The following is a 57,296-nucleotide window of genomic DNA, read 5'->3' as shown; positions in this document are numbered from 1 at the left end:
AGCCGTGAGCCTGGCGCAGAGGCTGCGCATCGGCGGCTGGGCGCTGGCCGACCAGATATCGGTCCAGAGCGTGGCGGATGAGCCGCCGGCCCGGCCAGGCGCACGGGTCCGCCGCGCGTCCCTCGAGTCGGTGATCTCGGCTGGCGACGGGTTCGACGAGGCAGGGGTGCACACCGACGACGACGCTAGCCCGCTCGGTACACACAGCGCGACACCGTGGGTGGCCGGGCCGGTGCTGCCCGGACAGTGGCGCAGCGTCGTCGTCGGGCTCTGGGGCGAGCCGGAACCGGGAGACGGATCGGCCCTCCAGCGGGAGCCCACGATCGTGCTGGATTCCGAGCGTGCCCACATACGTATCGGTTGGCCGGACGAGCAGTGGACGGAGGTGGAGCTGCCGCCTGCACCAGTGGAGAACGTGCCGGGACCGGAAACGAACTGATTTTAGAGTCTGTCCCTAAACCCGGCCGGGGTTAGGAACAGACTCTCAGACACGGGGAACAGCCGACAGGACTCGACGCGAGGCCTGACGAGAGGAGAAACAGATGCAAGGACGGTTAGGTCAAGGCCTTGTCTCCGCAGCGGCGCTGGCGCTCGTGTTGGCGGCATGCGGCGGCGACAACGGCGACAGCGCGTCGAGCGACGGCGGTGACGTCACGTTGTCGGTCTCGGTGTGGAACATCGAGGGCACGCCGGAGTTCCGCGCACTGTTCGACGCCTTCGAAGAGGCGCACCCGAACATCACGATCAAGCCGGTGGACATCCTGGCGGACGACTATGACGACAAGATCACCGCCATGCTGGCCGGTGGCGACGATACCGACGTATTGACCATGAAGAACGTCATCGGCTATTCCCGTTACGCCAATCGCGGGCAGCTGATGGACATCACCGACATGGCTGATTCGATCGACACCTCGAACCTCGCCGGCTTGGATGCCTACGACATCGACGGGCAGTACTACGCGCTGCCGTATCGCCAGGACTTCTGGTTGCTCTATTACAACAAGGGGCTCTTCGACGAGGCCGGGCTCGACTATCCCGACCACCTGACGTGGGACGAGTACGCGGATCTAGCCGCGGAGCTCACCCAGGGTGAGGGCGGTGACAAGGTCTACGGCACCTACCACCACACCTGGAGGTCGGTGATCCAGGCGATCTCCGCCGCCCAAACGGGCGGCGACCAGCTGAGCGGTGACTATTCCTTCTTCGCCGATCAGTACGACATGGCCGTGGGGCTGCAGGAATCCGGTGCCACGCTCGACTTCGGCACCGCGACATCGCAGCAGACCGGCTATCAGTCGATGTTCGAGACCGAGGCGACCGCGATGCTGCCGATGGGGACCTGGTACATCGCCGCGCTCTTGGCGGCCGCGGAGAGCGGCGACACGGACGTCGACTGGGGCCTGGCTCCGATGCCGCAGGTCCCCGGGTCCGACGACGTCGTCTCGTTCGGTTCGCCCACCGCGTTCGCGGTCAACGAGAACGCGAAGAACGCCGATGCGGCCAAGACGTTCGTGGAGTTCGCGGCCAGTGCGGAAGGCGCCAAAGCCATCGCCGCCATCGGGGTGGTGCCCGCACTGCAGAGCTCCGAGATCACCGATGCCTACTTCGCGCTCGACGGCATGCCGGAGGACGAGCTGTCCAAGACGGCGTTCGAGCCGGACTCCGTTGTGCTCGAGATGCCGGTCAGCGAGACCGCCTCGGATATCGACACCATCCTCAACGAGGAGCATCAGCTCATCATGGTCGGCGACAAGTCGGTCGAGGACGGCCTCAAGACGATGGGTGAGCGTGTGGAGAACGAAGTCCGCTGACGAGCTCACGCCCGGAGGCAGTTGCCCCGTGAGCGTCAGCGGCCCGTCGCAGCACGCACAGCGAGTCGCTGACGTTCACCGCGGACACCGGAGAGGACATCAATGTCTGAAGTGAAGACGCCGCCGGATTCGGCTCGGCCGGACCCGGCGCCGGCGTCCTCAGGTGCGGCGGGCCGGCCAGCGCGACGCCGCCCGCCGCGCAGCCCGGAGCGACGTCGGCAAATACGGCGCAACACGCTCGTGGGCTGGAGTTTCATCCTGCCTAATTTTGTCGGGTTCGCGGTTTTCACCCTCGTTCCGGTCACAGCGGCCTTCGCGCTGGCCTTCATGGAGTGGAACTCGTTCAGCTCACCGCAATGGGTGGGGCTGGCCAACTTCCAGCGGATGATCGGTGACGAGAACTTCCGGGTGGCCCTGTTCAACACCCTGTTCTATGCCGGCGGCCATATTCCGTTGACGCTGGTCGCCGCCTTGGCCCTGGCGATTGTGCTGAACCGGAAGATCCGCGGCGTGAAGTTCTTCCGGACCGCCGCGTTCTTCCCATACATCACGTCGCTGGTCGCCGTCGCCGTGGTGTGGAACATGCTGTTCAACCCCACCCTCGGTCCGGTCAACCAGTTCCTGGAGTTTCTCGGCGTCACCAATCCTCCAGGATGGACGGCCAGTACCGACTGGGCCATGCCTGCGGTGATCATCACCAGCGTGTGGCGGGACATGGGGTACTACATGGTGCTCTATCTGGCCGGCCTGCAGACCATCCCGGAGGAGTACTACGAGGCCGCCCGGGTGGACGGGGCGAATGCCTGGCAGCGCTTCTGGCACGTCACCCTGCCAGGACTGCGGCCAGTGACGTTCTTCGTCGTCGTGATGCTCACTATCCAGAGTTTCAAGATCCTCGACTTGATCGTCGTGATGACCGACGGCGGACCGGGCCGAAGCACCTTGGTCTTGGCTCAGCTCATCTACCGGGAGGGCATCAGGGAAGGTCGGTTCGGATACTCGTCGGCGATCGCGCTGGTGTTGTTCTTCATCGTGCTGACCGTGACGGTGGTTCAGTTCCGGATCAACGAACGGGGGAAGAACCGATGACCGTTCTGCCTGATGCGGCGTCGACCGGTGCACCCCCACGTGCACCGGCAGCGCCCTTGCCGGCCCGCCGCCCGAAGGGTCTGATCCGCAAGGCCGCGACTTACGTGCTCTTGACCGCCGCGGCGTTGCTGGTGCTGGTGCCGTTCATATGGATGATCTCGTCGTCGCTGAAACGCAACAACGAGGTCTTCACCGTTCCGATTCAATGGATCCCCACCGAGTTCCGGTGGTCGAACTTCGTCGACATCTGGGACCGGATCCCGATGATGTTGTACCTGCGCAACTCCGCGTTCCTGGCGATCACCATCACGTTCCTCCAGGTGCTCACCGGAAGCTTCGCTGCCTACGGTTTCTCGAAGGTGCATTTTCCGGGTCGGGACGCACTGTTCCTGGCCTACATCGGCACCATCGCGGTGCCCTGGCAGGCCTACATGGTGCCGCAGTACATCATGATGCAGGAGGCGGGGCTGACCAACACGTTCTGGTCGATCATTCTCCTGCAGGCCTTCGGCGCGTTCGGCGTGTTCTTGATGCGTCAGTACTACATGTCTATCCCGGACGAACTCGTCGAGGCGGCTCGCATCGACGGGCTGAGCGAGTACGGCATCTACCGGCGGATCATGTTGCCGCTGTCGAAGCCGGCGTTGGCCAGCTTGGCCCTGTTGACCTTCGTCAACACCTGGAACGACTACATGGGGCCGTTCATCTACCTGACGAGCAACGAACTATGGACCGTACAGCTGGGCTTGCGTTCGTTCATCGGGCAGTACGACGCGGAGTACGCGATGATCATGACCGGCGCCGTCATCTCGGTTCTGCCGATCGTGCTCATCTTCCTGCTCGGCCAGCGGTACTTCATCCGCGGTATCGCGACGACGGGGCTGAAGGGGTGAGTGTGATGACCACATCGACCGCGGTTTCTACCGGCGCCGCCCAGGGTGGCGTGGTAGGCACGCTGCTCCGGCCGGCCCGCCAGTCAACCTACGAGAACATCTTCGGCACCGTGTACGTGGGGCTGATGACGAACCTGCTGCTGGCGGTGGCGTGCTCACCGCTGATCGCCGCCCTGGCGATCGTGCGCAATCCGCTGGCGTCGTGGCCGTTCTTCCTCGTGCTGTCCTGCTTGTGTGCGCCCGCCCTCGCGGGGGCCTTCGGCTGTTTCGCCGCGCTCCAAGCCGGCGGCACCGTGGTGCTGCGCCCGTTCTGGTCCGCATACCGCGCCGCGGCCCGCCGGGCGCTGATCGTATGGGCGGCCGGCGCCGTCGTCGTCGGTGTGCTGGTGCTGGACGGCATCATCGTCGCGCGCACCGCGTGGGGCGGCGCCCTGGTGCCGTTCTTCGTGACGACGTCCGTGCTGGTAGTGGCGGTCGTCGTCGGCGTCGTCGTCCTGACTGTCGAACGTCGGCGTAGCGGACTTCGTGAGCTGCTGCGCCCGTGTGTCTATTTGCTGGCGCGGCGCTGGTACCTGGTGGTGATGAACGTCGTGGTGCTCGGGCTGGCGGTGGCGATCGTGCTCGCCAAGCCGGCCATCGGGATCTTCGTCACATCGTCGCCATTGCTGTATGTGGTGTGGGCGAACACCCGGTTCGCACTGTCACCGATACTCTCCGCCGAGTCGGAAGGAGACCCCGCGTCGGTCCCGGGGGATTAAGGAGTCTCGAGACGGAAGGAGGGAAAACACGGGGCGGCGTCGACGGCGCCATGTCATCCGTGCCGACACGTTGGTCGGCGCTGATCCGCAAACGTTGTATGAGGAGTGCCATGCCCAGAAGACATCGCACAGTCCGAACGTTAGCGCTCACAGGAAGTAGTTCGATGGCGCTGTGCGCCGGGCTCGTCGTCGGTCCCGTCGGATCGGGGATCGTCCCGGCCGGCGCCGACGAGCCTGGCAGCGCGGTCACCGTCCAGATCGACCCGTCGTACCAGCAGCAAGAATTCGAAGGATGGGGTGCCAGCCTGGTCTGGTCGGCCAACATCACCGGCGGCTATCCGGACGAGATCCGCGACAAGCTCGTCGACATGGTGTTCGGCGACGACGGTCTGCGCCTCAACATCGCCCGCTACAACATCGGCGGCGGCAACGCCCCGGACGTACGTGATGACTACATGAAGCTCGGCGCCACCATGGAAGGCTTCTGGAACGCCCCCGAGGGCATCACGCAGGAGGACATGGACTGGTGGGACCCGGACAACCCGGACCACTGGAACTGGGACGCTGATGCGAACCAGCGCTGGTGGATCGACGCCATCAAGGACCGGGTGGACCACTGGGAGGCGTTCAGCAACTCCCCGCCGTGGTTCCAGACGAACAACGGATACGTCTCCGGGCCGTTCGTCGCCCGCACCGACTCGATCCGTGAGGACACTCTGGACGATTTCGCCACGTACATGGTGCGTGTCATGGAGCACATCGAGGACGTCCACGGCATCGAGTTCGACACCATCGACCCGCTCAACGAGCCGAACACGCCGTATTGGACCACCACCCTCGGACCGGACGGGCAGCCCGTCGGCGGACGTCAGGAAGGCGTGCATGCCGGGCCGGCATTGCAGGAGAAGGTGATCCTGGCACTGCGGGAAGAATTGGACGGCGCGGCCACCGACGCGGTGATCTCCGCGATGGACGAGACCAACCCCGGCATCTTCATCGAGAACTGGAACGGCTACTCCGCTGCCGGGCGAGCCGCCGTCGACCAGCTCAACGTCCACACCTACGGCACCGGGCAGCGCACCGCGGTGCGCGACATCGCCAAGGGCGAAGACAAGGTGCTCTGGCAGAGCGAGGTCGAGGGTTCGTTCCATTCACCGACCGACTACACCACCATGGAGACCGGCCTCGGCATCGCCTCCCGCATCGTCAACGATCTGCGCGAGCTCGAGCCGTCGGCATGGGTGCTGTGGCAGCCGATCGAGGACACCGGGCCGCAGGTGGCCGGCAACGGGAACTGGGGCAGCATCCACATCCCCTTCACCTGTACGGCCGAGGACACGCTCGAGACCTGCCCGATCCAGACCAACACGAAGTACGACACCATCCGCAACTTCACCCACCACATCCGCCCCGGCGACCGGATGGTCAAGGTCAACGACACATCCAGCGTGGCGGCGATCAGGCAGTCGGGTGACGCGGCGAGCGTCGTACACGTGAACAACGACACGTCTTCTCGTGCGGTGACCCTGGACCTGTCCCTGTTCGGCAGCGTCAGCGACCAGGCCACCGTCACCCCGATCGTGTCCAGCGCCGACGGCGGGCTGGTCGAGGCAGAGCCGGTGGCGGTCTCCGACAACTCGGCGACGCTCGTCGTTCCGGCCAAATCGGTCACCACCTTCGTCGTGGACGGAGTGTCGGGCGTGGCCGACGACGCGGCGCTGATTCAGCCGGAGCACGTGTATCGGCTTCAGGGCGTGCAGAGCGGGCGCTCTCTCGCACCGGACGCGAGCGGAACCGGCGTGGTGATCCGCACCGACGACGCCGGCAGCGCGGAGCAGCTGTGGTCGGTGGAGAAGGTGACGGACGGCTTCAGCAACCGGGAGCGCTATGCGGTGAGCAACGTAGAGACCGGCCAGCGACTGGCTCTTCGTGACGGATCGCTTGTCCTCGAGAACGACGACGACGCTCCCGACGCGGGCGCGCAGTGGCAGATGTCGACGACAGGCGACGGCACCTACACCTTCGTCAACGTGGCCACCGGACGGGTGATCGACGTGTCCGGAAACGCCACCGCGGACGGCTCGCCGGTGACGACGTGGACGCCTACCTCGGGTGCCAACCAGCGCTGGGCGGTCATGGACGAAACCCTGCTCGGTACCGAGACCGTCGAAAGCTTCACCGTGCCCGGGGTCGCACCGGACCTGCCGGAGACCGTTGCCGGCGTCTACCGGGATGGAGTTCGCGGTGACCTGCCGGTGACCTGGGACGATGTCCGGCCCAACCGCTGGAACCGGCCGGGAACCGTGCAGGTGAGTGGAGAAGCCACCGACGCGCTGGGACAGGCGTATGCCGCCGAGGCCGTGGTGACGGTGGACGTCATCTCGTCGACGGCACCGGGCCGGGCCAAGACCTACACCGGTGCGGCTCCGGACCAGTTGCCGGACACCGTCGTCGGCGTGGGTGACAATGGCGCTGAGATCGACCTGCCGGTGACCTGGTCGTCGGCGCCCGAGGGTGCGTTCGACGACGTCGGCGTGGTGATTCTGGACGGGACGGCGGAGGTAGTCGACGGCAGCATCGTGGACGCGACCGTCCGGGTACAGGTCACCGAGCCGGTGCAGGCGAATGCCGCACTCGACGACGGTGTGGTGGCCAGCGCGACGTTCACCGAGAGTGGCTACTCCGCCGATCGGTTGCGCAGCGGCAACACCACGGAAAAGGCGTGGTCGAACTGGAAGTCGGGCGACACGAAGAACCCCACTGACACGATCACTTTCGAGTTGCCCACGACGCGCGACGTCACGCGCGTCGTGACGCACTTCTACCGTGATGGCAACAACCCGAGCGTCGCCGAGAGCTTGCGCGTGGAGGTCCGTGACGACTCCGGTGAATGGGCTGACGCTAGCGGAGAGGTCGAGATCGACTGGGACCCGTCGGCCGACGCTCCGGTCGTCGACGTCGACGTGGATGCGAGCACAGACGCCGTCCGCGTGGTGATGACGGCCCGGCCGAGCGGGTACATGACGCTCAGCGAGATCGAGGTCTTCGCGGCCGCACCCGGTGTGTCGGCGGACGCGGCGGCTGGTTCGATCGAGGTCGACGGTGCGGTGATCGATGGGTTCGACCCGGAGACCACCGATTACCGGGTGGTTGCCCGGCCGCCGCACCGCAGTACCGTGTCGGCCACGACCCGCGACCCCTACGCGACGGTCAATGTCGAGGAGGTCGACGCTGATGAACGTGGGGCGCGGGACTTCGAGATCACCGTCGAGAGCGAGGACGGTTCAGAGGTGAGGGAGTACACGCTGCGCCTGGCGCGCCGCTAACCCACGCCGCTCACACCCGCCGCTGATCTCCGCCGGCTAAGGGGGAGGGCAACACCGCCCTCCCCCTTCGGTGATCGTTGGCGGTTGACTGCTGCTGCCTGGTGATCATGGGCGGCTTGCTGTCGTGGGTCTGCAGCAGGAATGTTATCTGGGGGTCCGGCTGACCTCTGTGACTTTCCGCAGGTCACCACCTGTCTGAGATCGATGTGACATCGAAGGGCCGAGCTCGATCACGCGAGGTGCTCTGCGCCTGAGCAGGCGCAGAGCCCGGGCGGAGCCGCACGTCGCCGTCGGGGCCGGGGTGGTAGACCGGCCCCGATGGCGACCGCCAGTCCGGCGTTGTCGTCGGTGAAGCGCCGGGCCGGCATTGAAGCGACGACGCGCGGTTCACAGGTGGACGTCACGTAGACGACATCGTTGAGGCCGTACGTCCACCCCCACATAAGTCAACCGCCAACGATCACTGAGAAGAGGGGTGAGGAATGGCGAAGTGCGGGCTGGCTGGGGCTGGTTGGCGGGCTGGTTGGTGGCCGGGCTAGGCGGAGCGTTCGGTGGAGTTCAGGGGTTCAGCGGGGCTTGAGGGTCCGGCCGCGGCTGCGTGTTCGGTGGTCCCGAGCCGGGGGAACTCGGTGGTGGAGAAGATCACCTCGACCGGGACCTCGAAGTACTCGGCGATTTTCAGGGCGAGATACAGGCTCGGGCTGTACTCGCCCCGCTCGAGGTAACCCACGGTCTGATAATGAACCCCGAGCGCATCAGCCAGCTCACGGCGCGAGATACGCCGCTCAGCGCGGAGCATCGCGATCCTGTTGTAGACGGTCTCACTCATCGGATGCCCATCATCTCAGCCGTAGCGCTGCATCGCTTGGTGGCGGCGCTCGGCAACCGCTGAACCGGACTCCCTGCGCGCCATACGGCGAAGGACAGGGGGAACGACGAGCAACCCGACGACGGCCCACGCCAGCAGCACGGCCATGGCTTCCAGCGGCCGCCACGAGCCGCCGATCTCAGCCGCGGCCGCTGAATCCGGCAGGAGCGCCCATCGCATGCCGTGCCCGAGCCAGTAGACGGGGAAGACCTGCGCGACGCTCTGCACCCAGCCGGCCAGCGCCGTAATCGGATAGAAGATGCCGGAGATCGCGGCGAGACCCCCGACGGGGAGCATGACCAGCCCAAAGGCGCTTTGCGGATTCTTGACCGACGCACCGACCATCGCTCCCCATGGCAGGGTGGCGAGCAGGCCCAGGACCACAATGCCGAGCAGCGCCAGCCACCCGGTGAGACGTGTGGAGAGCAACTCCGGCACGAAGATCAGGCCCGCGCCCAGGATCACCACGACACTGATGACCGTGTCCAGGCTGGTAGCGGTAGTCTTCGCGGCGAAGTACCCGACCATGCCGTTGGGGATGGCCTTGGCCCGCAGAAGAGTGCCGTCCTCGCGTTCGACCGAGAGAACCGCTGCGGCGCCGAGCATGCTTCCAGCCATGACCATCATGCCGATTATGCTCGGCAACACCACGCTGGCCAGGGACTGCGTCGTGCCAGCGACAGTCGAGTCCCGCTGGAAGTACAGGACCAGCGCGAACGAGGCCGCGAACGTCAGTTTGAAGCCGACCTCGTCCATGCTTCGCAGGCTGATCCTGAATTCCATCCAACCCCGGCTGAGCCCGAGCCGGGCTGCGTATGCGGTGGAGTTCATCGCGGCGCCCCCTCCAGCGTGGTGACTGCGGCGTCGTCGTGACCGGTCTCGATCCGGTGCACCATGCTCAAATAGGTGTCCTCCAGGCTGGCTCGCCGGACCTCGAGGTCGCCAATCTGATCGCCGTGCTGGTGGAACAGTTGGCGGACGAACGTCGTGGCGTCGTCGGTCGAGTGAACATAGAACTGTCCGGCCTGGCTCCAGCGCACCTCGGCCTGGTTAGAGACCTGCCGGGCAAGCTGCTCTGCGCTGCCGTCAGCGATGATCCGGTGTCCGGCGAGGATGAGGATCCGGTCGGCCAGCTTCTCGGCTTCGCTGAGGTCATGAGTCGTGAGCAAGATGGTGGTCTCCTCCATGTCGGACAGCTGATGCACCAGGTCGTGGAACTCACGGCGGGCATGCGGGTCCAGCCCGGCGGTCGGCTCGTCCAGGAACAGCAACTCGGGCCGGCCGACGATGCCGATCGCGACGTCGAGGCGGCGCCGTTGGCCTCCGGACAGTTTGCTGATCTTCTGCTCTTGTTGCTCACCAAGGCCCACCATGTCGATCAACTGCTCGGTGGGGATGGGACGCTGCCGGCCGGACGTCGAGTATGGACCGTAGTAGCGACCCAGGTGGTGGAGCAGATCCTTGACCTTCCACCGGCCGTGGTCACGCCAGGACTGCAGCACGATACCCAAGCGCGCTCGCCAATGTTCGCTGCCATGCGCCGGGTCGGTGCCCAGCACGCTGACGTGGCCCCCGGATCTGGCCCGGAAACCTTCGAGGATTTCGATGGTCGTGGTTTTGCCGGCCCCGTTGGGTCCGAGTAGGGCCACGACCTCGCCGCGAGACACGCTGAATTCGACGCCGCTGAGCACGTCCTTTGTGCCGTAGCGCATGTGCAGGTCACGAACCTCGACGACGGCGGAGTGGGTAGCAGACTGCGGTCCCGCGTCGAGGTCGGCTCGGATGTCGCCTACCACTGTCGAGCCCCTCGAGTGTCGTTGTCATCGTGCGAAGGTATGTAGTACATGTACTACATACTAGTGCAAGATTGCATCGAATTGAATGGAGGTCAGTTTCTCTCGTTCCCGGACCTTCCGAGCCGGCTGCCTGCCGGGTTCAGCATCGGTCCAGTGACCTGATCATCCGGGACCCGCGTCTCTCGGGGCGCACATGGTGCTCAGGGACTGGTGAGTCGTCCGGTGTCCGGATTGCGCCGGGTGAGGCAGTAGGCGACACCAGCGGGATCTTTCATCGTGATCCAATGCTCGTGCCGAGCGAGTACCTCGGCACCGAGTTCCTCGTGGACGGCTGCTGCCGCCGTGGCGTCGTCGCACGCGAGATCGAGGTGCGCGAGTGCCCGGGCGCCCGGCGCGGCGATGTCGGTGCGTTGGAGTAGTAGTCGGAGGGGCATCGCCGGTGGCCGCTCAAGGTAGGAGAACTCCGGACGGCTGCCGGGGCGAAGCGGCCAGCCGGTGAGCTCGGTCCAGAAGGCGCACTCGCTCTCGAAGCGGGTGCGCGGCACATCAATACACAGTTGGTCGACGATGGTGTGCGGACCTGCGCCTAATGACACGGGGCCCGGGCGGGACGATTCTGCGTTGTGGCTCGCCAGGCAGAATGCGAAACCCGCGGGTGAGTGCATCACGATCACGTCGGCCAGTTCCCGGACCGGCCGTGCTCCGAGGCGCTGAGCGTGCGCAGCCATCGCGGTCATGTCATCGACCAGCAGGTCGAGATGGCTGCCGCCCGGCCCGTCGGTGACACGTTGCACTCGCAGGTAGGCATCTCCTTCTGGCGGCAGGATGGTCGCGAACTCCTTGTGTTCGCCACGGAAGCTGGACAGGGTGGAGCCAGTGACCTCGAGCCAGAAATCAGTGGCCGCGGCGAACGATGCTTCCGGTCGGTCGATGAAGGCGACCAGCCAGTGGACAGGCATATTGCCAACGCTACCTGTGCTGTGGGTCAGCCTTCACAGCACTGGCGGTGCAACCATTCGGGTTCATGCCACCAGAAGTTCCGGTCATGCTGGTGGTCTCCGAGTTGCCATTCGGGTATGACGCCTGCGTCGGCGTCGACTTCTGGCGCGGAGCTTGCTCTGGCATTGGCCAGCGTGTCGTCGTCGTAGGGGGCGAGCAGGTCGTCAACGGTGAACAATTGCCCGGCCACCATGGTCATCTCGACGTCGGCGACCGCACGGATGTCGCTCAACGGATCGCCATTGATGAAGGTCAGGTCGGCCTGTGCTCCGGACGCGACAACACCCAGCCGCCCGTCCGCCCCCATCCAGCGGGCCGGGTTCGCCGTGGCGGTCACAAGCGCTTCGTAGGGTGTGAAGCCGCCGTCGACCATCGCCCGAAGGTTCGCGTGGAAAGAGATCGCCATGTTGTCCAGCGGTGCGTCAGTCCCGGCGATGACGAACCCGCCTTCCCGCTGGATTCGTAGGAGCATGTCGACGTTGCCCGCGAGCCGGGCACGAGTCGCCTCGCCCTCCGGGCCGGCAGCGGCTTCCACCCGTTCGAGCAACCATTGGTACTCCCACGAGGTGAAGAGCACCCGGGTGCGGCGATCCTCGACGAGTGACGGGTCGTCGGCGTGGACCGGCGTGGAGGTGAACAACGTCGGCGTGATTGACATGCCGGACCGGGCGAACAGCGTGATCGCGTCTTGATATGCCCGGCCCAAACGGCTGACTGTGTGCGAGTAGCCCAGGCGATTGGTGGCGCCGGTGTGCTCCATGCCGTCCATCCCGAGGTTTTGCGCGGGATAAAGATAGTGCGACGAGAGCGGTATGCCGAGTTCGTGCGCCATCTCCACGGCGCGGCGCTGGTAGTGGACCGGAAGCCGCACATACGTCTTGACCATGTCGTAGCCAAGGCCCGCCGCCCGGTCGATCTCGCGTTTGAGCTGCCGGTGCGACAGCGTGGGGCGCATGAAGTTGTAGTAGATGCGGGAGCCGTCGATCGCTTCCCCGGTGCCGAACAACCGAGGGCCCACCAGCTCGCCGGCTACGAGCGCCTCGCGGGTCTCCACCAACTGATAGACGGGGTCCCCTGGGGAGCGGGTCGTCGTGATGCCGTAGGCGAGCCAGAGCCGACCTTGCCGGGCACCCCACGCGCGGCCACGCAAATGCCAGTGGTTGTGGGCGTCTATCAGGCCCGGTATGACGGTGAGGTCCGAGGCGTCCACGTCAGCCGGCCGCCCTGGCTCGTGCGAGCGGATGTCGGCGATTCCGGAACCATCGATGATGATGTCGACGTCGCTGCGCAGCTCTTCTGTTGTGCCGTCCCACAATCGGCCGGCGTGGATTCGCTTGGGCTGGCGCAGCCGTGCCCGGCGATACCGGAGGTTGATCTTGTGCGTTTCGAGTCGCTGGCCGTTCAGCCGGACCCGGCGTGGGCGGCCGTTGTTGAGGTAGAGCAGGGTCTGGTCGTCGAGCCACACGGGTGAGTCGGTGACCTCACGGGTGATCGGTTCGGGCTCGTCGAGGAAACGTCCCCTGCCGTCGACCGGCACGACGTAGAGGCGGCTCTCCACCACGAATGCGAGGTGGCGGCCGTCGCGCGAGAAGACCGGACCGTCGTCGCCGCGAGTCGCCAGCGACCGGAACGGCAGGGGTTCGACGTACTCTAGGTCGCCGGTCGCCACGTCGACATAGAGGAGCTGGCTGGTCCCTTCCCGGAAGCGCCCGGTGGACGGCTTCACGGCGGCGAGCACAAGCGTCTTTCCGTCGGCTGACCAGCTGATCCGGCCTGGCTGGAACAGGGCGGGAGTGGCCGCACGCAGATCCTCGGTATCGAGGTCGAGGACGTAGCCCACTCCGTTCTCGTCTTGAAACGCCACCTGTCTGCCGTTGGGTGAGAAACGTGGCGCGGTCTGAGCTCCGGGCAGCGCGGTGAGCCGGATGTCTTCACCGGTTCCGAGATCGTGCAACCACAAGTCCGCCTCGCCGGCACGATCACTGGCATATATGAGGCGCTGCCCGTCCGGGGAGAAATCCGGATCGGAATTGAAGTAGCCGTCGCTCACCAGTTTCCGCGGGCTGCTCGAATTCTGGACATTGGCCAGCCACAGCGCGTTGAGGGCCCGGAAGGCGATGCTCTTGCCGTCAGGAGAAGCTACGGGGCTGGCGATGCCGAGTACCTGCCGCTGCCCGGTCGACTCGAGATCGAGTGGCGCTGGTTCCGGCCGGCGGGTCACGACCGGAACGGTCGCCTCGAAGTCGGTGACCTCGCTGGTATCGTCCCCGAGCGAGCGACGCTGGATGTGGCCGTCCGCCGTGTAGGTGACCTCGTTCTCGCCTGTCCAGCTGACCGGCAGGCAGAAGACGTCGTCGCCCTGGGTGAGCTGACGTTCGTCCACCATCAGGTCGCTATGCGCACCGCTGAGGCGGACATAGGCCAACCGCGACGAGTCAGGCGAGTAGGCCGGACCGAAAAGCTGGCTCGTGTCCGTTTCCGGAATGATGGTGCGCTGTTGTCCGGTGGCGAGAATCACCTCATCCACCCGGGCCGCATCGACGGTGAACGCCACCCGCTCACCGTCGGGGGACACGGCCGGTTCGCCCTTCTCGCCAATGTCGTCGGTGATCGGTTCGATTTCGCCAGAGGCCAGATCGAGGCGGAATATCCCGTATGTTCCGGTTGCGGCCCGGTCGGACGAAAAGGCCAGTGTTGTTCCATCGGGAAACCAAGCGGGTTCGCGGTGGTCGAAGCGGCCAGAGGTGTGCTGGGTCAGTTCGCTGCCGTCAGGACGGACCGTCCAGAGGTGGAAGTTGCCGTCGCGGTATGACTGGAAAGCGATCAACTCGCCAGCCGGCGACCACGCGGGCCGGGTCGCATCTTGTTCGTCATCGGTCAGCCGGTGCGCCGTGCCTCCCTGGACTGGCACCACCCAGATGGAAACCGCCAGGTCGATGGCCAGCCATTGTCCGTCGGGTGAGGCCGCGACCATCATGTTGGTGCCTTCTCGCAGGACGGCTTGATCCTCATGGGCGGACGGTGCGGCTGTGGCCGGGGGTTGGCGGAACACATCGGGCAGTGCCGCCGCTGATGCGCCCAGCGCCGCCGCTTGCAAGACACGGCGTCGCCGGAGCCGTGGCATCGTGATCTCCGAGTCCGGATGGTCCGACTGAACGGCGGCGTCCTTGTCCGCATGGTGGGCCATGGGTGTCCTCTCTGCCGCGGGTCCGGGGGTGCGATGAAGATATTGCAGAGAATTCGACTGTCATAGGGAAATGTGTGGGCCGTGTTGCGAGCGGGCTAAACTCGCGTGCGAACGGTGTCAAAATGCCCGTGAGCGGAAGTCGCATGAGAAGTGATGCCGATTCTTTGGCGGATGCGCCGAAGAAGGACGCTGAGCTTTCGGAGACGGCCGTTGGGGGCCGGAGGCGGCCACTGAGCGGTGTGCCGCGGTCAACGCCCTCGTCCGCAGCAGGAATCCAGCATCCGGTGGGTGGTTCACGCAGGCGGTCCCGCGGCTCCGGGCCTCCTCGGTTGTTTCGGGAGGCGCGGGCTCAGGTAGCCTGTCTCTTCGGGGCCTCTAGCTCAATGGCAGAGCTGCGGACTTTTAATCCGTAGGTTCCGGGTTCGAGTCCCGGGGGGCCCACCTCTTCAGCTGCGGCGATGCGATCGGCTCGTCGTGTGGTGCCATTCGTGGTGCCAAATGGTGTTGACGGGCGCTTCATCGAGGCAGGCATGTCCTGCCCGCTTCACCGGGGTACCTGCGCCGCAACGGCCGAGGTTCTTGGGCTCGGCTGGAGCGAGGGCGTTTGTGTCGACCAATAGAGCCCTATCTTGGCTGGTGGAGTCTCATGCCAGCTCGGCGAGGAACGAGAGTCTTGTCGCCATGGCGGTAAATGCGTCGTCTGGGAGTTGATCCGCGATGGCGAGGAAGTGTCGATCGTCCAGCCGAGGCGTAGCGCGTTTGATTCGGCCATCGATCGGGACGCCGCCGCGGGTCGCCTGGCCAACCAGCCGCGACCAGCGCGTTGCAGTAGGCCGTCTGCATCGTGTGCCAGACGTCGCCCGCCGATGTTCGTGTTGTCGGTGATTGCTGCCTGCAAGCTCATGCCACGGCAGATGTGCGCGAAGATGTCGCCATCCAATGGTGAGAATAGTGTGCTCTCGGTGTTGTTCGGCCTTCTCATCCAGGAACTCGCGAACTCGTCGAGTGAAGTCTCTGAACGATTCACCCTGGGAACGGCTTGTCGATGAAGTCGAGGTAGTCCCGCTTGCCGATATCGAAGTCCATGCCGGTGTACTTCGGACCGTTGTCGATCTGACGAAGGCGTTCGTCGACGACGATGGGGATTGACCGTGCCGCTGAAGGGCATCTCGCATGTCTCCTTCTGGCGTCGCATGGAGGACGTGTAGGCGGCCGCAGACATGCCGTTCCTCCCGATCACAACGCGATGAGTTGTTGTGTCCGACGTTGATGCGATAATATCCCTGTTATGTCGGACATCGATCACGACAGGCTGTATCAGCAAGCGGAGGCGCAGGCCGGGTACTTCACGGCGGGCCAGGCGGCGGAGGCAGGGATGGACCCGAGTACGCTGCGATATCACGCTCGGCCGGGTGGCCGGTATGAGCGGGCCCGCAGAGGGCTGTATCGGCTGCGGCATTTCCCGTCGAGTCCGGTCGAGCACATTATGGCGGCGTGGTTACCCCTGCGGTCCGCTGAAGCGGTCGTGTCGCACGCGAGCGCGCTGGAGCTGCATGAGCTGTCCGATATGGTCCCGGATGTTGTTCATGTGTCGGTGCCGCGGGCTAAACGTGGCCAGAGGCCGCGGCCTGGGGTGCGGATTCACACTCTGGTTGAGCCTCTTGACTCCCGGGAGGTTCGCATGGTGGCTGGGGTGGCGGTGACCAGTCCGGAGCGCAGCATCATCGATTGTCTCGAGGACGGTGCCCAGCCCGAGCAGATCGAGCTGGCCATTCGGCAATCCCTCGCTCGAGGACTGACCACCAGGCGACGACTGCACACGATGGCGGTCCGCCGGTCGAGGCGTGTGCGTGAGTTCGTGGACGACACGATGGAGGTGCAGGTGTGAGGTATGGCACCGCGCCGGCGTTCCGCCGCGCTCTCGAGGATCGCCTGAAAGCGCGGGCAGGCGGGGACGGCGCACGTATCGCGAGGGACCGCAAGCGCGTTGTGTTCGACCGGTTCCTGGCGCGTCTCGTGGACGTAGCGCCGGGGGAGTGGGTGCTCAAGGGCGGGTTCGCGCTCGACTTGCGACTAGAGGACCGTGCACGGTCGACCAAGGACATCGATCTGGCATGGCAGACCGGCGCGGATGAGCTGCTCGACACTCTGATCGACGTGGCTACCCATGATCTCGGTGACTTCTTCACCTTCGCCGTGGAACGCACACAGGAGCCTCCCGAGCGGTTCGGTGGGGCTTACCGCTTCCGAGCCGCGGCGAATCTGGCCGGCCGCACGTTCGAGACGTTCGTGCTCGATGTCGGCGACGCGCGTGAGGCTGTCGGAGTTGAGGTCTTGACGACTCCTGACTTGCTCGGCTTCGCGGGCATCGAACCTGTCGCGGTGCCGACGATTCCGATCGCCGTGCAGGTGGCAGAGAAGCTGCATGCGTACACCCGTGTTTATGAAGGTGGGCGGGTCAGTAGTCGGGCCAAAGATCTCGTCGATCTCGCTCTCATTGCGCAGCTGTTCGCCCTCGACGCTGGGCAGTCGGTGCGAGCCATCGAAGATGTGTTCGCCACGCGTGCCACGCACCAACCACCACGGACCGTGCCGGCGCCGCCTGCGCAATGGCGGGCACCGTTCGGCCAGCTGGCACAGGCCGTCGGCTTGGATCACAATATCGAGGCTGGCCATAGCGTGGTAGCGGCGATGCTCGATCCGGTCCTCAACGAACAGATCCGGATCGGAACGTGGAGCCCCGACGCACAGCAGTGGGTCATCGCCGCTTCCTGATCCCTGTTCGCGCCAAGTCCGTGTTGTTGAACCCGGCTGTCCGGCGAGGTCGCCGTCCTGACGCCTGAAGGTGTCCCGCCAGGATCGCCCGCGGCCGGTGACGGATATGGAGTAAGCGCGCCGCTTCCTGTGTTGTAGCGCTCGAATCTACAGCGATGACAACGGGTAGACCACGGTCCACCGCAGGGAGAAGCCGATGAGCCTTCGTCAGTACGAGTACGCCCTGGCCGTTGCCGAGGAGGGCTCGGTGACCGCGGCGGCTGAACTGCTGCACGTCGCTCAACCGTCGATATCCCAGCAGATCCGCGGCCTGGAGCGGGAACTCGGCGTGAGCCTGTTCGCCCGCACGCCGACCGGACTGGTTCCCACCGTGGTCGGCCGCGCGTTCCTGCGGGAGGCGGAGGTCGCGGTGAACGCGTCACGGCGGGCGCGCGCGACGGCCCAGGCCGGAGCCGATGAGCTGGTGGGCGAGCTGGTGGCCTCGGTGCAGATGGGCTTCGGCACGCGGCAGCTTCCGAGCGCGCTTGGCGAGCTGCGTCGCCGCTTCCCGCGGCTGGAGGTCACCGTCTTCGAGGAACCGAGCTCCGCTGATCTGGAAAGGCTGGCACGCCGGGGCGTGCTGGACCTCGCACTGATGGCAGAGTGCAAGCAGACCCCCGACGACGCCCACCACCTGGGCGACGAGGAGTTCGTCGTGGTGCTGGGCACCGGGCACCGGAAGCTCGCCGCGGACCGGGTCGAGCTGCACGACCTGGAGGGTGAGCCCTGGGTAAGGTTCGACCGCGACAGCGCGCTCGATGGCGTGCTGCGCGACGTGCTACGGACCAGCGAGGTGACCCCAACCACGGCCGCCCGCGTCTCCCAGACGGCGACGGCCGCGCGCTGGGCCGCCGACGGGCTAGGGGTGACGCTGATCCCGGCCTCCGCAGTGCCCCACGGTTACGAGCACCTCGCGCGCCCGGTGTTCCCGGCCGTGTCGCAGCCCGTCGTCGCCGTGGTCCGGCATGACCCGGGCCCCGCGGAGACGGCCCTGCTCGAACTGCTGCGCCAGGAGGCTTGGTCGCAGTCCGTTCCCCTCGCATCGGTGGGATGAAACCTCCTGGTCGGTCATAGGAGGGCCTGAGTCCATGCAGAACGGCTAGGACGAGCTCAGAGCTGGGTACGGCCTCCGTCGACGGCGAACTCTGCGCCGGTGGTGTATGTGGCATCGAAGGCGAGGAATGCGGCCGCACTGGCGAACTCGTCGAGGGTGCCGAAGCGCTGCATAGGAATGTTCGCGACCACCTGAGCTTTGAACTCCTCGGCGGCCCCTTCGGTCATCGTGTTCTCCAGAATTCCCGTGTCGATGGGACCGGGGCTGACCGCGTTGACCCGGATTCCGCGCGGAAGCAACTCGCGGGAGAGGCTGCGGGCCATCGAGCGCAGCGCTGCTTTGCCTGCCGCATAGATGCTGATGTCCGGCATGCCGATGACGTTCGCGATTGACGTGGTGAGGACAACGCCGGCGCCTGTGCTCAGCAGCGGGGCGAGCTTCTGCACAGTGAAGTAGGCGCCTTTGACGTTGATGGCGAACAGCTCGTCGTACGTCTTCTCTGTCGTCGACTCGAAGGGGGTGAGGGGTGCGATACCGGCATTGACGAAGAGGGCGTCGACCGTGCCGAACTCGCCTTTCACCCGGTCGGCCAGAGCGTCCAGATCGGACAGTACAGCCACATCACCTCGGACGGTCACCGCGTTCGTGCCGAGCCGCTCTCGCGCGGCGTCGAGCGGGGCCTGAGAACGACCGGTGATCACCACGCGGGCTCCGCCGTCCACCAGCAACTTCGCCAGCGCGAATCCCATGCCGCGGCCGCCGCCCGTGATCACGACATTCTTGTCGCTGTACTTACCCATGTGAAAATCCATTCGCTCTTTCTCTCAAACTCGGTGATGCGCCTCGGCGTGCGTCAATGAATGCACTTTGTCGAGACCGGCGTTCCGGAATCCCGCCGGCGTTAGTCCACGGGGAATTCGCCGCCGTCCACGATGAGATTCCTCCCGGTCAGCCAGCTGGCCCGGTCGGACACGAGGAACAGCACCGCGTGGGCGATGTCGTCGGGCTGACCATCGCGCCCCAGCGGCGGGGTGTCGTCGGCGTTGGTCTCCGCCAGCGGCGCCCCCATGCGTGCGGATACCTCCGCCCACTGCTCCCGCGTTGCTTCGCCGCCGGGAGTGGCGACTCTGCCGGGAGTCACGGTGTTGACCCGGATTCCGACCGGGGCCAGCTCCATGGCCATTCCCCGGCTGTAGTTTTCCAGCGCCGCTTTCGCGGTGGTGTAGTGCAGGAACGGTCCTGCCGGGGTAAGGACCGCGGCCGAGGAGACGTGCACGATCGCCCCCGAACTCCGTTCCCGCATCCCCGGTACCAGCAGCGAGTCCAACCGCACGGAGGCGAGGAAGTTCAGGTCCAGCGCGGCCTGCCACTCCTCGTCGGGGATGGCCGAGGCGCGTTCTTGCGGTCGCGCCCCACCGGCGTTGTGGATCAGGACGTCCACCCCGCCGAGAATGTCCTGCGTGGCCGTGGCGAGAGTCTGCGCTCCAGCCCGTGTCCCCACATCGGCCTGCACGAAGGTGGCCCCCTCCGGCACTGTGCCCGCCGCCGCCCTGGCGGTCGTGAGCACCTCGGCGCCCGTGGCCAGGAGTTGGCTTACGATGGCCGCTCCTATTCCGCGAGATCCACCCGTGACTACGGCCCGCTTTCCCGCGAATTCTCGCGTTTCCGGTCCGTTTTCGATTGTGGGCATGCCACATGTCCTCTCGATTGCGTATTCGTCCGCTCGACGGAAGAAGTATCGAGGTGCGCAGAGCGCGAATCTTTCGCAAGAATTCGCGGTGGGCATCTCGTGCGAGCTGTTTCAAGGTTCGTACGGAAAAGATTGAGATGCAAAGACGAAATGTCAACAGGCGCCATAGGCAATTCCTATGGCGTTCCGGCACCTTCCGTCCTCGCCCCCTTACAGAAGTCCCGCCGAGGAGGCAGCCGATGACCGGACCAGGCAATCGCGGACGTGGCCGATCGAGGCCAATTGATGTAATCGATGTGGCGTGGACATGGCCGAAGCAGTGGCGGAAACCCTCGCACCCTTATTGCCGTCTCGGATCCCGCCTGTTGGCCACCACGTAGACTTGAGCGCGAGAAGGGGGTCTCGCACATGCCTAAGCCGACGCGGGTCCGGCTGGCCGACGTGGCACGCCGAGCCGGTGTCTCGCGCACCACCGCATCGGTTGTTCTCAACGGCAAGCCCGACCGTATCCCGGAGGAGACACAGCGCCGCGTGGAGCAGGCGGCCGCCGAACTCGAATACCGGGCGAACAGCCTGGCCCGCGGGCTTCGCCTGCAGAGGTCGCTGACGATCGGCCTGATCTCTGACGACATCGCGTCGGAGCCGTTCGCTGGCGCCATGATCAGGGGAGCACACGAAGCAGCCTGGAAGGCCGGCTTCATGCTGGTGGTGCTGGAGACGATGGCGGATGAGGAGCGGGCGCGACGCGCGATCGGGGACCTCCGCCAGCGACAGGTCGACGGCTTTTTATACGCCACCACGTACCATCAAGTCAAGGAGCCACCCGCGGAGCTCGCCGATTCCCCCACCGTCATGCTCGACGCCCGCGATCCTCGGGGGAGCCTCAGCAGCGTGGTGCCCGACGAGATCACGGGCGCCTACGACGCAGTCTCGCAGCTCATCGAGGCAGGTCACCGGCGGATCGGATACCTGCAGAACGTCGCCGACATCCCGGCCACGCTCCTCCGCCTCGAGGGCTATCGCAGGGCGCTGGCCGACGCCGGGATCCCGTTCGATCCCAGCCTGGTCGAGATCACGGTTCCCGAAGATCGCATCACGGCCACGGCGAGCGCGCGACATCTGCTCGACCGGACCGACCGGCCCACCGGGTTGTTCTGCTTCAGTGACCGGCCAGCCACGGCCGCGTACGACGCGGCGGAAACGCTCGGTCTCCGTGTTCCCGACGACGTGTCGATCGTCGGCTTCGACAACCTTGAGCTGCTGACGGAGTGGATCAGCCCTGGCCTCACCACGATGCAGCTCCCGCACGAGGCCATGGGCCATTGGGCTCTCGAGCAGCTTCTTCGCCACATCGAGGATCCGGATCTGGAACCGGTGCAGCATCTCATGCCATGTCCGCTCGTCGTCCGCCAATCTGTCGCGCCGCCATCGGACTACTCCCGAGGCTGATCCTTCCGGCCGTTGACAAGCAGGCTTGCCACCTTGCTCCCTGCTGTGGCCGCGTAACGCACGGCTAACACGGTCTTGACGCGCCCGACATCGCGGGCTAGGGTCCGGTTCACTGCAGAATCGATTCTGCACTGTAAGTGAGTCGATTCTGTGCATGGTCTCGGCATCAGCCCGTTGCCGGTCGGCACCGGCAAGACAGGAGACAACGCCATGACTCATCCAGCCACCCGTAGGCCACGTCCGTTCGCGCGTCGCCGTGCGTTCCAACTCAGCGTCGGGGTTCTCACTATCGGCCTAATCGCGGCCGCCTGTGGCGGCGACGACAACGGCGGCGCGACCGCCGGGGACGGGCAGAGCGGGACGCTTCGGATCGCGATGTTCACGGCCAATGACGCGATCGATGATCCGCGCGTCCAGAGCTTCAACGAGGAGTACCCGGACATCAAGATCGAGTTCGTGCCGATTAACGGCACCGACTGGGAAGACTACTTCAGCAAGATCCTGACTGAGGTCGCCGCAGGGAACCCGCCGGACCTGATCAACGTCGCCACCGAAGGCACGCAACTGTTTGCCGGGCAAGGGCTGGCACAGCCGCTCGACGAGTTCGTCCAGCGCGACGCCGAGGAGCTCGAGGAGTACTTCGCCGACGTCCACCCGGCCCTGGTTGAGGCGATGATGTACGAGGGCTCGCTGTACCAGCTGCCGGACGACTTCAACGCGGCGAACATGTACCTCAATGCCAGCCTCGTTGAAGAGGCCGGCTTGCAGATGCCCGCGCCTGATTGGGACGTCGACGAATTCGAGCACTATGCCCGCGAGATCAAGGGCGCCACCGGGAAATACGGCTACGGCTGGACCAACCGCTTGTGGGGTTCCTGGATGCCGTGGATATTCGTCAACGACGGCAACCTCTTCACCGAAGAACGCGCGCCTGGTGGTGAGTGGCTCTGGGACCGGTTCTACGCCGACGACCCGGCCGCGGAGAACCGGGGAGGCGGTTGGCGGTGGGAGCAGCCTACGGCGAACTCGCCCGAGGTGGTCGAGGCTCTCGAGTTCATGATGCGGCTGCGCGACGACGATCTCACCCCCGCGGTCGAGATCGGCGGCGGCGGCCTGCTCGAAGGGCTGTTCGCGTCCGACGAGCTCGGCATGACACCCGCTGGTGGCTTCTGGGCCGGCGGTCTCGCCGAGGCCGGCCTGGAGCCTGACGACTTCGACGTCCAGCTCTTTCCCGCGTGGCAGAGCCAGCGGCACCAGTTCGGCACGGCCGGTTTCGCGATAGCGGCCGACACCGCGAACCCGGAGGCCGCGTGGGCGTGGATGAAGCACACTGCTAAGCGCGAGGTCATGGAGCTGCGCCCGGAGTTCGAGGGCAACGTCACCACTCCGGTCCGCAGGTCGATGGTGACCGACGAGCGCTACGCCAGCACCGGCCCGTCCAACTCGGCGATCTTCTACGCCACGCTCGACGACCACCCCGACACCGCGCCCATCCCCGCGCCACCGGTTGCTAACCCGATGACGGAGGCATTCGTCCGCTGGACACAGCAGGCCATGAACGGGGAGAAGACCCCCCAGGAGGCCATGGACAGCTTGCAGCTGGAGCTCGAACAGATCGTCGCCGACTACGGCGACCAGTACTGACGTGACGGCGGGACCGAAACGATGACACCTGATCTCGCACCCGCGCCACGAAGCCCGCTCACGCGGGCGTTCGCGGCGGACAGCCTCCATGGAGTCCGGCGGCGGCGCGCCGCGCTGGGCTATCTCTTCCTGCTACCCAGCCTCGGCGGCATCGCCGTGTTCGTGGCGATCCCCATCGTGGCGTCCCTTGTGCTGAGCCTGTTCCGGTGGAACATGATCAGGCCGCCCGAATTCATCGGCCTGGACAACTACACGCGGCTCATTGGCGACGCGCGCCTACTGACGACCTTCGTCAATACCGCCGTATTCGTCGTACTCGCCGTGGCCCTGCAGTTGTCGCTTGCCCTCTTCCTCGCCTTGGGGCTGCAGCGACGGATGCCGAACTGGCTGCGGACACTCCTCCGGGCGTCCTACGTCTTCCCGCTGCTCACGTCGGCGGCGTCGATCTCGATCGTGCTCAGCTATATGTTCAGCGAGAGCTTCGGGATCGTGAACTATTACCTGGGTCTGCTCGGAATCGAACCGATCGCCTGGCTGAACTCATCGCGGTGGGCGCTCGTCGCCGTGGCGCTCGCCTTCGTCTGGCATCAGCTCGGGTTCACGTTCCTGATCCTGCTGGGCGGCGTCGCCAACCTCCCGCAGGACGTCCTGGACGCCGCCGACCTCGACGGTGCCCGCGGATGGACCCGGCTACGTCGCGTCATCGTCCCGCTGATGAGCCCGTCGCTGCTCGTCGCCAGCGTCATCGGGTTCATCAGCGCCATGCAGGTCTTCGACCAGCCTTTCGTCATGACCCAGGGCGGACCGGGCGATTCCAGCCGCACCGTCGTCATGGCGATCTACGACGCGGCCTTCCGCAACCTCGACCTGGGGTACGGCGCGGCCATATCCGTCGTCCTGTTCGCAGTGATCATGTTGCTGACAGCGGTCCAGTTCCGCCTCAGCAACCGCTGGGTCCACTACCAGTAGGAGGCCGACATGGCGCTCAACACGTCCCAGTCCCGGGCCGCTGACGCCTGGGCGGAACCGGGAGCTGCGTCCACCGGGGCGCCGTCGGGCCGGCGAACGCTGCGCCGCCGCCCCGGTCGGCCGGGAAAACCGGACAACCGGGTCACGCGCTACCTCGTCCTGGTGCTGCTCATCGGGGCGGCCGTGCTCATGCTGGCCCCGCTGGTATGGGCGTTCAGCACGTCACTGCGCACGCCCGCGCAGTCCTTCACGTTGCCGCCGATGTGGCTGCCGACCGACTTCGCCTGGGAGAACTACCGGCAGGTATTCGAGGTGTCCCGGTTTGCCAACTATGTGACCAACAACGTGGTCGTCTCCGTCGCGATCGTCCTCGGCCAGCTCGCGACCGCGAGCCTCGCCGGTTACGCCTTCGCGCGCCTGAGGTTCCCCGGGCGCGGCGTCCTCTTCGGCCTCGTCCTCGCCACCATCATGGTGCCGATCCAGGTCACGATCGTGCCGATCTTCATCCTCATCTCCGAGATCGGTTGGGCAGACAGCCTGGTGGCATTGATCGTGCCGGCCTGGCCCACCGCCTTCGGCACGTTTCTGCTCCGGCAGTACTTCAAGACGATCCCCCACGAGCTCGCCGAGGCGGCAGCGATCGATGGCGCCGGCGAGTGGCAGATCTTCTTCCGCGTCTACCTGCCGCTGGCCAAACCTGGACTGGCCGTCGTCGCGATCTTGGCGTTCAACTTCCACTGGAACGAGTTCTTCCGGCCACTGATCTTCCTGTCCTCGCCGGAGAAGTTCACACTCCCGCTTGGGCTGGTGAACCTGCAGGGCTACATGGGGACCGGCTCGATCTCGGTGGTGCTCGCCGGCATCGTCATCTCGCTGTTGCCCGTGCTCGCCCTGTTCATCATCGCCCAGCGATTCGTCGTCGAAGGGCTCATGCGAGGTGGCCTGAAGGGCTGACGAATACGCACACGACTATCCCCCGTTTCGGACCGAAGCGCACCACCGATCGACACATCTACCGAGGAGAACCGCTTCATGCTCGCTCCCCGACCGCGTGCCCATCTGACCGCGCCTTCCGGCTGGCTCAACGACCCAAACGGGCTGATTCACTGGCGCGGCGAGTATCACGTCTTCTATCAGTACAACCCGTTCTCGACGTCTTGGGACGTCCCACATTGGGGACACGCAGTCAGTACCGACCTTGTGACCTGGCGGCAGCTGCCTATCGCACTCCGGCCGACGCCAGGCGGTCCGGACGCCGACGGCTGTTTCTCCGGTTGCATGGTCGACGACGGTGGCGACGGTCCGCTGGCTGTCTACACCGGCGTTCGCAACAGTGATGGCGGAGAGGTCCAGTCCACGTGCCTCGCGCGGGCGACCGACGGTCTCCGACAGCTCGTGCCGCACCGGTCGAACCCGGTCGTCGCAGGGCCTCCGGATGCCGAAGCCACTGAGGGCTTCCGGGATCCTTTCGTCTGGCGGGAGGATGACGGCTGGCACCAGCTCGTAGGTTCCGGCAGCCGTGAGACCGGCGGGATCGTGTACCACTATCGGTCCGCCGACCTGGTCGACTGGGAGTACGCCGGGGTGTTCCACCGCGGACTCGCCAGCCTCGGCGATCCGATGGACACCGGGGTGATGTGGGAGTGCCCGCAGTTGGTCCGCAGCGCCGACGCCGATGTCCTCATCGTCTCCGTCCACGACCACCTCGACATCGGTCGACGGAAGGTGGTGGGCTTCTCGGGCCGGCGCGTCGGCGACGGGTTCAAGGAGTCCGGCATCGATCTGGTAGACCACGGATCCGCCTTCTACGCGCCCGCTGTAACCGTCGACGGGGTCGGCCGCACGCTGATGTGGGGGTGGATCCAGGAGACACAGTCGCCGGCCGGACAGGCGCAGCAGGGCTGGTCCGGGGCCCTCACGTTGCCGAGAGAGGTGTGGATCGACGAGACGGGGGGCCTGCGTAGCCGCCCGGTAGCGGAGGCGGCGGGTCTGCGCCACCGTGTCCTCTTGGATGAGCACGTTGAGTTGGGGTCGGGCAATCGGGCTGACGTGCTGGCAAACGCCGGGCACGCGTGGATCGAGCTGACCGTAGATCTTCGACACGCCGACAGCGTGGAGCTGCACGTCCTCAGTGATCCGTCCGGACGCGAATCGACGACGCTGAGCTATGACCGCGTGGCGGCCGAACTCGTACTCGACCGGAGCACGTCGACGCTGTCGCCCGAGGCCATAACGGTAGCTGAACGGGCACCGCTCACCGTCCACGACGGCGTGCTGCGCCTGGACGTCATCGTCGACGGATCGACGATCGAGATCTTCGCCCAGGATCGCGTTGCGCTGACCAGCAGGTGTTATCCCGCCTTGCCAGAGAGCACCGGGGTCGCCATCAGCGCGCCGAGCGGGTCCGTGGCCGCCGACATCAAGATCTGGGAGCTCCGGTCGGTCATCTGATCGCGCAATCCTGCCCACGGGGGCGACGTCGCCGACGGCAACTGGGAGTTGTACCACCTGGATGAGATTTCGCCGAGTCGACGGACTTGGCCGGACAGCATCCGCAGCTCGTCGAAGAACTCATCGCCAAGTGGTGGCAGGAAGCGGAGAAATACGGTGTGCTGCCGCTCGACGAGCGGTACCTCGCCCGGTATCGCGAGAATCGCGCGACCTCCGTGGGAGACCGCGAACAGTACGACTACTACTCGCCGATCATTCGGACGACCGGCTACCGAGAGGTGGATCCCCCTGAGCAATTGCCGGGAACTAGGCGAGGGCGGTTCCCTCCAGCTCGACCATCAGGACGGGGATTGCCAACCGGGTCACCCCGAGCATAGTGGTGGTTGGCGCTACCCCGGCGGCACCCAACCGGGACGCCAGTACGCCGTAGTGCTGGAAGAGTAGATCGACGTCGGTGGTGTAGACGTTGAGCCGGACGAGGTTGGTGAGGGCCATGTCGGCTTCGCTGAGGACTGCCTCGAGGTTGTTGAGGCTCAGCGCCAGCTGGGCTGCCATGTCGCCGGGATGTTGGGGTTTGCCGTCGCCGCTCATCGCGGTCTGTCCGGAGCAGTACAGGGTCCGGGTGTGCCCGGAGACGATCTCACCTTGGTTGTATCCCAGCTCCGACGACCATGTCCACGGATTGACCGCCGCTTTTTCCATTGCCACTTTTGCTCCGTTCGGTTTATCGACGGTACGTAGGTCCGTCGGCTCGGTAGCCGCCATCTTTTGATGACTTGTTGATCAGCTTCGCAGCCAATCACGACATCTTGTGTCGTGTATTCCGGTAGGGTTTCCGCATGCGCGCCGACCGGTTGGTCTCGCTGGTTCTGCTGCTGCGTCAGCGCGGCCGGCTGTCCGCGGCGATGCTGGCCCGCGAGCTCGAGGTATCCACGCGCACGGTGCTGCGCGACATCGAGGCGCTCTCCGCGGCCGGCGTCCCCGTCTACGCTGAACGCGGCCGGAACGGCGGGTTCGCTTTGCTGCCCGATTTCCGGACCGACCTCACCGGGCTCAACAACGACGAGGCCCTAGCCCTGCTGATCGCTGGGTCGCGGCGTGGCACGCAGGCATTCGGGCTCGGCTCAGCGCTCGCCTCGGCCATGCACAAGGTGGTGGACGCGTTGCCCGAGAGCCATCGAGGCACTGCTGCCGACGTGGCCGAACGATTGCTCGTCGACCCGGAGACCGACCTTCTCTCGCGCCGGCTGGTCGCGGAGGAGCTACCTGACACCATTGTGGCCGAAGTCCGCAGCGCGGTGTTCGCCGGACACAAGCTGCGCATCCACTACGCGGCCACGGACCAGGAACCGAAATGGCGCACGGTGGACCCGATCGGCCTGGTCACCGTACGCGACCGGGGCTACTTGCTGGCTAAGAGATCCGGAGCGGACCGCACCTACCGGCTGTCGCGGGTACTGGCTGCTGAGGAACTCAACGAACCAGCACAGCGACCAAGCGAGGTCGATCTGGACCGGATCTGGCAGGAACGCAGCGCGCGGTTCCGGGCCGGCGGTGACCAAGTCACCGTGCTGGTACGAGTGCATCCGGCCAGGCGAGAGGACCTGGTGGACACCGCGGTGGCCATCCTCGCCGAGGAGACCGACGCGGACGGCTGGCGGCGCCTCGAGGTCACCTTCCAAGATTCGAGACACGCTGAATGGGCGCTGTGGCAGCTCTCCACGAACGCCGAAGCGCTCGATCCGGAATGGTTGCGCGCCGCCGTGGGTGCCCGCGCCGCAGCGCTCGCCGCCCGCTACGGAGTGTCATCTTGAGCGCTGCCCTGATCGGCGATAAAGCCATCTGCTGCGCGTGCCTGGTGAGTTGTGGCAAGGGTGGGCCGCACGCGCCGGCGATGGCTAGTGGGGGCGGATCGTCAGGTGGCGCGGGCTGAGTGCGCCCAAGAAGTCGGCGGGGTCGAAGACCTCACCGGGCGCGGCCGCGCCCGATATCTGCGTCCGGCCGTCGCTGAGTCGCTGGACCGCTTCCACCACGAGGGGCGCGGTGACGGCGTAGATGTCGCGGCCTTCGGCTGAGATCCGGCGTTGTTGTTCCCCGCGGCGTAGGACGACGTCCACGACGAATTGCTGGGCCGATCTGCCGGAGTCGTCAACGGCACGCGGGGCCGGCGTTGCTGGATCCAGGATGTCTTCCAGCGCGTTCGTCGTCAGGTAGGTGTCGATCTGGGACGCGTTCAAGTGGCGGGTCATCGTGATGATCTCAGTGAAGGGGGTCCCGACAACGGTCTGCGGCCCGATGGCGCCCGGAAAGTCCCAGTGCAGGACCGGAGGTGGTGCTGGGGCGGGTATCAGCCGGCCGTGGTCGACGACGAGGCGGGCCGCGGTGTTGCGCCGGCCCGTGATCCTCGTGCCTTGGGTGGGCCACCATCGGTCCAGCCCGACCGCGACGCTGATCCGATCGACCGTGTCCCAGTCGCCCATGACGGCGGATGCAAGGAGGTCAGCCAGCCCACCGTAGAACGCCATGGCCGGGATCACGGCGACATCGGCTGGCCACCCGAGGTCCTCGTGAGCGCGGTAGACGCCTTGGACCGCTGCCTGCTCCGCGGCGACGTCTAGGTAATGGACCCCGGCGCCGACGGCGGCAGTCGCTACCGAAATAGCCGTGTCCAGGAACGGGCCCGCGCAGTTCACGACCACTGAGACGCCGCCGACGGCGTCCCGCAGCGACGCCTCGTCGTCGATAGTCGCTGGGCGTATCTCCGATCCGGGGAAGCGGCCGCTGAGTGCCTCGAGGGCAGCTTGGTTCCGCCCGGATAAAACCGGCAGAAACCCGCGTCGCAGCAACTCGGCGACCACGAACCGACCGGTATGTCCGTAGGCGCCGTACACCAGCACTTTTCTGTCCATGACCCTGATCCCATCACGCCGCGGGCTCAGGCGCGATAGTCCGATCTGACGCTATGCGTACAGTTTCAGACATGCCAGTGGTCGGAATCGCTCTTCACGAGGACTCGATGCTCTACGAGACCGCGATCGCCGCCGAAGTCTTCGGCGTGGATCGCCGCGACCTGTCACCCTCGGGGGTGTGGTACGAGCTGATCGCCTGCACTCCTGACGGCAGCCCAGCCCGATGGTTGCCCAACTTTCAGACCGAAGGCCTGGCGGCACTCGCCGAGGCCGACACCGTCATCGTTCCATCAACCAGCGTCCTCCACGGGCAGCCGAATCCTGCCTTGTTGGACGCGCTACGCCTCGCGTACGCGGGGGGAGCGCGAATCGCCGCGCTGTGCACGGGGTCGTTCGTGCTCGCCGCGGCAGGATTGCTGGATGGGCGTACCGCGACCACACACTGGATGCATGCCGAGGAGCTGGCCCGGCTCCATCCCGGGATCGATGTCCGAGCCGACGTGCTCTACGTCGACGACGGACAGGTGCTGACCTCCGCCGGCAAAACCGCGGCGCTCGACTTGTGCCTCCACCTGGTACACCTCGACCACGGCGCCGCCGCGGCCAACGGATTGGCGCGTCGCCTCGTGGTTCCCTCACACCGGCCTGGCGGGCAAGCGCAGTTCATCACTCCGCCGGCTGATCCGCGGGTCACCGATCAGCTCGGCCCGGCACTGGACTGGGCCCGTGCTCACCTCGACAAACCTCTCACTGTCCAGGAACTCGCCCGCCGGGCGGGCCTGAGTACCCGGCAGCTGGCCCGCCGGATGCTGGCCGAAACCGGGTTCGCTCCACTGACCTGGCTCCATCACCAGCGGATCACCAGGGCCCAAGACCTTCTCGAGCGCACCGGCGCCTCCGTCGAGCAGATCGCCGCTCAGTCTGGGATGGGCACCGCTGCCACCCTGCGACGACACTTCCAGCGCGCCGTCGGCGTCAGCCCAACCGCCTATCGCACGGCCTTCCGCATCTGAGACGCTCTCGATCCCGGGGTTCAAGCGATGGCTGCCTGGCTCGTGGGGCCATCGTGGCCGGCATCGCTGCTGGGCGAACGCCTCGGAGCTGCGGTGGAAGTCACACCGGGGTCGTCGCCTTGCTTGGATGGCTCACCACCAATGATCAACGACCGGGTCAGTCGTCGGAGTCTTCGGGATCCTCGAGGTCTTCGAGGTCGAGATCCTCGAGGTCGAGGTCATCGAGATCCTCGGGTAGCGGCTGCTCCGGTTGCGGGGGCTGGACGGGGTCGTCGGGCATGACCTGACCCATCTCGGCGTTCCACTCGCCGTACTCGGGGTCGACGTCGACGTCGGCCGCCTGCAGTTGCTCGGTGATGAAATCCTGGAACGCCATCTGGCCTTCTTGCATGCTGACCTGCTCGAGGTTGGCGCGGAGTTCGTCCTGCACTTCTTCGAATTCGGGCTTCTCGAGCCGCTGGATCACGTGGTATCCGAAGTCGCTCTGGACCGGGCCGACCACTTCGCCTTCGTCAGCGGCGAACAGCGCCTCCTCGAACTCCGTCACGGTCATGCCGGGCTGGATGAAACCGAGGTCGCCACCGGCCTCGGCGCTACCGTCGAGCGAAGTCTCTTGAGCAACCTCCGCGAAATCCTCACCTCCGTCGATCCGGTCGAAGACCTCGTTGGCCTCGTCCTCGTCCTCGACGAGGATGTGCCTGGCCGGCGTGCCTTCGGCGTACGCCTCCTCGACGGCCTCGTCGTCGACGCCGGCACCGAGCTCCACCATGATCGCGTCCTGCAATGCGGCGAACCGCAGCTGGCGGTCGACCTCGTCGCGATCGAGGCCCTGCTCCTCAAGCTCCTCGTACATGGCGTCTTCGCCACCGAACTGCATGGCGATCTCTTCGGTGGTCTGTGTGACGTCGTCGTCGGTGACCTCGACACCCAGCTCGGCCGCGCCGTCCGTCATGACGATCTCGAAGATCAGCTGGCTCAGCGCGTCGGCGTTGAGCTGCTGCTCGACCTGCTCCTCGTCCGCGCCTTCCATCTGTTGCTGGGTTGCGGGATTCTCGGCGATGATCTCGGACTGGGCCTCGACGTCTTCAGCCGAGATCTCGGTGCCGTTCACGGTGGCTGCCGTGGAATCGTCACCGTTTCCACAGGCGCTGAGCACGAGAAGACCGATTCCAGCCAGGGCGGCATAGGTGGCACGGGTGGGAACAGGCACAAGCAATCCAATCAACGCAGGCGACGACGACTACTGTAGGCGTCGCGCGGCCCAGATTGCGACGGACCGCCTGTCAATCTCGGCGACTACGACGACGAACCCCTGACCAGCGCCCGAGCCCGCGTCAGCACCTTGTTGTCGTCCACCAGCGCTTCGAGGGTGATCTCGCGCACGCCGTCGTCGCGCACAGCCGTGATCGTCGCCTTCACGTGGACTTTGATCCCGACGTCGTCATCCGGCACCACGACCGGTTTGGAGAAGCGGACGCCGTATTCGATGACGGCCCCCGGATCTCCGAGCCAGTCGGTCAGCAGCCTCCCGGCGAGCGCCATGGTCAGCATGCCGTGGCCGATGACGCCCGGCATACCCATAGACGCCGCGATCCGCTGGTTCCAGTGAATGGGGTTGAAGTCGCCCGAAGCACCGGCGTAGCGGATGAGGTCGTTGCGGGTCAGCGCATAGACGCGTTCGGCCACGACCTCGCCGACGGCCAGGTCCGGGGGTGTCTCGCGTGGTGAGCGGGGAGAAACCACGTTCATTCCGACTAGGAGCGGGGAATGATCTTGTCCGGATTGAAATTTCTCCGCGGGTCGGCGCTCTCGAAGAGACCACGCATCAACGAGACCCCCTCCTCGGAGATGTCGTCGGTGAGCCAAGGCGCATGCTCGACGCCGACCGCGTGGTGGTGTGACAATGTCCCGCCTGCGTCGATAAACGCTTGTTGGATCGCCGACTTCACGTGGTCGTACTGCTTGAGCGGTTCGTCGCCATGCACGAAAGCAAAGGTGAAGTACAAGCACGCCCCGGAGTGGTACGAGTGTGAGAGATGGCACATGATCCAACCGCGTACTCCGAGGTCGTCGTACGCGCTGTGGGCGGCGGCCATCGTGGTGTCGTAGAGATGCCGGAGCTTGGACCAAGGCGCGGCCGTCTCGGAGACATCGGCAGCGGCGCCGCGGTCGAGCAGGAAGTCGCGGATATAGGGCGTGTCGAATTTCTTCTGGTCGTACAGCGCCCCGGGCCCTTCGCCGATGTACATCCCGCCGTGTTTGCTGACGATGCGTTTGACGAGCTTCTTCTCGTACTTGACGTGGGATTCACTACCTTCGTAACCGATGAAGGACAGGCAGAGCTGATCGAGGTCCCAGCCGCGCATGGTCAAAACCTTGGTCAGGGCCTTTGTGCTGGCTGACTTGAGCCCTTTGCTCGCTGTGCGGGTGGCGAATGAGAACGCGGTCTCCGGAGCGTCGGACACCCGTGTCACCGACGGGCTGGCGTCGCTCTCGGATATCTCCCGCATGGCGGCGAGGCCGGCATCCCATGACGGGAAGAGGTAAGCCAGCACCTTACGTACCGGCGGGATCCGGTGGACGTTGACCGTCGCCTCGGTGATCACCCCGAGCCGGCCTTCGCTGCCGAGAATCATCTCCCTGATGCTCGGGCCGGTGGACGTGCTGGGGAGGGGGCGCAGGGCGACGGTACCGCCTGACCGTACGAGCCGTAGGCCACGGACGATGTCGGCGATGTCGCCGTACTTGTCGGACTGCATTCCAGAAGAGCGGGTGGCGATCCAGCCGCCTAGCGTGGAGTGGGCGAAGCTGTCGGGGAAATGGCCGATGGTCCAGCCGCGCGCCGCGAGTGCGCGTTCGAGGTCGGGACCCTGCGCGCCTGCTTGGATTCGGGCGAGTCCCGAGTTCTCGTCGATCTCCAGGACCTGGTTCATCCGGCCGAGGTCCAGCGAGATCACCACGCGTTGCTCCTCCGGAGGAGGCTCGAGGCTGCCGGAGATGTTGCTGCCGCCCCCGAAGGGGATGACCACCGCGTCGGCTTCGACGGCCGCCTCGACGACCAACCGCACTTGTTCCTCGTCGGCCGGATAGACGACGACGTCCGGACAGCGGTTCAGGTCGCTGGACCGGATCCGCAGCAGATCCCGGATGCCCTTGCCAAGGGTGTGCACGACTCGGCTCATCTTGTCCGTGTGAACGTGCTCGGCTCCGAGAATGTCGGTGAGTTGTTCTTGTAACTGCTCACCGATACGCGGCGCCGGCACCTCGAGTTCGTCGAACGACAACGGCGGAACGGGGGGAGTGGTGACGTCGAGCCCTACCGCTTTCTGGACGAAGGGCGCGAACTCCGGCTTGTTCCGGTACTCAAACGAAACCCCTTCATCACCCCAGCCCCACCACTTCATGTGTTTGACGGCAGTCATCTGATCTCCCCTCACCACGCGAGAATTGCTGTCCCCGCTCGAATCGCTCCTGGCATGGAGCCGGCGGATCTCTTCCGCCAGCCGCTGAGTGAATGCGCCGGCGGTCTCATCCGGTTCAGCGCGCACGGGCGAACCGATCGACACGACGATGGGCGGCCGTCCGCGCACCGGCCAGTTCTTCCCGCGGGGCATGGCCTCATGGGCTCCCACGATGGCCACCGGCAGGCAGGGCACGTCGCAGGTGATCGCCAGGGCGGCAGCGCCAGGCTTGAAGGAACCGATACGGCCCGAGGCGGACCGACCGCCTTCGGGGAAGATCAGCAGGGGTACCCCGCGCCGGAGAAGCTCCCTGGAGACGCCGGAGTGGGAGCGGTTGCCGGTGCGATCGACGGGGAAGGTGTTGAAGACCAACGACGTGAGCCATTTGCGCCAGCGCACTTCGAAGAAGTAATCAGCGGCAGCCCCGGCGGCCAGGTAACGGGACAAGCGCCGGGGAAGTGCGCCGATGACGAGCGGTGTGTCGAGGTGGCTAGCGTGATTGGCGACCACGATGAACGGCAGCGGCATCTTGTTCACGTCCGACTCGGACTGCACCCGAACCGACGTCAAGGACCACACCAGTGGCTTCAGCATCATTCGCTGGATGCAGAAACGTGGGATCGCCAGGGCACGTGAGTTGAACCGCCGGTAGCGCTTCGTGCGGGTTGTGCCGCTCGGGGCCATCTTCAGATTCAACGGACCTCCCCGTTTTCTGACTGTGGTGCCCTTCGCTTCGATGTGATTCTTCCCGACGCGGCGTGGATGGCGCTCCTGGGTAGGTGACGAATACCCCACATCAAGACCCGGAATCTCTTGCTGGGGATGGAAATCACCTTGCCGCGGGCGGCGTCCTTGAGGCACGTGGCGGCAACCCGTTCACTGTCGGTCCAAAGCCACGAGGGGATGGAGGTTGTGTTGATGCCGGCGCGCTGGTGAAACTCCGTTTTCACCCAGCCCGGGCAGAGCGCGGTCACCTGAACCCCGGTGCCGCGGAGTTCAACGGCGAGGCTCTCACTGTAGGTCGTCACCCACGCCTTGATCGCTGAGTAGCTTCCCATGGCCATGAATCCGGCGGTACTAGACACATTTATGATCGTGCCACGTTTGCGCGCCAGCATCGCTCTTGCGGCGGCGCCGCCCAGTACGAGGACTGCCCGGCACATGACGTCGAACGCTTCGTCGTGGACCGTGACGTCCTCAGAAGTCAAGCGGGCGTGAACGCCGAAACCGGCATTGTTGACCAGCAGGTCAACCGGTTCGTCCTGCGATGAAAGCCGTTCGGCGACGCGCTGGACGTCGGCGCGATCGGCCAGATCGGCCTGAATGGTGTCAACCTGCTGCCCGGTGGATGAACTCAACTGATGGGCGGTCTGATGCAGCCGATCAGTGTTCCGGCCCACCAGGATGACGTTGTGGCCTTGGCGGCTGAGAAGCTGGGCGAAGGCAAGGCCGATGCCTGAGGTGCCGCCGGTGATGAGCGCGGTCGATGTGTGCGCCGTTCCACGTAGCGACACGTGTGATCACTCCCGCCTTGTCGTTCTCGTGCTCGCCTAAAACGAATCTTCGTTCTCTTAATCTGCCATAGGTGGCTGCCGACCGTCGATCGAGGTGGTGCTCGCCCCCTCCGGCGCGCGTGCGCGCGAGTCGGTCGAAGGGTCGGGCCAGCTCTTGCGAGTTGTCACCGGACTACTCCCTTTCCTTGTATAGAAGGAACGTTCGTTTTACGGTTCATGGCATGCCTCGAGTGTCGCAAGAGCATAGCGATCGGCGCCGCCAGCAGATTCTTGCCGCGGCACGCCGATGTTTTGTCCGTGAGGGATTTCACCAAACCTCCATGACCGATATTTTCGCCGAGGCTGGACTGTCGGCGGGAGCGGTCTACGGCCATTTCGGAGGCAAGGGCGAGATCATCACGGTCATCGCTGAGGAAGTGACTGGTGAAGTCGATCGTCTGGTCGAGTCGATTTTCACACGAGAGCCTCCGCTCGGCTTGGCCGACGCCATGCGGCAAGGGCTGGAGGCGGCTAGCGGCTTCGCGTTCGGCGAGCAGGGTTTTGCCCGGCTGGCGCCTCAGGTGTGGGCCGAGGCCCTGCGTGACGACGAACTGCTGGAGATGCTCCGAGGGCGATATAGCAGAATTCAAGGCATGATCTCCCATCTCGTGGCGGCCGAGCAACGGGCTGGTCGCGTCGCGGCCGGCGCTGACCCTGACGAGGTCGCCAAGGTGCTGTTCGGAGTGATCATGGGCTACATCCTGCAAGGCCTGTTCGTGGGCAATGTTGAAGCAAGCCTGTATGCAGGCGGCCTGGACGCCTTGCGCGGTTCGCCGTGAGGGCATGTTCGGATTGGGTAGTCCGTTGGGGGGCGGTGTCTCAGGCTTGGGTCGGGTGTGGGAGATTAAGAGAACGAAGGTTCGTTTTTGGTGGTTGAGGCAAACTGTCGGGAGTGATCATCATGCAGGCGTCGTGTCCGGTCAGTTCCCCGAACAAGCGAGGTCACCGGTGCTCGTAAAGGGTGATGAGCCGGTGAGCGTCGAGCCGAAGAACACCTTCGATATCCGGGAGTTCGCCCGGACGGCCACCGGGAGCCACCGCGATCGACTCGATCTCGTCCAGTTCGATGTGCGTCCGCTTGGGCAGTCAACGCTGCGCAGCCTGCGATACATGCGAGATCTCGAACGCTCGACGATGCGCTACCTGCGCACGGTGCTGGTGACACCAACGCACAAGGACGCGCGGGTCACGGCGTTCCTGACCACATGGGCATTCGAGAAGTACTGGGTGGCCGACGCTGTGGACGCGATGCTCGCCAGGCACGAATTCCAACCGGCGCAGGTCAGCCGCCAGGGGGCCAACGGCGTGGTCGCGTGGCGCCGGTTTTCGGACAGAATCGCCCCGATCCGGCGGTCACTGGTTGACAACACCCTCGGCGAGGATGTCGTCGCCGTGCACATGGCCGCGGGCACGTTGGACGAGCTGTTGTGCCAGGCCGGGTATGAACGTTTGTTGTCGCTCGACGGGCACCCGGAACTGGCCCGGTTCCTCGGCGAGGTGCTCGTCATCAAGGCGCGGCATCTGGAGTTCTTCGAGGCCGAGGCGCACGACCGGCTCCGTGGCGCCCCACGGGCCCAGAGGCTGGCCAAAGTGAGGCTGCGACGTGCCGGGTGGCCATCGAGCCTGGACGAGGACGCCACGCCAGACGCCGCATTCTTTTTCGGACACGTCCTGGCGCCGGCGCCGAGGCTTGTCGACAGGATCGACCGGCGCATCCAGACACTGCCTGGCCTGGAACAGCTTGCGCTGGCGCGTGCCTCGGTGGCAGCGTCAACGTTGCCGCGCACCCCGGCATCGCTGTCGGGTACGTGGCGCCGACTCACCCAATCCGCGTTCAGGAGCCGCACATGACCACGCCAGGGTCCACGCTGTCGGACGCTCATGTCCTGCTGACCGGAGCCACGGGCTTCGTCGGGCAGGCAGTGCTGGAACGGCTGCTGTCCGGGCACCCGGATACCCGGATCTCAGTGATCATCCGGCCAAAAGGAAGCCTCACGGCCGAAGACCGCCTCGCCAAACTGCTGCGCAAGCCGGTGTTCCGCACGTGGCGGCGGTCCATCGGCGCGGCTGAAGCCGACCGGATCGCCCGTGAACGCATCGCCGTCATCGCCGGGGATCTCACGGATATGCCGGAGCTACCGGCCGATCTCCACACGGTTATCCATGGCGCGTCCGCGGTGAAGTTCGATCCACCGATAGACGAAGCGTTCGATACCAATGTGGGCGGGGCGCTGGGGCTGTACGGAGGCCTGCGGGCTGCCGGCGCGACACCCCACGTGATCCACGTCTCTACCGCCTACGTGGGCGGGCTGCGCAAAGGGATCACGCCTGAGCAGTCGCTCAACCACGACGTCGACTGGCGTGCCGAGGCCGAGATGGCGCACACGGCCCGGCGAAGCCTCGAACTCGCCTCACGCGACCCCGTGGTGTTGCGCCAGCTGCTGGACCAAGCTCGTGCTGAGCACGGCAAGGTGGGCCCCCAGGCGGTCACCAACGCCGCCGAGCAGGCCAGGCAGGAGTGGGTCAACGAACGGCTAATCGACCAGGGGCGACTACGGGCGGAGACGCTCGGCTGGACAGACGTTTACACCTTCACCAAAGCGTTGGCCGAGCGGGCTGCGGAAGACCTGTGGTACCGGGAGGGGCAGCGGCTGTCGGTGCTGCGACCCACCATCATCGAAAGCGCACTCCGGCATCCATTCCCGGGATGGATCGACGGTTTCAAAGTGGCCGACCCGCTGATCCTGGCCTACGGCCGTGGACAGCTGCCCGACTTCCCGGCGTTGCCGGACAGCATCCTCGACATCATCCCGGTCGACTTTGTCGTGAACGCGATTATCGCCGCGGCGCTAACACCGCCGGAGCCGGCTGGGCGCCGCTACTTCCATCTCGGTTCCGGCGCCAGCAATCCGCTGGCATTCCACGAGATGTACCAGAATGTCCGCGAGTTCTTCGTGAACTCGCCGCTACCGAAGGACGACGGACACGTCCAGGTGCCGAGCTGGCGATTGGCCGGCGGCCCGCGCGTGGACCGTGCGATGCGGCAGCGAGAAGCGCTGGTCACCAGTGCGGATTGGCTGCTGACCCGGTTGCCGATGACTACGCGTTCGCGCGGGTGGGCCGACAAAGTGCACAGCCTCCAGCGCGACCTCCGTTCGCTGCGCAAACTCACCGACCTCTACCGGCCCTATGTGCAGACCGAGATCGTTTTCGACGATGCACGGGCCCGGGAGTTGCACAGGTCTATTCCGGAGCCCGAACGTGGCCACCGCGGGTTCGACGTCACCGAGATCGACTGGCGGCACTATCTGCAAGAGGTTCATTTCCCGGCCGTCACATCGCTGAGCCGCGCGTTCGTGAACCGCCCCGCCTCGCGACCACAGCCCACCCGCATGTTGTCCGTGCGATCCGATGCGCTGGCCGTGTTCGATCTCGAGGGCACCGTACTCGACTGGAACCTCATCGAGCAGTACCTCTGGCTGTGCCGTTCCATGGCGCCGATGTCGCGTTGGCCGCGCGAACTGGGCAGTCTCGCGGTGTCGTTGCCCGGTTACGTCCGCAGTGAGCTGCGCAACCGAGGCGAGTTCATCCGTGCCTTCACCCGCCGCTACGAGGGTCTTCCGGCCAGCGAGATACAACGGCAGGCACAGGGCGCGTTCGGCCGAGCACTGCGGCAACGAGTGCTCCCTGACGCGGTTGCCTGCGCCCAGGCACACCGCGCCGCCGGGCATCACACCGTGCTCGTGACCGGTTCGATCGACGTCCTCGTCGAGCCGATCGCACACCTCTTCGATGACGTCATCGCCGGGCGTATGCACCAGAACGACGGCGTGCTGACCGGCTATCTCGACGCTCCGCCGCTGGTCGACGAAGCCCGTGCGGCTTGGCTCGTCCAATACGCCGATCACCACGGTATGGATCTACGGCATTCGTACGGTTACGGAGACAGCCATGCGGACGTGGCCTGGCTGCAGTTGCTCGGCCACCCCGCGGCCGTCAACCCTGACAGCAAGCTCTACCGGCACGCGCGCAGGCAATCGTGGACAGTCTTCGACTGGGGGCGGACCGCAATAACGGACCGGCACGCTGGTCAGACACCGCGCCGCTCGGTCGGATCGCGGAAGAAGGCGCCGTGGACAGATCGCGGCGACGAGACCGACGACAGGACATCTCATGGCTTTTGACATCGATCGTTTCGCGACCAAGTCCGAGCGTGTGCAGTGGCAGGACCTGTCGTTCGACGATTTCCGGGAGAATCCGCTCCCGGCGCACACGCTGCGGAGTCTTCGGTACATGTGCGATGTCGAGTACCACACCGTCTGCTATCTCCGCGATCTGCTGGTCACCCCGGCGCACAAGGACGGCGACGTCGCCACCTTCTTCACGATCTGGAACCGTGAAGAGTTCTGGCACGGTGAAGCGCTGGCCGCGGTGCTGGGACTGCACGGCATCACCGTCGACTTCGACGCGCTCAAAGCCAAGCGGCTCAAGGTCGGCTGGAAGGACCGTCTCGACCCGGTGAAACAATCGGTGCTCGGCAACGTGCTGGGCGCCGACCTCATCGCGACACACATGATCTGGGGCGCAGTCAACGAATGGTCGGCGAGTGCCGCCTATACCCGGCTGGCGACGCTCGAAGGCCATCCGGCGCTCGCCGAGTTGCTCCGGCGGATCGCCAAACAGGAGGCCCGGCATGTCGCCTTCTACGCAACTCAGGCCCGTAAGCGGCTGGAAGACAGCAAGAAGGCACGTCTCTTCGCCCGGTTCGCCCTGCGTAAGGCTTGGGCGCCGGTCGGCTCCGGCGTGATGCCGGAAGAGGAGGTCGTGCACGTGATGAGCCACCTGTTCAGCGGACCGGACGGGCTCGCGGAGATACGCAAGATCGACGGCCACATCGCCCGTATGCCCGGCCTCGAAGGGCTGACGATAGTCGAGGACGCCATGCGCAGTCGCGGCGTCGCGGCCTGACGAATACGCGACGCGGTGACCCCGTTTCTCAACGACGGTCGGCTCAGCGAGACCATTCTGGGTACTGGACCTGGCACGACGGGGCATGAGTCGCGTCGACGTCACTTAGACGTCTCCATTGCCTTGTGAACGAAGCTCGCCGGGAAGGGAAAGGATCATGACGGTTGCCGCAGCTCCGGACTATTGGCATGACGTTCCCGGCCCGAGAGCGCGGGCCGCGCGCGCAGCGCGTCCACTCGCGTCCGCGCTCGTGCGTTCCGCATTCAAGGTCCGGCTGCACAACTTTGACGTGATTCCCGCAGGCGGGCCGGTGATCCTCGCGTCCAATCACACCAGCATCCTTGATGGCCCGCTGTTGTACGCACTGGTCAAACGGCCAGTCCATGCCCTGGTGAAGCAGGAGATGTTCGCCGGACCAGCCGGCGTGGCTCTTCGAGCGATCGGTCAGATCCCGGTAGACCGGTTCGCATGCGACCCGGTAGCGGTCAAAGACTGCCTTGCGGTCTTACATCGCGGTGACGTCCTCGCGATCTATCCCGAAGGAACCCGTGGCCCCGGCGGTTTCGAACAGATCAAACCCGGCGTGGCCTATCTGGCGCTGTGCACGGGGGCGCCCGTCGTCCCGGTGGCCGCCCTGGGCTGTAGCCCGGCGCCCGGATCGGCCAAAGGCCTGCCACGGTTGCGCACGTCGATCGATGTCGTTGCCGGCGCACCGATCCAGACCCGGCCCGTGCCGTGGCCGCGTCGTCGGGACATGGTCCGGGAACGAGCCGACGAACTCGCGGATTCGCTGCGAGATCACGTCCGCCACGCCTGCGCGTTGACCGGGCGTGAACTGCCCGGGGTACGTGGTGCCAGCTGACCGCTGGACCATTCAACGCGTGTCCGAGGCCAAGTCTGGTTGGCGGCTGAAACCCGCCAGTGGGTGGCATCACCCGGCCGCTAGGCTCCACACGTCAGACGCTGCAGGGCCAGACTTCACGAGGAGCAATGGATATGACGGATCGCTTCAGATCTATGCACGACGACGGCCTGTTCATCATGCCGAACGCATGGGACGCTGGCTCGGCGAGAATACTTGAGCACCTGGGCAGTGCGGCGCTGGCCACCACCAGCTCTGGCCACGCGAGCTCGCTGGGGCGCCTCGATCAGCATGTACGCCGCGAAGAGATGCTGGCTCACGCCGAGGCGATTGTCGAAGCGGTGTCCGTTCCGGTCAGCGTGGACTCGGAGGGGTGTTATCCCAGCTCGCCGGGTGGCGTCGCCCGCACGGTCGAGTTGATCGCCGGCACCGGCGCGGCCGGATGCTCGATCGAGGACTACGAGCCCTCGGTTGGCGTACTTCCTGTCGATCTGGCCACCGAGCGAGTGCGGGTCGCGGCTGAGGTGGCCGACCGGCACGGTCTGGTCCTGACCGCCCGGGCGGACAATCATCTGTACGGCGTCGACGATCTTACCGATACGGTCGAGCGGTTGGCCTCCTACCGGGCGGCAGGAGCGCACGTGGTCTATGCGCCGGGCCTGACGGCGGCAGTCGACATCGAACGCCTGGTGCGCGAGGTGGGCGGCGCGGTCAATGTATTGACCCTGCCCGGTGTTCCATCCACGGCGGAGCTGGCGGCACTCGGGGTTCGCCGGGTGTCCGTGGGCGGATCGCTGGCGTGGGTCGCTTACGGCGCGCTGGCGACGGCCGCACGTGAGTTGCTGTCCGACGGGACGACGTCCTATTTGACGAGCAGTCTGGCCCCCGAGGTTCGCGACGCCGCGTTCGCGGCCGATTAGCGGTTCGGCGGAGCCGCGCTGATGTCCGCGAGCGGTGATTCCGGCTGCCTCGACACCGCGACGTCGCCGAGCGAGAGAACGCCCAGCGGGCGCGTGTCCTCGTCGACGACCGGAAGGCGGCGCAACGCACGTGCCCGCATGAGGGCGACGGCTTCGTCCACCGGGGCGTCCGGGCGTACGGCCACGACCTCCTCGCTGCATATCTCCTCGAGAGGGGTGCGGTCCGGATCCAGTTCTTCGGCCACCACCCGGATCGTGAGATCTCGATCCGTCACCACTCCGCGCACGGCACCGTCGTGGGCGACGACGACTTCGCCTACGTCGTTGTTCTTCATCGCGATCGCGGCGTCGGTGACAGAGGCGTCGATGGACAAGGCGATGACCCGGCGGGTCATGACATCGGAGACGGTCTGGGCGACGATGCCGGCCTCCGGTGAAGCCGACCCGGATGCTGATGGGCCGACCGTCGCGTCGGCGTTGTCCGCTTCATAAACCGGCGGTCGGGTCCCGGCGTCGGCGGGAGGCATGTCGGGATCGGACGGCGTGTAGGTGGCGGGATCATCGTCGGCCGGAGGCTCGGGATCCCGCCACTCCTCGGCACGCGCCCGGCGGTCGGCCTGCTCCAATCCGTGCAGCTCATGCTTGAGCTCGTCGTCCTGCCGGGGTCCATGTTTGCTGCTGCCACGCTCCGGCATGGTGTCCTCCTGCGCGCACGGTTGCGTTTGTCTCTTGCGCTGCCTGTACCCCACAGTGTTCCGGTCAATCACGTGCGACATGTGGCCCGCACTACATGCCCCGCCGGGCTGCTTCGTGGGGTTACGCAGCGGACGAAGAAGCCGCGACGGAGAGGAGGTCAGAGTTTTCGGAGCAGCGCCTGCTTGGCCGAGGCGAACTCGGCGTCGGTCAGGACACCCTCACGGTGAAGATCCCCAAGCTCACGCAGCCGGCGCAGGACGGCGTCGTGGTCGTTTTCCTCGGCGCCCGAGGCGGCATTGGATGGCTGCTCGGATCGGGGGACGGCTACGGAGGGCGAGGCCGGGTGTGGCAGCCGCGCGACGACGGCAGCGGCCAGCAAGGATGTTGTCCCGCCCTCGCGGCGCATTCCCCAGGTGATGCAATTGGGATCGTGTTTGGGTAGCAGTGACGATGCGCCGCTGACCCGGAAGCGGAGGAAGCCGTTGGTCCAGCCGACGATCGGCACCCATTCCACGCCGGTGATGTCGTCGAGTGTGATCTGCCGCGTGCCGGCGGACTTCTTGACGTCTTCGGCCCACTCGGTCCACTCGATGTGGATCTGTTTGCCGTCGAACGACGCCGTGCCGTCGCCCGCGGTGGCGGTCAGCGGTACCGCCGGTCCCGGAAGCAGATAGTGGTCGCAGGTGCCCGGTGGCACTTGCTCCAGCATCAGAGCCTGCCGGATCTCGTCGACCAGGTATTCGGCCGCGCCGGTGGTGTCGCGGTCTACGGCCAATCGGTAAGGATCGGCGTTTTCTGCCAATTTTCCGCCAGTGACCTGGAGGAACGGGTCGGCACCGTCGCGGAGGCGCAGCCGGAGGCGACCGCCCTTGCGGCCGGGCTCATAGGCGACGCCGGCGATCGCGAGCAACGGGACGGTCAGTTCGCCCAGCGCCTGCCGAAGGTGGTGTACCTGGCGGTCTTGGCCCGGGACTATACGAACGAGTTCGCCGTCGAACGTCCATGTGCCGTCGCGCACGATCACCTCGTTCATGTGTCTGATCGTATTAGAGGCCGGGCGGGTCGAGACGCCGGATAGTGAGCTGGGCCGGTCGCGTTCGGGCGCTCTGCTGTCTGGAATTCCGGGTATCGGGTAGTGGCGTGGTGTGTCCGGCACGAGGAGGAAGCATGGCCCAGACGGTCGCTGATTATCTGTTGCAACGGCTCCGGGAATGGGGAGTCACGGAAGTGTTCGGCTACCCGGGCGACGGCATCAACGGTATTGTCGCCGCCTTCGGCGAAGCGGACAATGAGCCTCGTTTCGTGCAGTCGAGGCACGAGGAGATGTCGGCATTCCAAGCCGTTGGCTATGCGAAGTTCAGCGGCCGGGCAGGTGTCTGCCTGGCGACCTCCGGGCCTGGGGCGATCCATCTGCTCAACGGCCTGTACGACGCCAAACTGGATCACGTGCCGGTGGTCGCGATCGTGGGACAGACGGCACGTAGTGCCATCGGCGGGAATTACATGCAAGAGGTCGATCTCCGGAGTTTGTTCAAGGATGTCGCCTCCGATTACGTCGTCGAGGTGACCGTGCCGGAGCAGTTGCCCAACGCACTGGACCGGGCATTCCGTACAGCCGAGGCCAGGCGAGCGCCGACGGCCGTGATCATCCCGTCCGACGTGCAGGAAGAGCCTTACAGCGCACCCGAGCACGAGTTCCAGCACGTGCCGTCCAGCCCGCCCAGTACGTCACGTTCGGTCATGGTGCCGCCCGAGGACGAGATCGCCCAGGCTGCCGAAGTGCTCAACTCCGGTGAACGGGTCGCGATTCTGGCCGGCCAAGGCGCACGCAACGCTGCCGAGGAGGTCAAGCTGGTCGCCGACGTGACCGGTGCGGGGGTTGCCAAGGCGCTGCTGGGCAAGGACGTCCTCCCGGATGACCTTCCCTATGTCACGGGTGCCATCGGCTTGCTCGGCACCAGGCCGAGCTACGAGCTGATGCGGGACTGCGACGTGTTGCTCATCGTGGGCTCGAATTTGCCCTATACACAGTTCATGCCTGAGCTCGGGCAAGCCCGCGCAGTGCAGATCGACATCGACGGGACCATGATCGGCATTCGCTACCCGATCGAGGTGAACCTGGTCGGAGAGGCGAAGGCCACGCTGCGCCGGATGCTGCCGATGCTGGAGCGCAAGGAGGATCGCGCGTGGCGGGAGACTGTCGAGTCGAATGTCGCTTCGTGGTGGTCGACGATGGAGCAGCAGGCGATGCTCGAGGCGAAACCGGTGAATCCGATGCGGGTCGTCCACGAGCTCTCGTCCCGCATTCCGGACGATGCGATCGTCACCGCGGACTCCGGCTCGTCCACGAACTGGTACGCGCGGCATTTGCGCATGCGTGGCCGGATGCGCGGGTCGCTGTCCGGCACGCTGGCCAGTATGGGGTCCGCGGTGCCCTACGCGATCGGCGCCAAGTTCGCTCATCCCGACCGGCCGGTTGTCGCATTGGTCGGCGACGGGGCCATGCAGATGAATGGAATGGCCGAACTGCTCACGATCTCCAGATACAAAGACCTGTGGAGTGACGGCCGGCTCATCGTCTGTGTCTTCCACAACAACGACCTCAACCAGGTCACGTGGGAGCTGCGAGCCATGGGAGGCGCCCCCAAATTCGAGGAATCCCAGAACCTCCCGGACGTTTCTTATGCCGACATCGCCCGGAGCATGGGCATGGAGGCGGTGAGCGTCGATACGCCGGACGATCTGGGCAACGCTTGGGACCAAGTGTTCGCCGCCGGCCGTCCCGCGTTGCTCGACGTGAGGTGTGACCCGGAGATGCCGCCGATCCCGCCGCAGGCCACGTTCGAGCAGATGAAGGACACCACCCAGGCATTGCTGAAGGGTGACCCGAACGCCTGGCATGTTCTCGTCCAGGGAGTGAAGACCAAACTGCAGGAAGCCCGCCCCCGACGGTAGCGCGCGACGCCAGCTGGACCAGGCAACTATGCGGGAACTGGCCCTGCCGCTATGCCAGTTGATCGGTCCATGATGGTCGTGACGTCGTGAACGCATCGGAAGGGACCGGCGATGGAATACCGCCGTGATGAGATGGACGGGCTCGCCCACCGGGTGGCCGAACTCGGACCGGATGCGGTGGGGCCTGAACTCGCCGAGCTGGCCTGGTTGGCTGCGATCGAGGGCGTCGAGCCCTTCCTCCTGGCCGTCATGTGTGACCCCCGCGAGCCCGAAGTCGTCCGTCAGCGAGCCTTCGCCCGCGTGGCCGCCGAATGGGCCGCCCGTCTTGATGCCGCAGACCGCGGCGGGCGTGACGGCGCTCCCGCGCGGTTGTCCGTTCCGTAACCGGCCGCACGGACCGGCGGAGCCGTGGCACGCATCCACCCGGCACATCGGGGTATGTCCGCGACATGACGACACAGCCCGAGATCATCCTGGTGCGCGGCGATATCACGACACAAGACGCCGACGCAGTCGTGAATGCCGCCAACAGCGGCCTCATGGGTGGCGGCGGCGTCGACGGTGCGATCCTCCGGGCGGGCGGCCCGCGCCAGCGCGAGGCTCGAAAGGCTCTGGTGGAGCGGATCGGCTCGTTGCCGACCGGTGAGGCGGCTCCCACCGAGGCGGGTGACATGCCGGCACGATGGGTGATCCACGTCGTGGGGCCGGTATGGTCCGAGCGCGAGGACCGCTCGTCGCTGCTGGCCGCGTGCTACCGGAACGCACTGGCGGTAGCCGATGAACTGGGCGCCCGTACCGTCGCATTTCCCGCTGTGTCGGCCGGGATCTACGGCTGGCCGATGGTTGACGCCGCACGTATCGCCGTCGAGTCCGCCGCCTCCGCGAGGACCAAGGTTGAACAGGTGCGATTCGTGCTTTTCGGCGACGATGCCTACGTAGCGTTCGAGTCGGCGTTGCGGAGCCGCGGATAGGCGCCGGGCCGCGGGTGCCGATGGCTCCGGGTGCCAGTGACGTCCATCCCCGCCAGACGCTGGGTCAGGCGGTTCTTGCCTTGAGTAACCATTTAAAGCCATTAGAATGGTTACTCGGGATGGACGGTCCCCACCTGTTGAAGGGAGCCCAGTGAAGCGCGCAGCTAAGACAAGGCATCTGTATCGGGAACTGGAGGGAGTGAAGCTGCACTACCGCGAAACGGGGGTGCCGTCGTCGACGGCGGTTCTTCTGCTCCACGGCTTTCCCAGCTCGTCTTACTCGTTCCGCGATGTGCTGCCGTCTCTGGGGGAGCACGTATACGCGATCGCGCCGGACCTGCCTGGGTTCGGGTTCTCGGACGCGCCGCCCCTCGATGAGTATGAGTACACCTTCGAACGCTTCTCTCATGTGATCGAGGCGCTGATCGCTGACCTCGGAGTGGAGCGTTATGTGCTCTACGTGACCGACTGGGGCACACCCGTCGGGTACTCCATGGCGATGCGTCATCCGGAGCGCGTCCTGGGTCTGGTCGTGCAGAACGGCAACGCGCACGAGGCGGGGCTGAACAAGGCTTGGGACGCGCCCCGCCGGTTCTGGGCGGAACCCAGCGAAGAGAACAAGGCGGCGTTGCCGGAGTGGCTGAACTTCTCGGGCACCCGTGACCAATACCTCAGCGGGCTGCGACAGGAGTTGCAAGAGCTGCACCCGCGTGAGTCTTGGCATCTCGACTGGGAGCGGCTCTCGCGGCCCGGAAACATCGACATCCAGTTTCAGCTCTTCTACGACTACCGGAACCACGTAGCACGCTTCGCGGATATCGCGGCTTACCACGAGGAGCACCAGCCACCGTCGCTGGTGCTCTGGGGCCGGCACGACGTCTTCTTCGATATCGCCGAGGTCATGGCCTACCACCAGGTCATGACCACACTGGACGTTCATCTCTACGACGCCGGACACTTCTTGCTGGAGACGCACGCCGCGGAGGTCGCGGCACATCTCAACTCCTTCGTCGGTGACGTGCTCGACCGCGAACGGAATCGGCCGTGAGTACTACGGCACTGAAAGTCCGGCCGCTGACATCGGACACGTGGGACGACTTCGAGTCCGTCATGGGCGCCAACGGCGGAGCCCGCGGCTGCTGGTGCATGCATTGGCGCCTGAGCATTCAGGAGTGGATGGCGGGCAAGGGCGACGGCAACAGGGCCGCGATGCGGGACCTCGCCGAAGGTTCGGCACCACCGGGGGTCGTGGGCTATCTCGATGGCACACCGGTCGCCTGGTGCGGGTTCGGACACCGCTCTGACTTCCCCCGCATGCAGCGCTCCTCGCTGCTCAAACCTGTCGACGATGAGCAGGTTGTCTCGTTGACGTGCCTGTTCGTCAAGAGGTCTCACCGCGGGAAGGGTTTGTGCTCCGACCTGATCGTCGCCGTGTGCGGTTACCTCGCCGAGACCGCCGAGGCGCAAACGGTGGAGGCCTATCCGGTGGAACCCGCCGATGGGCGCAAGGCAGGTGCGGACAACGCGATGACCGGAATAGCCAGCGCATTCCGTGCCGCTGGATTCACCGAGATTGCTCGTCCTCGAAGTGAGCGCCTGGTCATGCGATACTCACTCCGGTGACCACCGCGTGGAGCGATGACCACTTCATCGCTGGTGACGTCGTACTCGACTTCGCGAACACCGTCTACCGCCGGACTCCGGAGGTGGGCGCCGACCTTCTCGACAGCGCCGGTTCCCTGACCTCATGGCTCCAGCGCGCCGGCCTGCTGCCGGCGCTCAGCGACACACCAGTCCGGTTCGATGACCCCCAGGCCGTGCTGCGGGAGGCTCGTGCGTTGCGGGGGCTTCTCTGGGGGATCCTCGAGGCGCGGAAGGACGGCCGTGAGCTTCCTCCCGACGCGATCGCCGGTCTGCTTAGCCTGGCCGCTCGCAGCGTCGGCAGGGACGTCTCGCTCGGCCCGGACGGTACCGTGGCGCCCCGCACCGCCCAGGGTGCGCTCACGACGCTCGCGCTACGCGGAATCAGGCTGGCGCTGAGCCCGCCGGCGCAGCCGCTGCGTGCCTGTCATCGCTGCGGCTGGTATTTCCTCGACACCTCCCGCGGCAGGCGCCGCCGGTGGTGCAACATGAAAATCTGCGGGAACCAGGCCAAAGCGGCTCGATACCGCTCCACCCACACGTGATCATCTAACCGGCCGGGCCGGCGACACCCACCACCCGGGGTGCGCTGCGGGTTGCTCCAAGAAAGAAGCTTGTCAGTAAATGTCCTGACCAGTAGATTGTGGCAGGTCTGCGGGGAGACCAGACATTTGTCGGTTTGGGGTCTTGTCGCGGGCGATCCTCGGGGCGGGCCTCACTCAACCGAGGAGGGGAGCATGGCTCGCCTGTCCTTTTCGCGCCGGTCCGCCGGCATCACCACTGCAGTGTTCGTACCCGCCGCCCTGGTGATGGCCACTCTGGCCGTTCCGGGCTCGGCTACTGAACCGGACGATCACGCGCATCCGGAGTTCGTCCCACCGGACGAGCTCGAGTACCCGGACATCGTCGAGATTTTCGTGGACGACCGCACCGAGCTCGACGCGCTGGTGGACACCGGCGTCGACCTCGGCGAAATGGTCAACGATCTCGGCAGCGGCCTGCAGGTCGAGGCCATCATCACACCGTCGGAACAGGAGTGGCTGCGCTCGCTCGGGTTCGATGTCGGTGCACCACTACTGACGGCGGAAGACTTCGAGTCGCTCCAGGACGAGCGGGCTGCCATGGTCACCGAGATCGAGAAGGCCGAGGCTCAAGCCGCGCAAACCGGGGACGATCTACGAGTCCAGCGGGCCGCGTGGTTCGAGAACCACGGAGAGACGTTCGTCGAGATCGAAGTATGGTCCGAGGCCGGTTCGAGTTCGGCCAACGTGATCCTGACCGCCAGCCTCGATGCCGGACCGGGAACCGAGATCGGCGACGGCGCGACGTTCACGCTTTCGCGCCTGGTAGACGCGGGCCACTACATGTTCCACCGCACCAACGTGCCCCGCCCCGAGAGCCCCGTTCCCTCGCGGATGCGAGTCACCAGCACGCTGGCCGGCGAGGTGATCGGCGAGGTCGAGACGGACTTCACGGAGTTCCTCGACGGCGAGTACCCGACAGGACCAGGTGCGCCCAAGGAATGGGGTGATCTGGCCACGGGCTTCGTCGACCATTATGTGGATGCCACCGAGTCGACCGAGAAGATCGAGGCTCTGGCTGCCGAATTCCCGGGAATCGCCGAGATCATCGAGATGCCGTACGAGACGAACGGCTATCGCCGCAAGGCGCAGGCGATCTTTCAGCCGCCGTCGCCCAAGCTGGTGATCGACGAGCCGTCCGCGGCCGCCGGTGACTATCCGGCCGCGGCGGCGGACTTCGGTGGCGCGACGTCGATCGACGGCGTGCCTGGGCGAGCGGTCCTCGTCAGCGACGGAAGTGGTACCCCCAGCGAGGGATGCGGGCCGCTGACCGGCTTTGAAGCCGGCGACATCGCGCTGATCGACCGGGGGACCTGTCCGTTCGTCGACAAGGTGCGCAACGCCCAGCAGGCGGGCGCCGCCGCCGCGATTGTGATCAACAATGTTGACGGAGACCCGTTCGCGATGACGGGGAACGCGCCGGACATCACCATCCCCGCGGCCATGATCTCGCTGGCCGACGGTCACACCGTCAAGCCGGAGCTACCGGCACAGGGCCGCCTGAACCGTCCGAACCTCAACCCGCACCGCGTCGTCGTCGACTCGATTGCCTGGGGTCACGAAGGCGGGAACGACATCACGGTGGAGCTGGCCGATCCTGGCGTGTCGGACAGTCCGTTGGCGGTGACGGTTCAGGGCGACGACATCCACGTGAGCCTGGCGACGAACGCGTCCGGCTCTCTCACCAGCACCGCGGCGGAGGTTGTCGCGGGGTTGAACGCCGAGGCCGGTGACCTCGTCAAGGCATATACGTTCCGCGGGCATGCCGGCGACGGCGTCGTCTATCCGTGCGGCCCAGACGAGTGTCACGGGGAGCCGGGCACCACCCAGCTGTCCGACTTCCTGTCCGCGCCGGACCACGTTTCTCGGGACCCGTTCACCGTCAAGGGCATCCGAATCGGCAAGCACCGGGACGGTTCGAAGACCGGCGTCTTCCTGTATTCACAGGAGCATGCGCGCGAATGGGTGACACCGCTGGTGGCGCTGGAAACCGCGGAGCGGCTGCTGCGCAACTACGCGTCCAACGACACCGCCCGGCGGCTGGTCGACAACCTGGACATCTTCATCGTCCCGTCGATCAACCCGGATGGGACGCACTACTCGATTCACGACTTCACGCTGCAACGGCGCAACATGACCAACCATTGTCCGGACGACGGTCCCGTCGATCCGCTCGCCCGGAACTCCTGGGGTGTGGATCTGAACCGGAACTTCCGGGTCGGCACCCTCGACGACGGATTCAGCGGTGCTTCGACGGTCTGTACCAGCGACGTGTTCCGTGGACCGGGGGTGTTGTCCGAGCCGGAAGCGCAGAACGAGATCTGGTTGGTCGAGGAGAATCCGAACATCCGGTTCGCGATGAACACGCACACCCACGGCGGTTACTTCATGTGGTCTCCGGGTGCCTACCGGCCGCAGACCCGAGACGGGCTCGAACGGCCGAGCTACGGTGTGGAGACCTACTTCTACGAGGCGTCGGACACGATCCTCAACCGTGTGAAGGAACACCGGGGCACCTCGGTCTGGTCCAGCAGGGTGGGCCCGATCAGCGACGTGTTGTACTCGGCCGCGGGCAACTCCGGCGACGACCATTTCTACGAGAACGACATCTTCGCGTGGAGCTTCGAGGCAGGTTCCCCGCTGTGGACCGGTAGCGGATGGTCGAGCGTCGGGTTCACCCCGCCGTACGAGGAAGGCCACGAACAGGCCATGGAGTTCGCTCATGGCTGGCTCGGCATTCTCGAGGTGGCTGACATGTACAGCAGGGACAAGATTCCGCCGAGATCGACACTGGAACCCGGCGCCGGCCGGTACAGCGGTCCGGTGGATATCACCTTCGATGTCAGCGAGCCGGCTGATGTGTATTACACCCTCGACGGCAGCCGGCCGACGTTCGACTCGCCGCGGATCGACTTCGCTGGACCACGGCAGGGGCAGCAGCCGGTCACCATCACTGAGACGACGACGGTCAAGTGGTTCGCCGTCGACGTGGCCGGCAACACCCAGAACTACTACCGGCCCGACGGCCCCGGCCGGAACTATCGCCAGGCGAAGATCGTGATCGACTGATCTTCGGCCGGGCATGGCACGTTGAGTACACGTGGATCTGGCCGATAAGGCGGTTCCCAACGTGTATTCAACGTGCCATGCCGTACCCGGCACAAGGATCCTCAGTCGGGCCGGCGGCGGGCGGCCAGGACGGTCAGCACCATGAGCAGAGCCGCCACCCCGGTCATCACATAGCCCACCTGGTGCATCCCGCGGGTGGACAGGTCGCGCTCCAGGATGACGCCGAGCAGGCTCGTTGCCGTAATCGCGCCGAGATATCGGAAGGTCTGGAAGAGCCCGGCCAGTGCCCCCGCGCGGTTGGCCGGTGCCGCTTCGTAGAGCCTGGTCTGGAGCGAGAGGTGGTTCACTCCGTTCGGGATTCCGAGCAACACGGTGATGCCGACGAGGAGCACGACCGGCGTCGTGTCGCCCAGCAGCTGTACAGCCAGGGTGGCCAGCAGCATCAGGCCGGTGCCGACGACGAGCGTACGCGCCGAGCCGACCCGCCGGATCGCTCTTGTCGTGATCGGGACAACAAGGATGCTCAGCACAGTGATGGGCAGAACCAGCAGACCCACCACGTCGGGTGTGAATCCGCGGACATGCTCCAGCCACATCGGCAGGCCGAAGAACACGCAATAGAAGACGAGATTGATGCCGCCCTGCTGGATGAGCACCGCTCGCAATGCGGGGGTGGCGACCAGGCCACGGATGTCCATGAACGGCTCAGTGACGTTGAGCTCACGCCGCAAGAACAGCGCGAAGGCGGCGGCAACCACCGGCACAAGCCACCAGATCGGTTCCTCCGCCAGCGACAGGACCAGGACGATCAAGGTTCCGAGCGCGCAGGTGAACAACACGATTCCGGCGATGTCCACGTCGCGGAGACTCAGCTTGGTGACGGAGGACACCGGTGCCCGCGGCACGATGCGCAGCGCGAGGATGACGCCGGCCGCCGCTAGCGGAACATTGACCAGGAACACCGCCTCCCATCCCGCCACGGCCACGAGTGCGCCGCCCAGGACCGGACCGAGCGCCGCGCTGGCCGAGCTGGCCATGCTGAGCGTGGCCAGGGCACCGGCCGGCGGCGCGGACGATCGGGTGCCAGCCGCCTCCCGGATGAGGATGTGGGCGCAAGGAAACGCCGCGGAGGTAGCGATGGCCTGGACGACGCGCGCTGCCACCAGCCAAGCGAAGCTGGGAGCCAGCGGGGCCAGCGCGGAGGCCCCACCCATCAGGACCAAACCCGCGATGAACAGCCGGCGAGCGCCGATTTGGTCGGCTAGCCGGCCCATCAGCGGCTGACCGACCGCCGCGGCCAGGTAGAAACCCGACGCTGCCCAGGTGGAGGTGGCGATGCTGACCTCGAACTCGCGCTGGAAGCTCACCAAAGCGATCGCGATCATGGAGGAGTTCAGCGGGTTGAGGAGTGTTCCCAGCGTCAAGGTGAGAAGGAGCCGGTTGGGCACTCCCTCTCGGTCGCGGGTCACACGACGGATTCTCTCAGGCCGGTACCGGGCCAGCGGGACGCGCGCAGATTCTCGGCCGGCGGCCGATGAGAAATCGGCTCGGCTCTAGTCCATATCTCAAAGCGCGGCACCTGAAGGCCCTCGTGCCGCGCTCCACACGTATATGCCCGACGGCTTGGGAGCAGTAGTGTCATGACTGTGGTAGTCGAGAATCCCGTCGACCAGGACTTCACCAGCCTGGCGGATCCTTACCGGCGCGAACTGCTGGCGCACTGCTACCGGATGCTCGGTTCGGTGCACGACGCAGAAGATCTCGTGCAAGAGACGTATCTACGAGCCTGGCGTGCCTACGACCGCTTCGAGGGGCGGTCCTCCCTGCGGACATGGCTGTACCGGATTGCCACCAGCGCATGCCTGACCGCGCTCGAAGGCCGTAACCGCAGGCCCCTTCCCACCGGTCTCGGTGGCCCGAGCGAGCCCGACGTCACGCTGGTTCAGCGGCATGAGGTGCCGTGGCTGGAGCCGATCCCGGATGCCATCGTGGGTGCCGACGAGTCCGACCCGGCGCTGGTCGTCACCTCACGTGAGAGCATCCGGCTGGCGTTCATCGCCGCCCTGCAGCATCTGCCGCCACGGCAGCGGGCGGTGCTGATCCTGCGTGACGTGCTCAGGTTCCGCGCGGCCGAGGTCGCGGAGACCCTCGGTGTCACCACCACCGCAGTCAACAGCCTGTTGCAACGCGCACGCGCTCAGCTGGAACAGATCGATCCGCAGGCCGACGACGTCGAAGAGTCGATGACCACAGAGCAGCGTGACCTGCTCGACCGCTACGTCGCGGCGTTCGAGAAGTACGACATCCGCTCGTTGGTGGACCTATTCACCTCGGACGCGGCGTGGGAGATGCCGCCGTTCACCGCCTGGTTCCAGGGCCCGGAGAACATCTGCCAGCTCATACTCAACGCATGCCCCGCCAAGGGCCCAGGCGATCAGCTGATGGTCCCCACGTCGGCCAATGGCCAGCCCGCGTTCGGCTTGTACATGCGCGACGAGAGCGGCGTCCACCAGGCATTTCAGATCCAGGTACTCACACTGCACGGGACGAGGGTGTCCCACGTCGGAGCGTTCTTCGAGACCAGCCTGTTCCCAGCGTTCGGGCTGCCGATGACGCATCCGTCGTCGCCGCAGCCCGCCCCCTGACCGGCCGCGGGCGCCTTCATGAGCGACGCATCCGGAACGCTGACGATGCCCGACGGTGTCGCCATGCTCGAACGGGCGATGAGTTACACCCTCGGCAGCTTGCGTCTCGTCACCACGGAGCAGCTCTCCCGGCCGACGCCATGTGCCGAATGGGACTTGCGAGCACTCCTGGAGCACATGAACGACTCATTGCTGGCGCTGTGTGAGGCCGCGGATGTCGGGCGTGTCTACGCCGACCCGCTTGGCGTCGACGACGATCCGGCGACAGGCCTTGTGCAGAGCATGCGTGATCGCGCATGCCAGCTTCTGGGTGTCTGGGTCGGCGCCGACAGTCCCGCGCGGGTGTCCATCGGTGAACGCTCGCTGACCAGTAGGATCGTGGCCGGTACCGGGGCGGTGGAAGTCGCCGTGCACGGGTGGGATGTCGCACGCGCCTGTGGTAGCAACCGGCGAGTGCCCACCGGGCTGGCGGAGGACTTGATCGAGCTCAGCCGGATTCTGGTGGTCGACGCCGACCGTCCGGCGCGATTCGCGCCGCCGCTGCCAGTGTCGCGGGCCGCCGATGCCAGCGAAAAGTTGCTGAACTTCCTCGGCCGGCGTGTGTAGCCGGCGGCCCAGCCCCCGCGAAGATCCTGGCTTTCCAGCCCGATAAATGCGAACATATGTTCGTGGAGATGGCAGGTATTCTGCACGCCGACTTGGATGCGTTCTATGCGTCAGTAGAGCAGCGGGACGACGCCCGCCTGCGTGGCCGCCCCGTCATCGTCGGATCGGGCGTGGTGCTTGCCGCAAGTTACGAGGCCAAGGCGTTCGGGGTGCGAACCGCTATGAACGGGCGTCAGGCCCGTCAGCTGTGCCCGGACGCGGTGGTCGTTCAACCCCGGATGTCCGCATACGCTGCCGCCAGCCGCGCCGTCTTCGAGGTCTTCAAGCAGACCACGCCGGTGGTCGAAGGTCTCTCCATCGACGAAGCTTTCCTCGACGTCCGTGGCCTCTGGCGGATAGACGGCCCGCCTACCGAAATCGCCCGGCGACTGCGGCGTGAGGTGCTGGAGCGTGTCGGGTTACCGATCACGGTGGGCGTGGCGCGCACCAAGTTCCTCGCCAAGGTGGCAAGCGCTGTGGCCAAGCCGGACGGCTTGCTCGTCGTTCCGCCCGACCAGGAGCTGGCGTTTCTGCATCCGCTGGCGGTCGAGCGGCTTTGGGGAGTCGGGCCGGTCACCGCACGCAAGCTCCGGGACAAAGGCCTGACAACGGTGGGTGAGGTCGCGCAACTTCGCCGCCGGAGTCTTGCCGCCATGCTGGGGCCCGCCGCGGGGAACCATCTGTATGCCCTGGCACATGGCCAGGACCCACGTCCGGTGGAGACCGGCCGGCGTCGTCGTTCGATCGGTTCCCAATGTGCGCTTGGGCGGCGGGAACGCACCGGCGATGAACTCGAGGCGATCCTGGCCGCGTTGCTCGACCGCGTGGCGCGCCGGCTCCGGAGTGGGCGCCGGGTCTGTCACACGGTCGTGCTGCGGCTGCGATTCGGGGACTTCACGCGCGCCACCCGGTCCCATACGCTGGCCGAAGCCACCGACGAGACGCCTGCCTTGCTCGCCACCGCTCGGCTGTTGCTGCGCGATGCCTCAGCGCTGATCGAGCGCAAAGGTCTGACGCTGCTGGGGGTGGCGCTCAGCAACCTGGACGAGGCGAACGCCGTCCAGCTCGCGCTCCCGATCCAGCGATGCCCCGCCAGTTCGCTCGACACCGCCCTCGACACACTGCGCGACCGGTATGGCAGCCGCGCCGTCGGCAGGGCGTCTACCCTCGGACGCCGCGTCGGCCAACCGGTCCCGCTCCTGCCGGACTAAGAGGCCGCGCAGAATGGGAGTCGCCTGGCTCGCGTGCCCGGGCATCCTGGCTGGCGGCGTTGTCGTCAGTCGTCGCACAAACCCAGTGCGACTCCTTCCTCCGCCTTGCCATCCAGGCGCCCGACCCCGCTCGCTGTCAGGCGCCCCATTCTGCGCGGCCTCTAAGCCTGGATCCGTGGAACCAGGGACTTCTTGATCGTGATCTTGGTTGATCGGTGCTGGTGTGGTGAAGGGCAGGAGGATGCTGCTGGTCCTGCCAGCCTTTCCATTTCGGGGTCTCCGGTCGTGCCCTCGCGGGCGGTGGTCGGGTTCAGGCCACTGCTGGTGGCCCGGTGGCGAAAACCGCGTTGTAGAGGGTGCGCCATGGTGCGGCCCATGGCCAGTGCGCGGGCAGG

Annotated in this window: 49 protein-coding genes and 1 tRNA gene (1 of these 50 running past the window's edge); 34 read left to right on the top strand and 16 right to left on the bottom strand. The window is 65.9% G+C overall.

The window, feature by feature from the left end; all coding sequences use genetic code 11:
• The 6 genes from F7O44_RS26415 to F7O44_RS26390 form a co-directional block, all read left to right on the top strand.
• Positions 1-439 carry the 3' end of a DUF2264 domain-containing protein gene (locus F7O44_RS26415; protein WP_222851721.1) on the top strand. It extends 1,598 nt beyond the left edge of the window, so the window shows 439 of its 2,037 coding nt (coding positions 1,599-2,037); its start codon lies beyond the left edge, outside the window; its stop codon occupies positions 437-439.
• A gap of 103 nt (positions 440-542) precedes the next feature.
• On the top strand, positions 543-1,814 hold the full coding sequence (locus F7O44_RS26410; RefSeq protein ID WP_162453326.1) for an ABC transporter substrate-binding protein: 1,272 nt from the start codon (positions 543-545) through the stop codon (positions 1,812-1,814).
• Positions 1,815-1,916: 102 nt separating this feature from the next.
• Positions 1,917-2,903 (top strand): carbohydrate ABC transporter permease, encoded by a 987-nt coding sequence (locus F7O44_RS26405; RefSeq protein ID WP_162453325.1) that lies wholly within the window; start codon positions 1,917-1,919, stop codon positions 2,901-2,903.
• A complete protein-coding gene (locus tag F7O44_RS26400) occupies positions 2,900-3,796 on the top strand; it encodes a carbohydrate ABC transporter permease (protein WP_162453324.1) in 897 nt (298 codons plus the stop codon). The genes F7O44_RS26405 and F7O44_RS26400 overlap by 4 nt, the downstream gene beginning before the upstream one ends.
• Positions 3,797-3,801: 5 nt before the next feature.
• Positions 3,802-4,554, top strand: a complete 753-nt coding sequence (locus F7O44_RS26395; protein WP_162453323.1) for a hypothetical protein — start codon at positions 3,802-3,804, stop codon at positions 4,552-4,554.
• Positions 4,555-4,718: 164 nt separating this feature from the next.
• Positions 4,719-7,880 carry an RICIN domain-containing protein gene (locus tag F7O44_RS26390; RefSeq protein WP_222851720.1) on the top strand — a complete coding sequence of 1,054 codons (3,162 nt, stop codon included), beginning with the start codon at positions 4,719-4,721 and terminating at the stop codon, positions 7,878-7,880.
• 535 nt (positions 7,881-8,415) lie between these two features.
• Here the strand turns inward: F7O44_RS26390 and F7O44_RS26385 are convergent.
• The 5 genes from F7O44_RS26385 to F7O44_RS26365 form a co-directional block, all read right to left on the bottom strand.
• Entirely contained in the window at positions 8,416-8,709 is a 294-nt protein-coding gene (locus F7O44_RS26385) for a helix-turn-helix transcriptional regulator (RefSeq protein ID WP_162453321.1), read from the bottom strand.
• Positions 8,710-8,724: 15 nt separating this feature from the next.
• Positions 8,725-9,579 carry an ABC transporter permease gene (locus F7O44_RS26380; protein ID WP_162453320.1) on the bottom strand — a complete coding sequence of 285 codons (855 nt, stop codon included), beginning with the start codon at positions 9,577-9,579 and terminating at the stop codon, positions 8,725-8,727.
• Complete coding sequence (locus F7O44_RS26375) at positions 9,576-10,460, bottom strand: ABC transporter ATP-binding protein (RefSeq protein WP_162453405.1); 885 nt, start codon at positions 10,458-10,460, stop codon at positions 9,576-9,578. The genes F7O44_RS26380 and F7O44_RS26375 overlap by 4 nt, the downstream gene beginning before the upstream one ends.
• A 284-nt stretch (positions 10,461-10,744) precedes the next feature.
• The gene (locus F7O44_RS26370; RefSeq protein ID WP_162453319.1) at positions 10,745-11,503 is read right to left on the bottom strand and encodes a VOC family protein; all 759 of its coding nucleotides are present in this window, start codon (positions 11,501-11,503) and stop codon (positions 10,745-10,747) included.
• A gap of 26 nt (positions 11,504-11,529) precedes the next feature.
• Positions 11,530-14,730 carry an amidohydrolase family protein gene (locus tag F7O44_RS26365; RefSeq protein ID WP_222851718.1) on the bottom strand — a complete coding sequence of 1,067 codons (3,201 nt, stop codon included), beginning with the start codon at positions 14,728-14,730 and terminating at the stop codon, positions 11,530-11,532.
• 369 nt (positions 14,731-15,099) lie between these two features.
• Here F7O44_RS26365 and F7O44_RS26360 point away from each other — a divergent pair.
• From F7O44_RS26360 to F7O44_RS26340, 5 genes are all read left to right on the top strand, one after another.
• Positions 15,100-15,171, top strand: a tRNA-Lys gene (locus F7O44_RS26360).
• Positions 15,172-15,735: 564 nt separating this feature from the next.
• Positions 15,736-15,879: a hypothetical protein gene (locus F7O44_RS26355; protein ID WP_162453318.1), complete on the top strand. Its 144-nt coding sequence runs from the start codon at positions 15,736-15,738 to the stop codon at positions 15,877-15,879.
• Between the two features lie 139 nt (positions 15,880-16,018).
• Positions 16,019-16,618: a type IV toxin-antitoxin system AbiEi family antitoxin domain-containing protein gene (locus tag F7O44_RS26350; RefSeq protein ID WP_162453317.1), complete on the top strand. Its 600-nt coding sequence runs from the start codon at positions 16,019-16,021 to the stop codon at positions 16,616-16,618.
• Complete coding sequence (locus F7O44_RS26345) at positions 16,615-17,505, top strand: nucleotidyl transferase AbiEii/AbiGii toxin family protein (protein ID WP_162453316.1); 891 nt, start codon at positions 16,615-16,617, stop codon at positions 17,503-17,505. The genes F7O44_RS26350 and F7O44_RS26345 overlap by 4 nt, the downstream gene beginning before the upstream one ends.
• 196 nt (positions 17,506-17,701) lie before the next feature.
• On the top strand, positions 17,702-18,598 hold the full coding sequence (locus F7O44_RS26340; protein ID WP_162453315.1) for a LysR family transcriptional regulator: 897 nt from the start codon (positions 17,702-17,704) through the stop codon (positions 18,596-18,598).
• A gap of 56 nt (positions 18,599-18,654) precedes the next feature.
• Here the strand turns inward: F7O44_RS26340 and F7O44_RS26335 are convergent, their stop codons facing one another.
• Positions 18,655-19,398, bottom strand: a complete 744-nt coding sequence (locus tag F7O44_RS26335; RefSeq protein ID WP_162453314.1) for an SDR family oxidoreductase — start codon at positions 19,396-19,398, stop codon at positions 18,655-18,657.
• Between the two features lie 101 nt (positions 19,399-19,499).
• A complete protein-coding gene (locus F7O44_RS26330; RefSeq protein WP_162453313.1) occupies positions 19,500-20,288 on the bottom strand; it encodes an SDR family oxidoreductase in 789 nt (262 codons plus the stop codon).
• Positions 20,289-20,696: 408 nt separating this feature from the next.
• On the opposite strand from F7O44_RS26330, the gene F7O44_RS26325 reads away from it, so the two are divergent.
• From F7O44_RS26325 to F7O44_RS26305, 5 genes are all read left to right on the top strand, one after another.
• The gene (locus F7O44_RS26325; RefSeq protein ID WP_162453312.1) at positions 20,697-21,737 is read left to right on the top strand and encodes a LacI family DNA-binding transcriptional regulator; all 1,041 of its coding nucleotides are present in this window, start codon (positions 20,697-20,699) and stop codon (positions 21,735-21,737) included.
• 210 nt (positions 21,738-21,947) lie between these two features.
• Complete coding sequence (locus F7O44_RS26320) at positions 21,948-23,381, top strand: ABC transporter substrate-binding protein (RefSeq protein ID WP_162453311.1); 1,434 nt, start codon at positions 21,948-21,950, stop codon at positions 23,379-23,381.
• A 21-nt stretch (positions 23,382-23,402) separates the two neighbouring features.
• Positions 23,403-24,350 (top strand): carbohydrate ABC transporter permease, encoded by a 948-nt coding sequence (locus F7O44_RS26315; RefSeq protein WP_162453310.1) that lies wholly within the window; start codon positions 23,403-23,405, stop codon positions 24,348-24,350.
• A gap of 9 nt (positions 24,351-24,359) precedes the next feature.
• Positions 24,360-25,304, top strand: coding sequence for a carbohydrate ABC transporter permease (locus F7O44_RS26310; RefSeq protein WP_162453309.1), 945 nt, complete (start codon positions 24,360-24,362; stop codon positions 25,302-25,304).
• A gap of 78 nt (positions 25,305-25,382) precedes the next feature.
• Positions 25,383-26,801 carry a glycoside hydrolase family 32 protein gene (locus F7O44_RS26305; protein WP_162453308.1) on the top strand — a complete coding sequence of 473 codons (1,419 nt, stop codon included), beginning with the start codon at positions 25,383-25,385 and terminating at the stop codon, positions 26,799-26,801.
• Between the two features lie 306 nt (positions 26,802-27,107).
• Here the strand turns inward: F7O44_RS26305 and F7O44_RS26300 are convergent, their stop codons facing one another.
• Complete coding sequence (locus F7O44_RS26300; protein WP_162453403.1) at positions 27,108-27,503, bottom strand: RidA family protein; 396 nt, start codon at positions 27,501-27,503, stop codon at positions 27,108-27,110.
• A 137-nt stretch (positions 27,504-27,640) separates the two neighbouring features.
• On the opposite strand from F7O44_RS26300, the gene F7O44_RS26295 reads away from it, so the two are divergent.
• On the top strand, positions 27,641-28,615 hold the full coding sequence (locus tag F7O44_RS26295) for a helix-turn-helix transcriptional regulator (RefSeq protein ID WP_162453307.1): 975 nt from the start codon (positions 27,641-27,643) through the stop codon (positions 28,613-28,615).
• Positions 28,616-28,699: 84 nt separating this feature from the next.
• Here the strand turns inward: F7O44_RS26295 and F7O44_RS26290 are convergent, their stop codons facing one another.
• Positions 28,700-29,710 carry a saccharopine dehydrogenase family protein gene (locus F7O44_RS26290; protein ID WP_162453306.1) on the bottom strand — a complete coding sequence of 337 codons (1,011 nt, stop codon included), beginning with the start codon at positions 29,708-29,710 and terminating at the stop codon, positions 28,700-28,702.
• A 71-nt stretch (positions 29,711-29,781) separates the two neighbouring features.
• On the opposite strand from F7O44_RS26290, the gene F7O44_RS26285 reads away from it, so the two are divergent.
• The gene (locus tag F7O44_RS26285; RefSeq protein WP_162453305.1) at positions 29,782-30,723 is read left to right on the top strand and encodes a GlxA family transcriptional regulator; all 942 of its coding nucleotides are present in this window, start codon (positions 29,782-29,784) and stop codon (positions 30,721-30,723) included.
• 157 nt (positions 30,724-30,880) lie between these two features.
• On the opposite strand, the gene F7O44_RS26280 is transcribed toward F7O44_RS26285, so the two are convergent.
• From F7O44_RS26280 to F7O44_RS26265, 4 genes are all read right to left on the bottom strand, one after another.
• Positions 30,881-31,933 (bottom strand): peptidylprolyl isomerase, encoded by a 1,053-nt coding sequence (locus tag F7O44_RS26280; RefSeq protein ID WP_162453304.1) that lies wholly within the window; start codon positions 31,931-31,933, stop codon positions 30,881-30,883.
• 86 nt (positions 31,934-32,019) lie between these two features.
• Positions 32,020-32,472, bottom strand: coding sequence for a MaoC/PaaZ C-terminal domain-containing protein (locus tag F7O44_RS26275; protein ID WP_162453303.1), 453 nt, complete (start codon positions 32,470-32,472; stop codon positions 32,020-32,022).
• 5 nt (positions 32,473-32,477) lie between these two features.
• Positions 32,478-34,880, bottom strand: a complete 2,403-nt coding sequence (locus tag F7O44_RS26270; protein WP_162453302.1) for an FAD-linked oxidase C-terminal domain-containing protein — start codon at positions 34,878-34,880, stop codon at positions 32,478-32,480.
• On the bottom strand, positions 34,877-35,698 hold the full coding sequence (locus tag F7O44_RS26265) for an SDR family NAD(P)-dependent oxidoreductase (protein WP_222851717.1): 822 nt from the start codon (positions 35,696-35,698) through the stop codon (positions 34,877-34,879). The genes F7O44_RS26270 and F7O44_RS26265 overlap by 4 nt, the downstream gene beginning before the upstream one ends.
• Positions 35,699-35,919: 221 nt before the next feature.
• Here F7O44_RS26265 and F7O44_RS26260 point away from each other — a divergent pair, with 221 nt between their 5' ends.
• The 6 genes from F7O44_RS26260 to F7O44_RS26235 all read left to right on the top strand — a co-directional run bounded on the left by F7O44_RS26260 (position 35,920) and on the right by F7O44_RS26235 (position 42,487).
• On the top strand, positions 35,920-36,516 hold the full coding sequence (locus F7O44_RS26260; RefSeq protein ID WP_162453301.1) for a TetR/AcrR family transcriptional regulator: 597 nt from the start codon (positions 35,920-35,922) through the stop codon (positions 36,514-36,516).
• 193 nt (positions 36,517-36,709) lie between these two features.
• A complete protein-coding gene (locus F7O44_RS26255; RefSeq protein ID WP_162453300.1) occupies positions 36,710-37,588 on the top strand; it encodes a hypothetical protein in 879 nt (292 codons plus the stop codon).
• A complete protein-coding gene (locus F7O44_RS26250) occupies positions 37,585-39,921 on the top strand; it encodes an HAD-IB family hydrolase (protein ID WP_162453299.1) in 2,337 nt (778 codons plus the stop codon). Before F7O44_RS26255 ends, F7O44_RS26250 begins: the two co-directional genes overlap by 4 nt.
• Positions 39,911-40,705, top strand: a complete 795-nt coding sequence (locus F7O44_RS26245; protein WP_162453298.1) for a ferritin family protein — start codon at positions 39,911-39,913, stop codon at positions 40,703-40,705. The genes F7O44_RS26250 and F7O44_RS26245 overlap by 11 nt, the downstream gene beginning before the upstream one ends.
• Before the next feature lie 157 nt (positions 40,706-40,862).
• Positions 40,863-41,567 (top strand): lysophospholipid acyltransferase family protein, encoded by a 705-nt coding sequence (locus F7O44_RS26240; protein ID WP_162453297.1) that lies wholly within the window; start codon positions 40,863-40,865, stop codon positions 41,565-41,567.
• A gap of 134 nt (positions 41,568-41,701) precedes the next feature.
• Positions 41,702-42,487, top strand: a complete 786-nt coding sequence (locus F7O44_RS26235; RefSeq protein ID WP_162453296.1) for an isocitrate lyase/PEP mutase family protein — start codon at positions 41,702-41,704, stop codon at positions 42,485-42,487.
• Here the strand turns inward: F7O44_RS26235 and F7O44_RS26230 are convergent.
• Both F7O44_RS26230 and F7O44_RS26225 read right to left on the bottom strand, forming a co-directional pair.
• The gene (locus F7O44_RS26230; RefSeq protein WP_222851716.1) at positions 42,484-43,182 is read right to left on the bottom strand and encodes a CBS domain-containing protein; all 699 of its coding nucleotides are present in this window, start codon (positions 43,180-43,182) and stop codon (positions 42,484-42,486) included. The genes F7O44_RS26235 and F7O44_RS26230 overlap by 4 nt on opposite strands.
• 158 nt (positions 43,183-43,340) lie before the next feature.
• Positions 43,341-44,216, bottom strand: coding sequence for a DUF4429 domain-containing protein (locus tag F7O44_RS26225; protein ID WP_162453295.1), 876 nt, complete (start codon positions 44,214-44,216; stop codon positions 43,341-43,343).
• Between the two features lie 134 nt (positions 44,217-44,350).
• Here F7O44_RS26225 and F7O44_RS26220 point away from each other — a divergent pair, with 134 nt between their 5' ends.
• From F7O44_RS26220 to F7O44_RS26190, 7 genes are all read left to right on the top strand, one after another.
• The gene (locus F7O44_RS26220) at positions 44,351-46,138 is read left to right on the top strand and encodes a thiamine pyrophosphate-requiring protein (RefSeq protein WP_162453294.1); all 1,788 of its coding nucleotides are present in this window, start codon (positions 44,351-44,353) and stop codon (positions 46,136-46,138) included.
• Positions 46,139-46,249: 111 nt separating this feature from the next.
• Positions 46,250-46,522, top strand: a complete 273-nt coding sequence (locus F7O44_RS26215; protein ID WP_162453293.1) for a hypothetical protein — start codon at positions 46,250-46,252, stop codon at positions 46,520-46,522.
• 65 nt (positions 46,523-46,587) lie between these two features.
• The gene (locus tag F7O44_RS26210; RefSeq protein WP_162453292.1) at positions 46,588-47,109 is read left to right on the top strand and encodes an O-acetyl-ADP-ribose deacetylase; all 522 of its coding nucleotides are present in this window, start codon (positions 46,588-46,590) and stop codon (positions 47,107-47,109) included.
• A 151-nt stretch (positions 47,110-47,260) separates the two neighbouring features.
• Positions 47,261-48,157 carry an alpha/beta fold hydrolase gene (locus tag F7O44_RS26205; RefSeq protein ID WP_162453291.1) on the top strand — a complete coding sequence of 299 codons (897 nt, stop codon included), beginning with the start codon at positions 47,261-47,263 and terminating at the stop codon, positions 48,155-48,157.
• A complete protein-coding gene (locus tag F7O44_RS26200) occupies positions 48,154-48,732 on the top strand; it encodes a GNAT family N-acetyltransferase (RefSeq protein WP_162453290.1) in 579 nt (192 codons plus the stop codon). The genes F7O44_RS26205 and F7O44_RS26200 overlap by 4 nt, the downstream gene beginning before the upstream one ends.
• Complete coding sequence (locus F7O44_RS32130) at positions 48,729-49,295, top strand: ABATE domain-containing protein (RefSeq protein WP_162453289.1); 567 nt, start codon at positions 48,729-48,731, stop codon at positions 49,293-49,295. The genes F7O44_RS26200 and F7O44_RS32130 overlap by 4 nt, the downstream gene beginning before the upstream one ends.
• Before the next feature lie 192 nt (positions 49,296-49,487).
• Complete coding sequence (locus F7O44_RS26190; protein WP_162453288.1) at positions 49,488-52,400, top strand: M14 family zinc carboxypeptidase; 2,913 nt, start codon at positions 49,488-49,490, stop codon at positions 52,398-52,400.
• A 101-nt stretch (positions 52,401-52,501) separates the two neighbouring features.
• Here F7O44_RS26190 and F7O44_RS26185 read toward each other — a convergent pair whose 3' ends face one another.
• On the bottom strand, positions 52,502-53,869 hold the full coding sequence (locus tag F7O44_RS26185; RefSeq protein ID WP_162453287.1) for an MFS transporter: 1,368 nt from the start codon (positions 53,867-53,869) through the stop codon (positions 52,502-52,504).
• A 171-nt stretch (positions 53,870-54,040) separates the two neighbouring features.
• Here F7O44_RS26185 and F7O44_RS26180 point away from each other — a divergent pair, with 171 nt between their 5' ends.
• The 3 genes from F7O44_RS26180 to dinB are packed head-to-tail and all read left to right on the top strand — an operon-like array spanning position 54,041 to position 56,901.
• Entirely contained in the window at positions 54,041-55,045 is a 1,005-nt protein-coding gene (locus F7O44_RS26180) for a sigma-70 family RNA polymerase sigma factor (protein ID WP_162453286.1), read from the top strand.
• 18 nt (positions 55,046-55,063) lie between these two features.
• A complete protein-coding gene (locus F7O44_RS26175; RefSeq protein ID WP_162453285.1) occupies positions 55,064-55,651 on the top strand; it encodes a TIGR03086 family metal-binding protein in 588 nt (195 codons plus the stop codon).
• Between the two features lie 56 nt (positions 55,652-55,707).
• On the top strand, positions 55,708-56,901 hold the full coding sequence (dinB, locus tag F7O44_RS26170; RefSeq protein WP_162453284.1) for a DNA polymerase IV: 1,194 nt from the start codon (positions 55,708-55,710) through the stop codon (positions 56,899-56,901).
• The last annotated feature ends 395 nt before the right edge of the window (positions 56,902-57,296 follow it).

Origin of the sequence: Phytoactinopolyspora mesophila (genome assembly GCF_010122465.1) — a bacterium.
In the GTDB taxonomy this organism is placed as follows: Bacteria; Actinomycetota; Actinomycetes; order Jiangellales; family Jiangellaceae; genus Phytoactinopolyspora; species Phytoactinopolyspora mesophila.
The sequence above is the reverse complement of the archived record's forward strand: the minus strand, read 5'-3'. Positions and strand labels throughout refer to the sequence as shown.

What these genes read in the sequence shown, in the direction of transcription:
- F7O44_RS26175 (WP_162453285.1), top strand. Translation starts at nt 55,064, where the DNA reads ATGAGCGACGCATCCGGAACGCTGACGATGCCCGACGGTGTCGCCATG.
- F7O44_RS26310 (WP_162453309.1), top strand. Translation starts at nt 24,360, where the DNA reads ATGGCGCTCAACACGTCCCAGTCCCGGGCCGCTGACGCCTGGGCGGAA.
- F7O44_RS26190 (WP_162453288.1), top strand. Translation starts at nt 49,488, where the DNA reads ATGGCTCGCCTGTCCTTTTCGCGCCGGTCCGCCGGCATCACCACTGCA.
- dinB (WP_162453284.1), top strand. Translation starts at nt 55,708, where the DNA reads ATGTTCGTGGAGATGGCAGGTATTCTGCACGCCGACTTGGATGCGTTC.
- F7O44_RS26380 (WP_162453320.1), bottom strand. Translation starts at nt 9,579, where the DNA reads ATGAACTCCACCGCATACGCAGCCCGGCTCGGGCTCAGCCGGGGTTGG.
- F7O44_RS26275 (WP_162453303.1), bottom strand. Translation starts at nt 32,472, where the DNA reads ATGAACGTGGTTTCTCCCCGCTCACCACGCGAGACACCCCCGGACCTG.
- F7O44_RS26285 (WP_162453305.1), top strand. Translation starts at nt 29,782, where the DNA reads ATGCCAGTGGTCGGAATCGCTCTTCACGAGGACTCGATGCTCTACGAG.
- F7O44_RS26400 (WP_162453324.1), top strand. Translation starts at nt 2,900, where the DNA reads ATGACCGTTCTGCCTGATGCGGCGTCGACCGGTGCACCCCCACGTGCA.
- F7O44_RS26370 (WP_162453319.1), bottom strand. Translation starts at nt 11,503, where the DNA reads ATGCCTGTCCACTGGCTGGTCGCCTTCATCGACCGACCGGAAGCATCG.
- F7O44_RS26295 (WP_162453307.1), top strand. Translation starts at nt 27,641, where the DNA reads ATGCGCGCCGACCGGTTGGTCTCGCTGGTTCTGCTGCTGCGTCAGCGC.
- F7O44_RS26390 (WP_222851720.1), top strand. Translation starts at nt 4,719, where the DNA reads ATGGCGCTGTGCGCCGGGCTCGTCGTCGGTCCCGTCGGATCGGGGATC.
- F7O44_RS26395 (WP_162453323.1), top strand. Translation starts at nt 3,802, where the DNA reads ATGACCACATCGACCGCGGTTTCTACCGGCGCCGCCCAGGGTGGCGTG.
- F7O44_RS26410 (WP_162453326.1), top strand. Translation starts at nt 543, where the DNA reads ATGCAAGGACGGTTAGGTCAAGGCCTTGTCTCCGCAGCGGCGCTGGCG.
- F7O44_RS26215 (WP_162453293.1), top strand. Translation starts at nt 46,250, where the DNA reads ATGGAATACCGCCGTGATGAGATGGACGGGCTCGCCCACCGGGTGGCC.
- F7O44_RS26385 (WP_162453321.1), bottom strand. Translation starts at nt 8,709, where the DNA reads ATGAGTGAGACCGTCTACAACAGGATCGCGATGCTCCGCGCTGAGCGG.
- F7O44_RS26330 (WP_162453313.1), bottom strand. Translation starts at nt 20,288, where the DNA reads ATGCCCACAATCGAAAACGGACCGGAAACGCGAGAATTCGCGGGAAAG.
- F7O44_RS26305 (WP_162453308.1), top strand. Translation starts at nt 25,383, where the DNA reads ATGCTCGCTCCCCGACCGCGTGCCCATCTGACCGCGCCTTCCGGCTGG.
- F7O44_RS26235 (WP_162453296.1), top strand. Translation starts at nt 41,702, where the DNA reads ATGACGGATCGCTTCAGATCTATGCACGACGACGGCCTGTTCATCATG.
- F7O44_RS26180 (WP_162453286.1), top strand. Translation starts at nt 54,041, where the DNA reads ATGACTGTGGTAGTCGAGAATCCCGTCGACCAGGACTTCACCAGCCTG.
- F7O44_RS26230 (WP_222851716.1), bottom strand. Translation starts at nt 43,182, where the DNA reads ATGCCGGAGCGTGGCAGCAGCAAACATGGACCCCGGCAGGACGACGAG.
- F7O44_RS26350 (WP_162453317.1), top strand. Translation starts at nt 16,019, where the DNA reads ATGTCGGACATCGATCACGACAGGCTGTATCAGCAAGCGGAGGCGCAG.
- F7O44_RS26365 (WP_222851718.1), bottom strand. Translation starts at nt 14,730, where the DNA reads ATGGCCCACCATGCGGACAAGGACGCCGCCGTTCAGTCGGACCATCCG.
- F7O44_RS26250 (WP_162453299.1), top strand. Translation starts at nt 37,585, where the DNA reads ATGACCACGCCAGGGTCCACGCTGTCGGACGCTCATGTCCTGCTGACC.
- F7O44_RS26315 (WP_162453310.1), top strand. Translation starts at nt 23,403, where the DNA reads ATGACACCTGATCTCGCACCCGCGCCACGAAGCCCGCTCACGCGGGCG.
- F7O44_RS26300 (WP_162453403.1), bottom strand. Translation starts at nt 27,503, where the DNA reads ATGGAAAAAGCGGCGGTCAATCCGTGGACATGGTCGTCGGAGCTGGGA.
- F7O44_RS26320 (WP_162453311.1), top strand. Translation starts at nt 21,948, where the DNA reads ATGACTCATCCAGCCACCCGTAGGCCACGTCCGTTCGCGCGTCGCCGT.
- F7O44_RS26260 (WP_162453301.1), top strand. Translation starts at nt 35,920, where the DNA reads ATGCCTCGAGTGTCGCAAGAGCATAGCGATCGGCGCCGCCAGCAGATT.
- F7O44_RS26325 (WP_162453312.1), top strand. Translation starts at nt 20,697, where the DNA reads ATGCCTAAGCCGACGCGGGTCCGGCTGGCCGACGTGGCACGCCGAGCC.
- F7O44_RS26225 (WP_162453295.1), bottom strand. Translation starts at nt 44,216, where the DNA reads ATGAACGAGGTGATCGTGCGCGACGGCACATGGACGTTCGACGGCGAA.
- F7O44_RS26210 (WP_162453292.1), top strand. Translation starts at nt 46,588, where the DNA reads ATGACGACACAGCCCGAGATCATCCTGGTGCGCGGCGATATCACGACA.
- F7O44_RS26375 (WP_162453405.1), bottom strand. Translation starts at nt 10,460, where the DNA reads ATGCGCTACGGCACAAAGGACGTGCTCAGCGGCGTCGAATTCAGCGTG.
- F7O44_RS26335 (WP_162453314.1), bottom strand. Translation starts at nt 19,398, where the DNA reads ATGGGTAAGTACAGCGACAAGAATGTCGTGATCACGGGCGGCGGCCGC.
- F7O44_RS26290 (WP_162453306.1), bottom strand. Translation starts at nt 29,710, where the DNA reads ATGGACAGAAAAGTGCTGGTGTACGGCGCCTACGGACATACCGGTCGG.
- F7O44_RS26405 (WP_162453325.1), top strand. Translation starts at nt 1,917, where the DNA reads ATGTCTGAAGTGAAGACGCCGCCGGATTCGGCTCGGCCGGACCCGGCG.
- F7O44_RS26340 (WP_162453315.1), top strand. Translation starts at nt 17,702, where the DNA reads ATGAGCCTTCGTCAGTACGAGTACGCCCTGGCCGTTGCCGAGGAGGGC.
- F7O44_RS26245 (WP_162453298.1), top strand. Translation starts at nt 39,911, where the DNA reads ATGGCTTTTGACATCGATCGTTTCGCGACCAAGTCCGAGCGTGTGCAG.
- F7O44_RS26220 (WP_162453294.1), top strand. Translation starts at nt 44,351, where the DNA reads ATGGCCCAGACGGTCGCTGATTATCTGTTGCAACGGCTCCGGGAATGG.
- F7O44_RS26240 (WP_162453297.1), top strand. Translation starts at nt 40,863, where the DNA reads ATGACGGTTGCCGCAGCTCCGGACTATTGGCATGACGTTCCCGGCCCG.